This window comes from Mesorhizobium loti CJ3sym (assembly GCF_000472785.1).
Lineage (GTDB): Bacteria > Pseudomonadota > Alphaproteobacteria > Rhizobiales > Rhizobiaceae > Mesorhizobium > Mesorhizobium loti_E.
Genome location: NZ_AXAL01000006.1, coordinates 166,459 through 221,284 on the forward strand (window position 1 = coordinate 166,459; position 54,826 = coordinate 221,284).

Here is a 54,826-nt window from a genome sequence, read left to right on the forward strand (position 1 = left end):
CCGAGCGGCATTTCAGTGACCAAGACCGATCTTGGCGAAAACATCACGCAATATCTGATGGCATCGGCGCTGGGTACGATCGTCGTCGTGCAGGAATATGGCAAGATGAACCCGGTGTCGCTCAACCAGCTGATGCTGCAGGAGATGACCAAGGAATCGGTGCAGGCCGGTGCGGAACTGACGCAGCAGCCGACGACGCGCAAGCTCGCCGATGGCAAGGAATTGACCGGCATCAGCGCTGACGTGAAGACGCGCACCGATGCCGCGCATTTCGAGATCGTCGGCTACGGCCTTGCCGATCAGGGCCTGCTGTTCATCACGCGTGTTGCTGCCGGCGAGGGCGAAGCCACCGAACAGCCGCTGATCGACAAGTTCTGGGAGAGCCTGAAGCTGAAGATGTAGGGGGAGCCATTTGTTTTGACGCAATTCCGGACGGAAAACCGCTTCACACTTTTCCTGGAATTGCTCTACAGCTTGCTCGGCACCAGGCCGGCCAGCCAGTTTACCGAACGCTTTGCCGCGTCGGCAGTCGCGGAAGCGGCGCGGCCGAGATCGGTCTTGACCACGGCATAGCCGTTCTTGGTGCGATAGAGCACGCCGGTTCCGCCATCGACGACCTGCTCATAGGCGACGGGCCGGGCAGCGTCCGCTTCGACCGCCGTTGTCGGCGAGCCGACCGGGATGCTCGGCCGATGGCTCAGTTCCGGCGGCAGCGGGCTTTCTGTCCTGACGACCCTGCTGGCCGGCTTCAGCTCCGGGCCGGATGCGATCGCGGCCAGGTGCGAGGATGACGACGAGCCCTTGGTGCGGCAGATGCCGGACACCAGCGGATAGTCAAAATTGCGCTGGTGCAGGATCTGGCTTTTCATCGCGGCTTCGCATTCGGCGATCGTCGACCACTTGGCTGGCGTCTCACCGATATATTCGCACAGCTTGGCGTCGCAGTCGCAGCCGACAATGGTCATGGCGACAAGGGCGGTCTTGATCACGGTCTTGTCCCTTCGAGATGCCCCCCGGCAAACTCAGCCATTTCCATCGCGCGCGAACAAGGCGGGATTTGGCCGCGATTGTGAAATGACCGTGGCGGAGCGCTTGAGATGGCCGATCTTTGGCGGGCGTGGCTGAAAGGCCTCAATAGTCGTAGACGTGTTCGAGCTTTGCGCCTGCCTTCATCAGCGATGGCAGCACCAGATGCAGCTTGCGCACGGCCACGACCATGCCGGTGCGGCGCGTCGAGGGGTCGGCCGGCAAGGGATAGCTGAACAGGATGCGCATGCCTTCGGGTATGGCGATCGAGTCGGTCGACAGCATGGTGACCATGATCTCGTCATTGCCGCCGATCTCGACGAAGGAGACGCCCTTGTCGATCAGGCGCGGGATCATGTCGGTGAACACCTGATAGCGCTTGGTGACGAAGATGGTGCCCTCAGTGCCATAATCGCGTTCCAGCAAGGTGTCCGGCTCATTGCGGGTGGCCTCGCCGACCGGGCCCTTGGCCCAGACATGGATATCGAGGAGGGCCGGGTCGGAGGTAGCGGCGAGCGCGTTCTTGATCAGGTCGGCATAGCCCTGCTTGATGGTGTCGGCGAGACCGAAGGCGAGCTTGCGCTCTCTGGTGCGGATGGAGCTGTCTCCCGGCGCCTGCTGCACGGCAAACAGGCCGGCGCGCTTTTCGGCATAGGGGAACTGGTACCATGGCACCTGGTCGAGAAAGCCTGCATAGTCTGCCGCCACCTTGGCCTGGTAGATGTCGGCGGCGGTGCGCTTGGTCGCGGTTGCCTCGGTGATGCGGCCGATCGTGTTCTCATAGGCCCATTGCAGGATGTGCTCGATCGAGTGGCTGGTGCCGATGATGACCAGCATCTGGTGGTTGGCATAGTTGAACTTGTAGGGAGAGCTGGCGCGGATCACCGTCGCGTAATCCTGCCAGAAGCGGCCGACATAGGACCAGTAGGGAAAGCCGCTCGGCTGGTCCTTGGCGACGAAGCCGGCATATTCGCGTGCGGCGTAGACGATCGCCCATTCGGGATAGGTGAGGAAGGTCGACTCCTCCGGCCGCTGATAGCCGGGGATCTCGGCGCGCACCTTGTCGGCCAGCGCCTTGGGTGGCGCGCCGTCGGCGATGCCGAGCAGCGGCGTCTTGTCGAGCGACGGCGTGGTCAGGAAGCCGTAGCTCAGCCCGGCGATCGGGATGAGGATGATGATGACGATCAGCCAGACGATCGTCTTGATGAGGCGCTTCAACCAGCGGAACAGGAACATGGCCGGTCAGGCCGTGGCGAAGCGGTCGTAGATGCGCTTCGAAAGCCAGAAGCCGACATAGACGGCGAAGCCGCCAATGACGATGTGCGGCAGGTTGGCGAAGAAGCGGGCCGGGAATTCGATGTCGTTGAGGGAGCGGAAGCCGTTGATGAAGATGCCGGCATCGAGACAGCCGGAGCCGGTGATCAGCCCAAGCACGCCGTCGAACAGATAGACCGAGCCGAACAGCTTGAAATAGAACACCGCCTGGCGATGCGAGATGAAGGCGGCGGCCAGCGCCCAGACGCCGGAGAAGGCGTGCAGCAGGTCGTCGTACCATTGCAGCGAGAACAAGCCGAACAGATTGCCATTGGCGTCGTTGAAGGCCGGTATATAGCCGATGGCGACAACGCCGAAGAACAGGAAGGCATAGGCCACGGCAAGCTTCTGGATGAGCGTCATGAAGTATCCCCCTTCAAAGAGCCCATTTGCAAACGCTACTCTCCCGGCCGCCTGACGCGGTTTTCTGCGCTTCCGATGCTCACGGACCCAAAGGTCCGCTGCGCTTCGGTTCTCGAAAGCCACGCCATCCGACTCGGCAGAGCGCGTTTTCAAACGGGCTCTGGCCAAGTGATAGTAAACGTTTTTGGCGCTTGGTGAAGCGGCGCGATCAAGATCGCCGGCAAGGACATGACAGGGATGAAACGACAGTCGGCGCCGGGATTTCTCCCAGCGCCTCCCTGTCAGATCAGGACACGGTCGCGGCAGCAACTTCCGTAAAGTCGTCGCGCCATGCCGGCCTTGATTTTGACGGTCCTGCCAGCCACCACCCAAAGGCAGCGTCCGTTCCAGACCACGCTGGTCTTGGCCCTTGCGGGCTTTGCCCTGCGTGCCATCGAAGGTTTTTGCCGTCCTTCATGGCAGCATCGGTCCGCCGTCGGCGTTGGCACGCTTTCCGCGGCCCCGTAGGTCTCGGCTACCGTCCCTCGAACAGGCAAGCCTGCTCTCGCTTCGGGCCGTACGGGCCTCAGGAAATCCGCCTTTCACTTCGCCTTTCGGCTTGATGATTGGTAGCCGCCTGAGATGGCTTAAACTTACGCCGGGTAAGCGTCTTGGGGAATGGCCGTGAGCCTGTGGATAGCGGGATTATCGGGGATCGTTCGCCGCAAGCCTGGGAATTCGAGTGCCGGCTGCTTTAGACAGCTCGCCCGCTTTTCAACACTCGAACCGACAGCGCCCCTTGCTCCGCCGGTGAGCGCGAGGTTGAATGCCCGCAAAGGATCGGGCCTGAATGTCCGGCGCGGGAGGACGGGTATTTGAAAGTCGGGGTGGTACTCAATCCGATTGCCGGTGGCGGCCGGCTGAAACGGCATTGGCCCGAGGTTGCCGCCTCGCTGAAAAAGCATTTTGGCGATTTCGAGCTGCGCGAGACGCAAGCCGAGGGCGATGCCGAACGGCTGGCCATCGACCTCGCCGTCAGCGGCTTCGACCTGGTGATCGCCGCCGGCGGTGACGGCACGGCGAGCGAGGTGGCCGACGGCCTGCTGCAGGCATCCGAAGAGAGCGGTAAGACGACCGAGCTTGGCCTGCTGCCATGCGGCACGGGTATCGATTTCGCGCGTGGCCTCGGCCTGCCGAAGGAGGTGGACGCAACCCTGCAGCAGATTGCCCGCGCCAAGCCCCGCAAGGTCGATGCCGGGCGCATCTGCTACATCGACGACCATGGCGCGCTGGCCAGCCGTCACTTCATCAACATTGCCAGCCTCGGCCTCTCAGGTGCGACGGACCGCGCGGTCAATGCCGACAAGCGCAAGGGCAAGATGTCGGCCAAGGCGCTGTTCCTGTGGCGCACCGTGGTCGAGTTCATCCGCTACCGCTTCCAGGACGTGCGGATCACCGTCGATGACGGCGCTCCGGTCGAGGCGCGCGTGGCACTGGTGGCGGTGGCCAACGGCAAATTCTTCGGCGGCGGCATGATGATCGCGCCGGATGCCGAACTCAATGACGGGCAGTTCGACATCGTCATCCTGCGCGCGGCGGGCAAGCTGAAACTGATCTGGGACATCCGCCTGCTCTATGGCGGCCGCCACCGCAACCATCCGGCGATCACCATATTGCGCGGCAAGAAAGTGGTTGTCGAACCGCTCGGCGATGTCGAGAAGAACGGCGCACTGGTCGACATAGACGGCGAGTCGCCCGGGCGCATACCGGCGACCTTCGAGATCCTTCCCGGCGCGCTGACGCTGAGATATTGAATGAAGCGGCTGCGGGATTGATTCAGGTCTTTCCGAAACTGAATCCGGCTATCAATACAAGCAGTTGAAATTAATTTGTTTTCCGGTCTCTGGTCAGATTTGAAGCTTGGCCGGGAAACCAGGCGCGCGAAGCTCCGTGCCGACGGCGTCCTCCAGCAACTTGACGATCTGGGTCGACCAGGCATCGCCGCCATATTCCAGCCTGCCGACCTCGAAAATCTCTTTGACGAGTGGCGCCAGCTGGAGCGGTAGGCGGGAATCCCTGGCCAAGCTCAATGCGAAGCCGAGATCCTTCAGCGCCAGATCCATGGTGAAGCCGATGTCGTAGGAGCCGTTCAGGATGAGCTGGCTCTCGGTCTCGTGCACGAAGCTGTTGCCCGAGGAAGCGACGATGGCGTGGTAGGCCTGAGCGAGGTCGAGCCCGCCTTGCTTTGCCAGCATCAATGCCTCGCCGGCGGCGACGAGATGGATGAAGGCCAGCATGTTGGTGATCACCTTGATCACCGCCGCCGAACCGATCGGCCCCATCAGAAACGACTTCGCGCACATCGCTTCGATCGCCGGTCGATGGCGTTCGTAGAGGGCGGCATCGCCGCCGACCAGCGCGGTGATTTTGCCGACCGCGGCCAGATGCACGCCGCCGGTGACAGGGCACTCCAATGTCTCGACGCCTCTGGCCGAGGCGAGGCCCGCGAGGCGGATGATCTCGTCGCGGCCATTGGTCGACATCTCGATCCAGGTGCCGCCCTTGGACAGGCCCTCCAGCAGTCCGCCTGGGCCGGCCAGAACGGCTTCGCTGACCTTTGGCGAAGGCAAGCAGGTTATGGCATTGCCACTGCTGCCAGAGGCCTCGGCGGGGCTTGCCGCTGCCGTTGCGCCAAGCGCAACGAGGCGTGCGACGGCGGCGGGGTCGCGGTCAAACACAGTGACCGCGAAACCATTGCGGACCAGGCTGGCGGCAAGGTTGCCGCCGAGATGGCCGAGGCCGATGAAGGCGTAGCGTTCGCTCACGGCATCAACGGTGTCTGCATCATCTGCAAATGCAAATCCTTGCCCGTGTAGGGATGCGCATCGCAGACTGCTTCGTTGAGCTCGACGCCCAGCCCTGGCTCCTTCGAGGGGATGACATTGCCGTCCTGCCATTCGATCTTTTTCTTCAGGAGCGTGGCGTGGAATCCATCCCACTGCTTCAGCGATTCCAGGATCAGGAAGTTGGGCAGCGTCGCCGCCAGCTGAATGTTGGCGGCGCCGACGATCGGCCCGCAATAGCAATGCGGCGCGATCTGGATGTGATAGGCCTCGGCCATGGCGGCGATCTTCTTCGTCTCCAGAATGCCGCCGGAGCGACCGAGGTCCGGCTGCAGGATGGTCGCGGCGCGGTTCTCGATGACGCGGGCGAATTCGAACTTGGTCGTCAGCCGCTCGCCGGTGGCGATCGGGATCGAGGTGCCCCGCGCCACCTGCGCCATCACTTCGGGCATGTCGGGCGGCACCGGCTCCTCGAACCATAAGGGATCATAGGGCTCGATGGCACGCGCCATGCGCAGCGCGCCCGATGCGGTGAACTGGCCGTGCGTGCCGAACAATATGTCGGCGCGGGTGCCGACCGCTTCGCGGATCGCCTTGACCATGCGGGCGGAGAGATCGATGTCGACGAGGCGCGGCTGGTGGCCGTCGAAGGCTGTGTAGGGGCCGGCCGGGTCAAGCTTGACCGCATTGAAACCCTGCTCGACATATTCGAGCGCGCAAGCGGCGGCAAGGTCGGGGTCGTTGTAGACATTCTTGCCGCGCACATCCTCAGAATGGACGCTGCCGGTGTGCGGGTAGAGGTAGGTGTAAGAGCGCAGCGTCTCATGCACCTGGCCGCCGAGCAGCTTGTAGACTGGTTTGTTGGCTTCCTTGCCGACGATATCCCAGCAGGCCATTTCGAGCGCCGAGAAACAGCCCATGCCGGTCACATCAGGCCGCTGGGTGAAGCCGGAGGAATAGGCGCGGCGGAAGAAGGTCTCGATGTCGTGCGGATCGTGGCCCACGAGATAACGCTCGGCCATGTCCTCGACCAGCTTGGCCGTGATGTGGGCGGAAAAGGTGGCGTTGTAGGCCTCGCCATAGCCGACCACGCCGCCATCGGTGGTCAGCTTGACGAAGATGAAATACTTGCCGCCTATGCCGGGCGGCGGATTGCCGACAACCCAGGTCTTGACGTCGGTGATCTTCATTTTTGGTCCTCCAGAACCAGTTCGGCGCCCTTCCATCCGGTCATGATGGAGGCTGCATTGGTGTTGCCGGTGATGTTGTCGGGGAAGATCGAGGCGTCGATGACGCGCAAGCCTTCAAGCCCATGCACCTTGAGACGCGGATCGACGACGGAGCGCTGGGGATCCGGCCCCATGCGGCACGTCGAAACCGGGTGATAGACGGTGCCCGAGCGTTTCCTGAAATCGGTGATCAGGTCGGCGTCCGATTGGATCGAAGGACCGGGCAGGACCTCTTCCGCAATGATCTCGGCCATGGCCGGCATCGAGGCTATCTTGCGCACGAACTTCACCGCCGCCAGCATCTCCTCGACATCGGCATTGGTCGAATACGCGTTGGCGGTGATTTTCGGATAGTCCAGCGGATTCTTGGAGCGGATCATGATCTCGCCGCGGCTCGACGGGCGGCAGTTGGACAGGCCGATGGAGAAGCCCGGCCAGGGGTCTGGCGTCAGGATAGGCCGCTCGCCACTCTTCGGGATGACAGTCGAGAAGGCCTGGAAATAAAGCTGCATGTTGGGGCGGGTCGCCGTTGGATCGGTGCGGAAGAAGCCACCGCCATGGTTCATCGACAGCGACAGCGGGCCGGAGCGGGTGAGGATGTACTGCATGCCGACGAGCAGCTTGCCCCACCAGGGGCGCAGGATCTGGTTGAGCGTCGGCACCTTGCCCTTGAACGTGTAGTTAATGCCGACATGGTCCTGCAGATTGGCGCCGACATTCTCGTTGGCGTGGACGACCGGTATGCCGAGACCGCCGAGCAGCGCCGACGGACCGATACCGGACAATTGCAGCAATTGCGGCGAGTTGATCGAACCGCTGGACAGGATGACCTCGCGGACGGCGCGCGCCGTCCTGGTCTCGCCGTTCTGCAGATACTCGACGCCGACCGCGCGTTTCCCTTCGAACAGGATGCGGGTCGCCAGCGCATTGGTCTCGACGCGGACATTGGCGCGCTTCATCGCCGGGCGCAGGAAAGCGCGGGCGGCGGACATGCGGCGGCCGTTTTTGGTCGAAATCTGGTAGGTGCCGACGCCTTCCTGGGTAGCGCCATTGAAATCGGGGTTGAGTGGCAGGCCGGCCTGCTGGCCGGCGGCGAGATAGCGCTTGGTCAGAGGGTGGACGGCGTTGGCCGTGCCGCTGACGTGCAGCGGGCCACCGGTGCCGCGCCATGTGTCGGCGCCGGTCTCATTGTCCTCGAGCGCCTTGAAGGCCGGCAACAGATCGTCATAGCCCCAGCCTGGATTGCCGGCGGCCCGCCAGTCGTCGAAATCCTCGCGCGCGCCGCGGATCCAGACCATGGCGTTGATCGAGCTCGACCCGCCAAGCAGCTTGCCGCGCGGCCAGTGGTCGGCATTGCCGCCGAGACCGGGGTCCGGCTCGGCCTTGTAGTTCCAGTTGACCGCCGGGTCGAAGAAGGTCTTGCCGTAGCCGAGCGGCATCTGCACGTAGAAGCGGCGGTCCGTGCCGCCGGCCTCGAGCACCAGCACAGAGAACCGGCCCGAAGCCGACAATTTGTCGGCAAGCACCGAGCCGGCCGAGCCGGAGCCGACGATGATAAAGTCGTAAGTCTGCATGATGGTACGGGCGGCTCCTGAAATCCGGTCGCAGCCTAGACGCGACCGGTTCGCCGCGTCGCCGCGCCTTCCGGCATGCGTTGTGAAAAATGCGACCGCAATGCCGGGTCGAGTTGTGGGGAATCCCGACAATCGTGCTTGATATGCATGGGGTCGACAGCTTATGCGATTGCATCAACCAATCTGCGGAAGGCAGGAAATTCATATGCGAACCCTGTCGGATGCGTTCATTCCCGAGTTGCCGGGCCACTACAAAGGCAAGGTCCGCGAAAATTACGATTTGGCCGACGGGCGGCGCATCATCATCGCCACCGACCGTCTCAGCGCCTTCGACATCATCCTGACCTCGATCCCGTTCAAGGGAGAGATACTCACACAGACGGCGCGCTACTGGTTCGAGGAAACCGCCGATATCTGTCCGAACCATGTGCTCGAATACCCCGACCCCAACGTCGTCGTCGGCACAAGGCTGGACATCCTGCCGGTCGAGATCGTCGTGCGCGGCTATCTGGCGGGGACCACCAGCACCTCGATCCTGACCCGCTATCGTCGTGGCGAACGCGACATGTATGGCATGCGCCTGCCGGACGGCCTGCGCGACAATGAGAAGCTGGCCGAGGCCGTCATCACACCGACGAGCAAGGCCGCGGATGGCGCCCATGACGAGCCGCTGTCCAGGGCCGAGATCATCGAGCAAGGTCTGCTCACCCAGGCGCAGTGGGATACGGTCTCGGACTACGCTTTGAAACTGTTCGCCCGAGGCCAGGCGCGCGCCGCCGAGCGCGGCCTGATCCTCGCCGACACCAAATACGAATTCGGCACCGACAAGAACGGGACGATCATCCTGGCCGATGAAATCCACACGCCCGACAGCAGCCGGTACTGGATCGCGGCGAGTTACGATCAGGCCCTGGTCAACGGCACGCGGCCGGAGAGCTTCGACAAGGATTTCATCCGCTCGTGGGTGACGGCGCGCTGCGATCCCTACAAGGACCCGATCCCGAAGATTCCGGACGAAATCGTCGAACAGGCCTCCGGGATTTATGCCCAGGCTTATGAAGCGATTACGGGCAAGGCATTCGTGCCGGATGTTTCCGGAGATACCGTTCTCGATCGCATCCGCTCGAACCTTGCGCGCTACTTTTGACGGTGGCGCGACACTAGAGTCGTCGTTCAATCAACAAGCTGGCCGCTTTCGTCGGTGACCGACAATGTGGCGCATTGCGCAAGAAAATGAGCATCCAGCAGCTGCTCGATGACAGTGGCGACGCGGCGCACTTTTCTCTTCGAGCGAATAGGGATGACGAGCCGGGATGCAACACGGTCAACGTCATCAAGCGAAAGCGATGCAAGCTCCTTCGATCGCAAGGCGCGATAAAGGTCCTCGGCGAATATCCAGATCTTGAAATTGAGATCAAGGTCGTCTGGCGTCGTCTCGAAATCGATGAGGATGCGGCGTGCCACCTGAACTCTCCATAACGGTCGCAGCGCGTTGACCATTCGTCGTGCGACCGGTAGGCAATCTCACTAGGTTAGCCCAGATTGGCAAGGAGTCGTCTCAATGGTGCAATACGCTGAAGGACGGCCGATCGGCGATCTGACGCTGCGCACGCTGGCCATGCCTTCGGACGCCAATGCGGCCGGTGATATCTTTGGCGGCTGGGTGATGGCGCAGATGGATTTGGCCTGCGGCATCCGCGCCGCCGAGCGCGCCAGGGGCCGCGTGGTGACGGCGGCGGTCAAGGAGATGTCCTTCGCCAAGGCGATGAAGATCGGCGACACGCTGTGCATCTACACCCATGTCGAACGCGTCGGCCGCACCTCGATGACGCTCAAGGTCGAAGCTTGGGCGCAGCGCTATCTCTCGGACCTTATGGAAAAGGTCACCCACGCCGATTTCGTCATGGTGGCACTGGACGGCGATGGCAAGCCGAAGGCCGTTCCGGCCGAAAGCTGACCGATCCCTCGTTCTCCTAATGTAGCGCAATTGTAACATCACCCGTGCGGGCGATGCGTTTGGCGACATCCTTTGGTTGCCTCCACATCCGATTGTGCCGGCGCTGGGGAAGAAACAATGCGTCAACACATGCTGAACGGCTGGCTCGTGGCAGCCCTTATCGCTCTGGTCTGTCTGCTCGGCGTAACCGCTTATGCCGCGGTCAAGGACGACCTTCCGCGCACCGCTTGCCTGCATATCAACAAAAGCGTCAGGAAGCCCGCCGCGACATGCGCGCCCTGCAGCCCGGCGCCTTGCGAAAGCATGGCGTCGAGAGCCTGACTGGTTGCCTTTGGCATGCGATTTTCGTCGTCAGGTGACACGTCAGTGATAGATCATAAAACCGTGCTGCCAGGCCGTATCTAGAGAGCCGCCAGTTCGCCTGTCATCAGGCAAATTCCCTCACCGCGAAACTCCGGATATCTTGCCGCGCAAGGGTTTCAGGCGTGCACGCCGTCGAATTTCTCGCGCGCCGCCTGGACGCGCTGGGTGTTCCTGCGTGCCCAATCGCCGAGCGCGCTGACCGGTACCAACAGTTCGTGACCGAGTTCGGTCAGTTCATAATCGACGCGCGGCGGGATGGTGGGGAACACGGTGCGGGTGACGAACCCGTCGCGTTCCAGGCCGCGCAAGGTGGTGGTCAGCATCTTCTGCGAAATGCCGCCGACAGCCGCGCGCAGCTCATTGAAACGCAGGGGTCCATCGCCCAGCTTGCCGACGACAAGCACGGTCCATTTGTCGCCGACGCGCTGCAGGATTTCCGAGATGGCGCGGCAGTCCTCGGTGTTGTGCGGGTGCCTCAGTAACAAAACGGTGCCTCCTTGCGTCGGGAGTTGACAGTATCTCATATAGCGCCGGTATCCAAACGATACCAGCTTTATACTGGAATGGAGAGCCCCCATGTCAAAGCCGAAAATCGCCATCATCGTCGGTTCGACGCGCGCCGCGCGCTTCGCCGATGTGCCCACTCAATGGATCGCCAAGATCGCCAAGGCGCATGCCGACATCGACGTCGAGATCGTCGACCTCAGAGATTTCCCGCTTCCGTTCTTCGACGAAGTCGCATCCTCCGCCTGGGTGCCGTCGACCAATGAGGTAGCGCAGCGCTGGCAGAGGAAGGTTGCCGAATATGACGGCTTCATCTTCACCGCCGCCGAATACAATCACGGCCCGACGGCCGTGCTGAAGAACGCCATCGACTACGCCGCCAATGAATGGAACAAGAAGCCGGCCGGCTTCGTCGGCTATGGCAGCGTCGGTGGCGCCCGCGCCGTTGAGCAGCTCCGTCTCCATGCCGTCGAGCTGCAGATGGCGCCGGTCAAGTCCGCCGTCCACATCGCCTGGGGCGACTTCCTCGCCGTTCGCCAGGGCGAGAAGAAGCTTGAGGATCTCGAGCATCTGAACCAGGCCGCCACGGCGCTGGTCAACGACGTTGCCTGGTGGGCCAAGGTGCTGAAGGCAGCGCGTCGGGCCGACGTGGTTGCGGAGGAAGTCCAGGCGGCCTGACCGCCTTTTGAGGTTATCCTCCCAAGGGATATGGGGCGGCGCTTGCGCCGCCCTTTCTAGTTATAGCGCCTCATATCGAAAGCTGCCGCGGAATCTGACAACACGGCCAATGCCGGGCGAATCCAGATGCGCGCCGGCAACGAAATGATTGTCGTCCGCTGCAAACGCCAGCAGCCGCAACCGGCTCTCGCGCGCCTGGTCCTGATCCGTATCAAATTCCCACGTCACCTCAGGCGTGCTTCTCGTCCGGCTCATCAGCGGGCGACCAGCGGCGTACCCGTTAGGACCTGTTTCATCCTCCATCCACGATCTCCAGGGAAGAAAGAGGGCCACCCTTCCGATCACATGCGAGTGACTTGCATAATGAAACTAACTTGGCTATGAGTCACTTTCATTTTGAAAGAGACTCGATCATGGTCGCCAAAACAAGCTTCGAAACACGCCCATGCCCCATCGCGCGCAGCCTCGACGATGTCGGCGAGTGGTGGAGCATCCTGCTGCTGCGCGACGCGTTCCAGGGGCTGACGCGTTTCGACCAGTTTCAGAAGAGTCTGGAGATCGCGCCCAACATTCTGACGCGCCGGCTGCACAGTCTGGTCGAGCGCGGCCTGTTCAAAAAGCGCGCCTACTGTGAGCGGCCGCTTCGCCACGAATATGTGCTGACCGCCAAGGCGCGAGATTTCCGCCCGGTGCTGCTTTCCCTGCTCACCTGGGGCAACAGGCATCTCGCACCCGAAGGTCCGAGCCTGGTGGTGGTGGACAAGGCTGACGGGCGCTGGGCCGAACCGGTTCTGGTCGATCGCCAGACCGGCAGGGAACTCGACAGCGAAGGCTTCACCGTGGCGACGGCGCCCAGGGCCACCGATCGCATGCGGCAGCGCTATCGCTTCAGCACAGAGGGCTCCGGCCTGCCGCTCACCGACAACACGCTGATTGATCAAAGCCGTGAAGAGGCGCGGGGCAAATGAACAAGGTTCTTTCCGCTGCCGAGTTGCAGCCTGCACAGCCATCGGTCGTCCAGGTACCGGCGCCTGCAAAAACCCGCCGCAAGCCGTTCGTCATGCTGGGCGCGGCGATCGCGATCGGCGTCGCCGGCTGGTATGGATTTCAGTGGTGGCAGGCCGGCCGTTTCCTGATGTCGACCGACGACGCCTATGTCGGCGGCAATGTCACGCCGCTGGCGCCACGGGTCGCCGGGCATATCGACCAGATCCTCGTCGAGGACAACCAGCATGTCGATGCGGGCCAGCTCATCATCCGCATCGATGACCGGCCGTTCAAGGCAGCGGTCGAACGTGCGCAGGCATCGGTCCAGCAGCAGCAGTCAGCGCTCGACAATCTCCACGCCCAGGTCTCGCTGCAGAATTCGCTGATCGAACAGGCGCAGGCCGATCTCGATGCCAAGAGCGCAGCGGCCACTTTCACCACCCAGGATGCCCAACGCTATGCGGTGCTGGCCAGCACCAAGGCCGGCACGCAGCAGGACGCGCAGAGAAGTCTTGCCGCCGACAGCCAGGCGAAGGCTTCCGTTGCCGCCTCCCGCGCCGGACTTGCGGCCGCCAGGCAGCAGCTCGCTGTGCTCAACACCCAGATTGCGGAAGCGACCGCCGCCGTTTCGGCCGCCAAGGCCGATCTCGACACGGCAGAGCTCGATCTCGGCTTCACAGAAATCCGCTCACCCATCGATGGCCTCGTCGGCAACCGGCTGGCGCAGGTCGGCACCTATGTCTCGCCGGGCAGCTATCTGCTGACGATCGTGCCGCAGACCGGGCTGTGGGTCGATGCCAATTTCAAGGAGGACCAGCTGCGCACCATGACAAACGGACAGGTGGCGACAGTCTATTCGGATATTGCGCCCGACCAGCCGCTCAAGGGCCATGTCAGCAGCCTGGGGCCGGCGACGGGAGCGATCTTCAGCGTCATCCCGGCGCAGAACGCGACTGGCAATTTCACCAAGATCGTCCAGCGCGTTCCCGTTCGGATCAGCATCGATCCGGACCAGGCTCACAAGGTTGCGCTGCGGCCAGGCCTATCGACCGTCGTCACGGTCGACACCGCGTCGCACTGAGGACGCCATGCCAGAGCGCGCCGAACCACAGTCCTTCTTGGTCACCATCCTGCCGTTCATGGTGATGTGCGTGGGGATGTTCATCGCGCTGCTCGACATCCAGATCGTCGCCTCCTCGCTGCAGGATATTGGCGGCGGCCTGTCGGCGGCACAGGATCAGATCGGCTGGGTGCAGACCTCCTATCTGGTGGCGGAAATCATTGTCATTCCGCTGTCGGGCTGGCTCACACGGGTGTTCTCGACACGCTGGCTGTTCACCATCTCGGCGGCCGGCTTCACGCTGGCCAGCATGCTGTGCGGCTTCGCCTGGAGCATCGAAAGCATGATTGTGTTCCGCGCGCTGCAGGGGTTGCTCGGGGCGTCGATGATCCCGACGGTCTTCACCTCGTCGTTCCACTATTTCCAGGGGCCTAGGCGCGTCTATGCGGCCGCGGTGGTCGGCAGCATCGCCTCGATCGCGCCGACGCTCGGCCCCGTCATCGGCGGCTGGATCACCGATACGCTGAGCTGGCACTGGCTGTTCTATGTCAACGTCATTCCGGGCACCATCATCACCATCCTCGTCGCGGCGTTGGTCAAAATCGACAAAGCCGATCCGTCGCTGCTGAAGGGCGCCGACTATATCGGCATGGTGCTGATGGCGGTCAGTCTCGGCACGGCCGAATATGTGCTGGAAGAAGGCACGCGCTGGAACTGGTTCGACGATGCAACGATCCGCAATGGCGCTATCGTTGCCAGTGTTACGATGGTTCTGTTCGTCATTCGCAGCCTGACCTATGCGCAGCCGGTGGTCGATTTCCGCGCCTTCGGCAACCGCAATTTCGCCATTGGCTGCTTTCTCTCCTTCGTCACCGGCATCGGCATCTTCGCCACGATCTATCTGACGCCGCTATTCCTGGGGTACGTGCGCGGCTACGACGCTTTCCAGACCGGGATGGCGGTGTTTTCCACCGGCGTGGCCTCGATGGTCGGCGTTCCCGTCTACATCTTCCTCGCCAAGCGCTTCGACACGCGCTGGCTGATGATGTTCGGGCTCGCCTCCTTCGGCGCCTCGATGTGGAGTTTCAGTGCCATCACCAGTCAGTGGGGTGCGGCCGAGCTTTTGATCCCGCAATTGTTTCGCGGCTTTCCGCAGGTCTTCGCCGTCGCGCCAAGCGTCAATCTCGGCCTCGGCAGCCTGCCGCCCGAACGGCTGAAATATGCCAGTGGCCTGTTCAACACGATGCGCAATCTCGGCGGCGCGGTCGGCATCGCCATTTGCGGCGCGATCCTGAACGACCGCACCAACTTCCATTTCCTGACCATCGCCTCGCATCTGACGCCACAGAACGAGGCCGCGATGCGGCTCGTCGACACTATCGCGCAGCGCTATGGCCAGCTGCCCGGCGCGGTCGCCGATGGTCATACCGCGTCGCTGAAGCAGTTGTGGGCGCTCGCCTATCGCGAGGCATCGACCATGGCTTACGCCGATGCGTTCCTGGTGATCATGGCCGCCTTCGTCATCGCCACCGCGCTGGTTCCGTTCCTGCGCAATGTCGCGCCGAAAGCACCGCCGCCGGACGCTCACTGAGAGCCCGGGTTTTCGGGTTGTCGGCACTTCAGCGATTCATCGCGACGGGGTGGCGCCCGTAACCGTCTTTTTGCCGAAAGCCTGCCAGCGGGCTTCGACTTCGGCGCGAAGCCGGTCGCGGTCAGTGGAGAGCACCTCATGAGGCAACGCGACAAACCGTTTGCCATCCTGGGCCGGGAAAATGTTGCCCAGACGGGAGGCCGTGAGGTTCGGGGCGAATGTGAAGGTCACCAGACCGATGCCGAGCCGCTTTGGCCCCCTGCTGTTTCGGTAGACAGCCCGCCATAGAGGCATGATCGTTTCATCCATGAATGCCTCGGAAACCTGCAGTGCGGTGACATCCCGGTACTGGTCTTTGCCCCAGCGATACCAAGACGTGCCCCATCGCCTCTTCACAACCTCGAAGGTAATGTCGAGCCAGGAAATGTCCTCCACCTCCCGCCAGGGGACGTCGAGAAAGACATAGCCGTCGAGATTGAGGCGCAACCCGTCCGGCGATAGCCGCAAGAATGGCTCGGCGGTCAGCCATCCGTTCGTTTGCCAGACAGTCGCGAAGGCGGCCGCAGCCGCCACCGGAAGACCCAACAACCAGTTCTTGGCCCCGAAGGCGACAACGAGCCCGACCACGAGAATAAGCGCCGAGAGGGCGGTGAATTTCAACGCGGCCTTGCCGGTGCATAGGCAATGATCTGGCTGACGTCTTGTGCCTGGTCTGAACTCAACGGTCCGCCTCCCATAGCCGGCACGGCTTTGCAGGCAAGAGCCGCCGCCAAGACAGTCAAGTACGATACAGGCTGACGATCGGCCCAACAAGCCCAGCGCTGAACCGCACAGCGTCGATGGTGGCGTCCGCGTCAAGGCACCGGCTCGCGGCGGGGGCCGGGGCAAGCTATTGCCTAGTCACCCGCGCGCGCCAGCAAAAGCGCGCGCTCCCTGTCATTGCCGGTCAATTGGGCGGCCTGGCGGAACGCGGCGCGGGCTTCCGCCTGATGTCCCAGCTTCTCCAGGAGATCGCCGCGCACGGTGGGCAAGAGGTGCGAGTCCTTCAGGCGCGGTTCGTCCTTCAGCGCCTCGACGATGGCCAGACCCTGCGCCGGTCCGAACGCCATGCCGACGGCCACCGCCCGGTTGATTTCGACGATGGGCGAGGGGGCCGCCAAGGCCAGAGCCTGATAGTATGCCGATATTGCGATCCAGTCGGTGTCGGCGGCTGTTGCCGCGCGGCTGTGGCAGGCGGCGATCATCGCCTGCAGGAGATAGGGGCCGGGTGTCGATGTCAGCGTCATCGCGCGGTTAAGGCCGTCGAGGCCACGCCGGATCAGCGACCAGTTCCATCGGCCGCGGTCCTGGTCGAGCAGCAGGATCGGTTCGCCCGCGCGGCCGGTGCGGGCGGGGAAGCGCGCGGCGTTGAGCTCCATCAGCGACACCAGGCCTTGCACTTCAGGCTCATCCGGCATCAGTGCCGCCAGCGAACGGCCAAGGCGCAGCGCTTCGCCGCAGAGATCGGCGCGCAGCCAGTCCGGCCCGGCGGTGGCCACATAGCCTTCGTTGAAAGTGAGGTAGACCACCTCCAGCACGGCGGCGAGGCGTTCGCGACGCACCTCGCCGCGCGGTGTCTCGAACGGGATGGCGGCATCGCGAAGCGTCCGCTTGGCGCGGACGATGCGCTGGGCGATGGTGGCTTCGGGCACCAGGAAGGCGCGGGCGATCTGAGGCGTCGACAGCCCGCCCAGCAGCCGCAGCGCCAGTGCCGCGCGCTGCTCGGCCGGCAACAGCGGATGGCAAGCGGTGAAGATCAACCGCAACAGGTCATCGTCGATATCCTCGTCGAGCGCGGCCTCGACGTCGGGCATCTCGCGCTCAAGCTCGGTGAGGTCGATAGCGAGTTCACGATGCTTGCCGTCGATCATGGTGGTGCGGCGAAGCCGGTCGAGCGCCCGGTTCCTGGCGACCTCGGTCAGCCAGGCGGCCGGGTTGCGCGGGATGCCGTCCCGAGGCCAGCGCTCCAGCGCCAGCAGGAAGGCGTCTTGCGCGATCTCCTCGGCCAGCCCGACATCCCTGAGATAGCGCACGAGCCTGGCGGCGAGCTTCGGCTGCTCGATCCGCCAAACCGCTTCGATGGTGGCCGCTTCGATGGTGGCCTTGGCAGTCAACCGTTCATCTCGCCAAAGCTTTCCGCCACCTTCTGGACGTCCTCGGGGAACTCGCTGATCTCGAAGACGCGGCGAACCTCGATCACATCATTCTCGCCGGCAGGGCAGCGGCGGGCCCATTCGATGGCCTCTTCACGCGAGCGCACGTCGATCACCCAATAGCCGCCCAGCACTTCCTTGACCTCGGCGAACGGGCCGTCGGTGACGGCAGGCTTGCCGCCCTTGTAGGTGACCCGCGCGCCCGATGATGGCGGATGCAGCCCGTCAAGCGCCAGCAGCACGCCGGCCTTCTTCAACTCCTCATTGTATTTCATCATCCGCTCCACCGCCTTGGCATCGGGCATGACATCGGGCGCCGCCTCCGCGTAGCCGCCGGGGATCATGAGCATCATTAACCGCATGGTCTTTCTCCTTGGTTGGTTGGTTCGATCATATGACGAACGGGAGATGGCGAAATCGACACGAGTGGCAAAAAAGTTCAAATCCCCGGTCGCGCCAAAGACCAGAGGTGTTGGACCCCCATATGGGCGAGGCTGCCATCTGGCCCTGCCAGTTTGCCCTGATATGTCAGGCTGCAATCCTCATTCGAGCAAATCCGTGAAGTCATCCAGCCTGGCCGGCGCAATCTCCCCCACCATACCGGTGCTCGTCTGCGCGTTCGGCATCTTCCTGCTGTCCGGCATGGATGCGGCGATGAAGGTGCTGGTCATCGCGGTGGGCGTTTACAACACGGTGCTTTGGCGCAGCATGCTGGCGACCGTCGTCGCGAGCGCGGGCTGGCTGGCGGGGCCGCGCTCGATTCCGTCGCCTTCCGTGCTGAGGCTGCATGCGCTGCGTGCCGTGGTTGTCGGCATCGTCCTGTTGTCGTTTTTCTGGGGGCTTGCCAGGCTGCCGCTCGCGGAGGCGATCGGGCTTAGTTTCGTCGCGCCGCTTTTCGCTCTCTTGCTGGCGACGCTGTTGCTGGGGGAGAAAATACAGCGGCAGGCGATCTGGGCTTCGCTGGCCGGCATGGCCGGTGTTGTCATCATCATAGCCGGACAATTCGGGCATGCGACCTATGCCAGGGATGCCTTGCTTGGCACGGTGGCGGTTCTCGCCTCGACGGCGTTCTACGCCTACAATCTGATCCTGGCTCGGCAACAGGCGCAGGTGGCCAAACCCATCGAGATCATGCTGTTCCAGAACCTTTGTCTGGCGATCATGCTCGTTCTCGCGGCACCTTGGCTAGCCGTTGCCTTGCCTGGCGATCTCTGGCTTCCGCTGGCCGGCGTGACGGCGCTGTCGCTCACCGGCCAGTTCCTGATGAGCTGGGCCTATGCGCGCGCCGAAGCGCAATATCTGATTCCAACGGAATATTCGGCCTTCATCTGGGCGATCGTGCTTGGCTGGTTTTTCTTCGGGGAGGCGGTGACCTGGACCACGCTGGCGGGAGCCGGCCTCATCGTGGCCAGCTGCCTGATCGCCGCGCGCTCGAACCCCAGACTTGCCGAGCCGATCGAAGCCGCGGTTTGAGGCGGAAGCGCCCTCCACGACGCGTCGACGCGTAGTTCTCACCGCAGAAATTGCACGATCCTATCAAAAGCAGGGAGCGCTTGTGCGTAGCCTGAATCAAGCGTGATCGTAAGTATATCTGCTTATTGTAAAACTTTACTAAATATTTCATCAGCCGAATTACGGTCTGTAGACCATCCGTCGGGTTGTTGTGCTTCCAGTTCGGAAAACATCACTGAATGTTCGATGTAATGGTGAACTATGTGGCAAGCTCCTGGAACGCGATCTTGCATGGCGATTTTGGTCCGGATGCGGCCATCTGGAATCGAACGATCCAGGCAGGCGAGGCATCAGGAGAAGGATTTATCCGATGAGCTTCTTCGTCAACGCCCTAGGCGTTCCTCTTCCCTACAGCGGCGCTTCCACCCATTGGTACTCGGCGGCAGGGTCCGGGCCTGACTTGTACGGCAGCTCTGGAAACGACTCGTTCTACGGAGCAACCGGCGTCACCATGCACGGCGGCGCAGGCGATGACATCTATTACCTCTATGCGGCGAGCAACAAGGTGGCCGAGGGCGCTGGGGCAGGCATCGACACGATCAGCACATGGATGAGCTACAAGCTCCCTGACAATGTCGAGAACCTCGTCGTCACAAACGCCAACAACTATGCTTTCGGAAACGGGTTGGACAACATCATCACCGCCCAGGCCGGGCACCAGACGCTGGACGGCGGCGCGGGAAACGATGTGCTGATCGACGGCGGCGGCGGTTACGACACTTTCATCGTCTCGAAAGGCAATGGAAGCGATCTGATAGCGAATTTTGCCGCCACGGATACCGTCCGCCTGAATGGCTATGGGTTCACGTCGTTCGACGCCATCCACTCAAACATGATCCAGGCGGGATCGAACGTGCTGTTGAACCTCGGATCCGGCGAGATCCTCGAGTTCAAGGACACGACCATCGACAAGTTGCAGCCCGGCCAGTTCGAATTGCCGATCGACAAGTCCGCAATGAGCCTGTCCTTCAGCGACGATTTCAACACGCTGAATCTTCACAATAGCCAGGGCGGCACCTGGGATACCAACTTCTCGTGGGGAGCGCCGAACGGCAGCACCTTGAGCAGCAACAACGAGCTGGAATGGTATATCGACGCCAATTACGCGCCGACGAGTTCGGTCCACCCGTTCAGCGTGAACAACGGTGTGCTCACCATCACCGCGGCGCAGGCGCCGGCGGACATCAAGCCGCTGATCAACAATTACGAATACACCTCAGGCATCCTGACGACCCACGACACCTTCTCGCAAACCTATGGCTATTTCGAAATGCGGGCCGACCTGCCAGAGCACGCCGGCGCCTGGCCGGCCTTCTGGCTGCTCCCGGAAGACGGTTCGTGGCCGCCGGAGCTCGATGTCGTGGAGACGATCGGCCAAGCCCCGAACACGTTGATCATGACGGCGCACTCGAATGAAACCGGAACGCACACCAAGGTCACGTCGACAGTGAGTGTCTCGGACCCCGCCGGTTTCCACACCTATGGCCTGCTCTGGACGCCGGACAAGCTTGTCTGGACCTATGACGGTGTGCAGGTCGCGGAAGCGGCGACGCCGTCCGACATGAACAAGCCCATGTACATGCTGGTCGATCTCGCGGTCGGCGGCTTGGCCGGCGCCCCTCCGGATCATTTGGCCACGCCGGCCGAGATGAAGATCGACTACGTCCGCGCCTATACGCTGGACAGTGCTCCGGCAAACGCGCTGAACATCACCAGCGGCAGCACTACATCCAGCACCGGCACGCACAGTATCGCCAGCAGCACGCTGCATGGCGGTTCCGAATTCGGGGGCCACGCGTAAGGTCTCGGGATCATGCAGCGTAGGGGAATGTGGAAATGACCGGACCGTCCGACCTGCGCCCGGTCTTCCTGCGCGCCATCGCCGATGTCGGCGTCTTCTCGCTGTTGATCAACATCCTGCTGTTGGTGATCCCGCTCTATCTGCTGCAGGTCTATGACCGCGTGCTGCCGTCCTCTAGCGTCGAGACGCTTGTCTATCTTTCGGGCATCGCGGTTCTCGCGCTCGCGGTTCTCGGGCTGCTGGACGCGATCCGCGCCGTTTACACGCAGCGCGTCGCGGCGACCCTCGACCGGAAGCTGGGTGCCGGCACATTCGCCGTTTCGCTCGGCGCAAAATATGCCGGCGGCCTGTCGCCACTGCGCGACCTCGCCTCGGTCTGCGCCTTCGTCAGGTCGCGCGGCGTGACGGTGTTGTTCGATCTGCCCTTCGCCCCTGTCTTTCTCGCCCTGCTGTATCTGATCCATCCGGTGCTGTTTTGGGTGACCGTCGGTGGCGCGGCGCTTCTGCTTCTCCTGGTCGTGGCCAACCAGCTTGCCATCGGCAGGAACGACGTGTTGTCCGCGGAGTGTTCGGCTTTAGCGAGCCAGGCAGAACAGGCCTTTACCCGCAATGCGGAAACGCTGCGTGCCATGGGCATGGTCGAGAACGCCGCGCAGGTCTGGCGACGGCACGTCGCGGCAGCGCTCACCCTCCATGACCGCTCCGCGAGTGCCAATGCGATCTTCAGCGGCGCTTCGCGGGCGCTGCGCATGATGCTGCAACTGGCGATCCTCGGCGCCGGCGCATGGCTGGTGCTCGACGGGCAGATGACGGCAGGCATGATCTTCGCCTCCTCGCTGGTGTCGTCGCGCGCGCTGCAGCCGCTCGACCAGTTGATCGGCGCCTGGCGGCAGATCGCCGACGCCCGGCGAGCGTGGAGAGGGCTTGAGACGGCGCTTGCGGCGCGTCCGCTTGAAGCGCGGAAACTGATCCTGCCCGATCCGACTGGCGCGATTTCCATGCAGGACGTTTTCTTTATGGCGCCGAATGCCCAGCTCGGCACCGAACCCATCCTCAAGCGACTGAACTTCCAAATTGGCGCCGGCGAAGCGTTGGCCATCGTCGGCCCAAGCGGCGCCGGCAAATCCACGCTGGCGCGGTTGCTTGTGGGCGCTGCCCGGCCGACCGGCGGCGCGGTGAGGATCGACGGCGCCGACCTCAGGACCTGGGACGAAAGCCAGCTTGGAAAGCATATCGGCTACCTCGCGCAGGAGGTCGAGCTCTTTCCAGGATCGATCGCGCAAAACATCGCCCGCTTCAACCCCGATGCAGATGACGCCTCGATCATCGAGGCAGCCAGGCGGGCTGAGGCGCATGACCTGATCCTGGCACAGCGGGACGGCTACCAGACATTGATAGGTCCGTCGGACAGAAATTTGTCGGGCGGCGAGCGCCAGAGGATCGGGCTGGCGCGCGCCTTCTACGGCGCTCCCAGGATTCTCGTGTTGGATGAGCCCAACGCCCATCTCGATGGCGCGGGCGAAGCAGCGCTCGAAGCGGTGCTTGGCGCCGTGAAAGCGACCGGCGTCACGACAATCGTCATCACGCACCGCCCTTCGATTGCCGCCTCCTGTGACCGCGTGATACTTTTGCGCGGCGGCGTGATCGAAGCCTTCGGCCCGAGCGGCGAGGTGTTGCGGCAGTCTGTGGCCAGCACCGGCGCCGGCAAGGGCATTCCCCGGCAGAATCCGGTGGTGACAGGGTCTTTCGCCGCGACGCTTCGCACGCACAACACCCGCTTCGGATCATAGACCATGGCAGTCCAGAGCCTCGCTTGGGAAGGCAGTCCGCGCACCGACATAGGGCGTGTGGCATCCGCCGGATACGCGGCGATAGCCCTATTGGTGGGTTGCTTTGGCTATTGGTGCGTCAGCGCGCCCTTGTCGGGAGCGGTGATCACGCAAGGGACGATCTCGGCGACCGGCGGAAACATCCTGATCCAGCATCCCGAGGGCGGCATCGTCCAGGAATTGCTGGTCCATGAAGGCGATCGCGTGCAACAGGCCCAGGATCTGATCATGCTCGATCCAACGGCCGCGCGGGCACAGCTCAACCGGTTGACAAGACAGTCGATCGCGCTCAGGGCGAGCGCGGCGCGGCTGGAGGCGGAACGCGACGGATTGGACCGGCTGGCGCCAATCACCAAAGCGGCGCCAGCGCCGTTCCAGGCCGATTTCGAGATGTTGGTTCGAGAACAGCAGAAGGAATTCGATGCCAGGCTCGCCCGGTTTCGATCGGAACAATCGATCCTCGCCCAACGACTGGCCATGCATCGCCAGTCTGTCGTGGGATTGCAGTCCCAGAAACAGGCCATTCAGCAACAAGTCGAAATCGTGAAGAAGGAACTCAGCATCAAGACCAGCCTGCTGGACAAGGGCCTCACCAACCGTACCGAATACTCACAACTTTTGCGCAGCGAGGCAGATCTCATCGGGCAGGCCGGGATGCTGGAAGCCAATATCGCAGCGGCCAACACTCAGATCGTCGAAGCCCAGGAGCAGAGCGAGCGCCAGACCACGCAACGCGTGGAGGAGGCGCTGACGAAGCTGGAGGAGGTTCGTTCCAACCTGGCCGACTTCGAGGAACAGATCGGGGCGGCGGAGGCGGTGCTGCGGCGAACGACGATCAAGGCGCCGGCGGCGGGCATAGTCGTCTCGTCGACCTACAATTCCAAGGGCAGCGTGATTGCCCCCGGCGAAAAGATCATGGAGATCCTGCCCACGGCATCGGGCCTGATCGTCGATGCAAGGCTGCGGCCAAAAGACATCGACCAGGTCCGTGTCGGCCAGCCGGCGAAACTGCGACTGTCGGCCTTGAACATGCGGCTTACCCCAGAGGTTTCAGCCACCGTGACACAAATTTCCGCGGACCGGCTCATCGATCAGGCTACGCATGAGCCCTATTTCCGCGCCAGGCTGAAGATTGCCGCAGAGTTGCCGTCCGGCGTGAGACCCGAGGAGCTTTATCCCGGAACGCCTGTCGAGGCGTTTATAAACACCGGCGACCGGACATTCTTCGAGTATCTGGCACGACCGATGCTCGATTCCTTCGCTCGCGCCTTCACGGAGCGGTAGATATTGGGGATCGAACGATCAGCGCACCGCTTCGCGCTGGCTACCGGGCAGGCGGGTCGCGATCAGTTTGTCGATGCGGCGGCCGTCGAGGTCGACCACCTCGAAGCGCCACCCTTGAGCGTCGACGCATTCGCCGGTCGCCGGCAAATGATGCATGTGCGACAGCACATAGCCGGCGACGGTCTCGTAGTCGCGGTTTTCGGGCAGGTCGATGCCCAAAATCTCGGCCATCTCGTCGGCCTGCATATATCCAGCGAGCAGCCATGAGCCGTCCTCGCGCTTGACGGCGTTTTCCTCGTCGCCGGCATCAAGGTCGGCGCGGAACACGCCGGTAATGGCTTCGAGAATGTCGGCCGGGGTGACGATGCCTTCGAAATGGCCGTATTCATCATGCACCAGCGCCATCGGCACGTCGGATTCCTTGAGCTTGTGCAGCACGTCGAGCGCGTCGGCCTGGTCGTAGACGATGGGCGCGGCGCGCACATGCTTGCGCGGGTCAAGCGTGCGGCCGGCAAGGATCGCGGCCAGCACGTCACGCGTCTGGACGACGCCGACCATGACGTCGACACCGCCGTCGCCTGCCGGCAGGCGCGAATGCTGGGTTTCCATCAGCAGCTTGCGGATCGCCGTGTCGTCGGATTGCAGATTGATCCAGTCGACCTCGGTGCGCGGCGTCATCACCGCACGCACCGCGCGGTCGCCAAGCCGCATGACGCCGGCAATCATGCGCCGCTCGTCGGATTCGATGGTGCCATGATGCTCGGCCTCGGCGACCAGCATCTTGATCTCCTCGTCGGTGACCTTCTCCTCGCTTTCGCCGCGCTGGCCAAGCAGCCACAATATGGCGCGGCCGGAAATGTCGAGCAGGAACACCAGCGGCGCCGAGATGGTGGCGAGGATGGTCATGGCCGGAGCCGCGCGGGCGGCAACGCGCTCCGGGTCGCGCAGCGCGATCTGCTTGGGCACAAGTTCGCCGACGATCAGCGAGAAATAGGTGATGATGGCAACGACAATGCCGACGCCGAGCGGGTCGGCGACGCTTTCGCGCATGCCGGTCGAGGCCAGGTACACCGACAGCCGGTCGCCCAGCGTGGCGCCGGAGAAGGCGCCGGAAAGCACGCCGACCAGCGTGATGCCGATCTGTACCGAGGACAGGAACTTGCCGGGATTCGAACCAAGATCGAGCGCGCGGCCGGCACCATTGACGCCGCGATCGATCATCGCCTTGAGCCGTGCCGGGCGCGATGAAACGATAGCGAGTTCGGACATCGACAAAAGGCCGTTCACGCAGATGAGGACGACCACGATAGCAATTTCAACGTATAGCATGAGGGCTCAATAGCATTGCGATGGGGCGCTCGAAAATAGTCCGGCTCTATTTTTAGAAGATGACAGTCCCGTCATTCAGGGTGCATCCCACAACGGCGCTGAAAAGTGCTCGATCAAGGCGTCGACGACAACACGCACCTTTGGCGTAAGCGCGCGCGTCACCGGCCACACGGCGTGCACGACAGTGTTTTCCACCAGACAGTCCGACAGGACCATTTCGAGGTCGCCATTCCTGAGGCTGTCGGCCGCCAGCCAGGTCGGCAGGAAGGCGATCCCACAACCGGCAAGGGCGGCATCGAGCATCGGTTCGCCATGGCCGAGAACCAGCCTCGCCCTGGGGACGAAGGTCGTGAGATGGCCGTCGCCGTGCCTGATCACCCAGGGACGGACGACGCCCTCGCGGCCATAGCCGATGACGCTATGATGGGCGAGATCGTCGACCGATCGCGGCCTGCCATGTTCCCTGAGATAGGCGGGAGCCGCACAGATGGCCGAGCGCTGGGCATAGATGCGCCTGGCCGCGAGCGACAGGCTGTCGTCCAGTTCTCCCATGCGGACGGCGAGGTCGATGCCTTCCTCGATCAGGTCGACGCGGCGATCGTTGAAGGAGATTTCCACTGTCAGCTCCGGGAATTTCCTGGAAATCTCGAACAGGACGGGCGCGACGCAGCGCCGGCCAAAGGCGAGCGGCACGTCGATGCGCAGCCGGCCGGAGGGGATCTGCCGGCGCGAGGCAAGCAGTGACTGCGCCGCCTCGATCTCGGCCAGCGCCCTGACGCAGGCCTCATAGTAGCTCTCGCCTTCGCTGGTCGGACTGAGGCTGCGGGTGGTGCGGTTGAGGAGGCGAACGCCGAGCCGCTGCTCCAATTGGGCGATCGACTTGCCGATCGCCGACTTCGTCACATGCAGCCGCTCGCCGGCACCAGTGAAGCTGCCAGCCTCCACGGCCTGGACGAATGCGACGATGCCTTGCAGGTCGGTCGATTCCATGACGGTTCCAATTGTCGAACTTAAGTTATCAATCAGTTGCCAAATATGCCGCATAGGAGCTCTATTTTCCATAGTTGAAAAGCATAAATGTCTCGCGTGGCCATCAATGACGGAGCGCGAAGCGATATGAGCACCCAAATCAACAGAGCCTGGCAGATGAGCGGTTTCGGCCTGTCCAGGCTGAGCCAGGTGACGGGCAAAATCCCCGAAGCCGGGCCGCACGATCTTCTGGTGCGCACGAAAGCCGTGTCGTTGAACTACAAGGACAAGATGATCGTCGAGGGCACGCTGATCCCCGACCTCAGCTTTCCCTTCGTGCCGACATCGGACGCTGTGGGCGAGGTGGTGGCTGTCGGCAGCGCGGTCAGCCGCTTCAAGGTCGGGCAACGCGTGCTTGGCCACGTCATCGCCGATTGGCCGGATGGTGACGCGCCGCCGGTGCTGCACAAGCACACGCTGGGCTCCTCACTGCCGGGCATGCTTTCCGACCATGTGGTCTTCGGCGAGGATGCCGCCGTGCTGGCGCCGCCATCGCTCAGCGACATCGAGGCGGCGACGCTGCCGATCGCGGCGCTGACGGCCTGGTTTGCAATGACCGAGGCGACCAGACCGGTGGCGGGCCAGACAATCCTCATCCAGGGCACTGGCGGCGTGTCGCTGTTTGCGCTGCAGTTCGCCAAGGCATTCGGTTTGCGCGCCATCGTCACCTCGAGCAGTGACGAGAAGCTTGAGCGGGCAAGAAAGCTTGGCGCCTGGCAATGGATCAACTACCGCACGCAGCCGGCATGGGACGAAGCCGCGCGAGCGCTGACGGACGGGCTGGGCGTCAACCATGTGCTGGAAATGGTCGGCGGCGACAATGCCCGGCGATCGCTGAACGCGCTGGCGGCTGACGGCCGGCTCTCGATCATCGGTCTTCTGGGTTCGATGGAACTCAGTTTCCCGATCCTGCCATTCATGCGCAACCGCATCACCGTGCAGGGCCTGTCGATCGGCCATCGCCGGTCTTTCGAGCGGATGAACCAGGCGATCAAGGCGCTCGGCATCAAGCCGGTCATCGACAAGGTCTTTGGCTTTGATGAGGTGCCTCAGGCCTTGCAGCATCTGGAGAAGGGGCCGTTTGGCAAGATCGTGGTCACCACGACCTGACCTTTGCCGCCCGGTCATTGTAGCTGCTTCAGCACGCCGATGATTGCCTTGCCGTCGGTGAAATAGAGGTCGCCGCCGCCATTGCGGCCAGTCCTGGTGGCGCCGATGCCCGCCAGGTCGCTGGTCGATGCCAGCAGAGCGGCTGCGTTCAGGTCGTCGATCAGGAAGCCGCGTTCGGCATCGATGTCGGGACCGATGTGATGCGTGATCGCGCCCGTATCGTGGCTGAGACCGACGCCGCGATCGAAGCTGGCGGAGCCCAGCCAGAGCGGGCGGCCGTCGTCGCCGACCGTATCGGTCTGCCAGAAGCGGACATGGTGGCGCCGGTCGGCACTGTCGCCGACCGGCTTTTCGAAAGCGAGATCCTGGGCGCGGCCTTCGAACAGCAGGCGGCTCATCGGCGCATCGGGATAGGGGCGGGAAAACAGGACACTTTCGCCGATGTCGATCGCGGTCCTCAAGGTGACGGCGTCGGCGGTGTCCCAACCGGCGACGGCGAAGGCATGGACCACCTCCTTCTCAGTGCCGACGAGGCCGACATTGATCGGGTCGCCCGGAATGCCTTGCGGCGTGCGCGTCACCATTTCGAAGCGCTCGTCGCGAAAGCCGCGCTCCCGGAATGTCCAGAATTCCGGCGCCGCCAGATAGGCAAGCGCCAGCCAGGCGCCCAAAAGGGCCGCCATCCAGATCGCAATGCGTCGCTGAATACTTCGCTGGCTCATGTGTCGTCGCCCAACCGTTCCGGGCGACACTCTATGCGGAGTCGTTGGCCGCTGGCAGAGGGCGGGAGCGCCAATGCTAAAGCGCTTCACCTCGAAAGGGGCGACGCGCTTTAGCTTCTTTATTCTCGTGCATGTCGTTCTCCCAAAACCGAGGTCACTTTTGGGCGACATGCATTAGCGGCAGGCGCGATAGCCGTTCTTGCGATTCTTGATGTCGAAATGGAAATGGTTGCGGTGGTCGTAATTGTAGCCGGGGCCGAGCACCGTGGTGAAATACTGGCAGCCATCGGCGCGCACATTGTTGAGGAAGCCGCGCGTGCGGAAGGCGAACAGGCCGGGCTTGCGCACGTCGATGTCGTCGCCATTGTTGAGCTCGATGCTCATGACGTCGAGCGCATTGCCCTTGCCGTGCTCGGACAGCACGCCTTCGCCGGCGATGTTGCGGCAGGAATAGCTGGAGCCCTGGTGGATGGTCTCGACGCCGGAGAAGTAGCGCCAGCGGGCGGAGGGAACGAGCTCGTTCTTGGTCCAGGCGGCGAAGGTGGCGGCCATATCGCAGGTCAGGGTCGCGGCGGGCTTCATCTGGATGCTGCCGATGGCCGTGACTTTTACGGGATAGTCGATGCCGCATTGTCCCTCATGGATCGGCGCCAGGTCGGTATAGGCGACGTCGAGGCGCTTCAGCTGCTGGCGGCAGTCGGTTTCGCTGGCCGGTATCTGCTCGACCGGCGACATTGGCTCATCCATGCGCGGATAGGCGGCCTGCGTCATGTAAGGATTGGAAGGGACAAGCCTCTGCATGCCCGTATATTGCGGCACGGCCGAGGTCTGCGTGCCCACATCGACGGCCGGCTGCAAGGACAGCACGCTGCCGGTGTTGCAGGCCGAAACGGCCGCAAGCGCTAGGCCGGCGGCCGCCAGCATCGCGGGTTTCGATTGGCGCGCGGTGGCGAAAAACACGGCGCGAAATTTGCCGGTCATTGGCGGAATCCTAGTTCGAGTCTGATCCGTGATCAGGTTCGAACTTTTGCCTGACCATGATCTTTTCCGAAAACCGGTTCCCACTTTTCGGGATCATGGTTCGGATATCCGGCATTTTAACGATCAAGGGTAAAGGAAAACTCAGCGCCCGCGTTCATGCCTGCGGCTGAATTGCGGCAAGCCGTCCGGTCGACCAGCCTACTGGCAGAACGTCCCGCCATGCTTGCGTGGTTCGAGATCGAGATGGAAGTGCAAGGCGTGGTCGGCGTCGGCGCCGGGTCCAAGCACTGTCTTGAACGGACCGCAGGCAGCCTTGCGCACTGCGTTGAGGAATTTCGCGTCCTTCTTCGGCGGTGTCGGGCTGATCTCAATCTTTTTTCCGTCGGAGAGTGTGAAGCTGCCGATGTCCAGAGCGTTGCCGAAAGCGTGCTCGGACAGTTTTCTGGTGCCATGACGCGGCCGGCAGACAAAGGCTGACGCCTGGCTGATCGATTTCAGGTCGGCGCCGAACTCCGTCTTGGCGGCCGGCTGGATGACATCGGTGGTGAAGCGCGCGGCGGCCTCGGCCATCGAGCAATTGAGCTCGGTGGCAGGACCGATGGCGACCGACTTGTTGAGCGTCTTGATGACGAGGGGATAAGGGATGGAACAGCCGATTTCGGGATTGCTTTCCACCTTGTGCTCCTCGAATTCGACGCCAAGCGCCTTCAGGCGCTCGCGACAGGCGACTTCCTCGGCAGGCATCCGGTCCGCGGGCAGATCGGCCGAGCGCGGGTCGGGAAGCATCTTCTTGTCGCCGGCATCCGCAGGCTTTGGCGGCGGTTGCGGGGCGACAGTCGGCGGCTGAGCCTCAGGCTCGGCGGTGTCGGGCTTTGGTGTCGGGATAGGCACATCGGCCGGCGGCTCAGGCTCGCTTTCCGTGTCGATTGATGGCTCCTGGGCCGAAGGCTCGGGACGTGCTTGTTCTTTCTGACGGGACTTTTCTTCATTGAACGGGTCGGAATCTGCGCCTGGGATGGGGGCGTCTGACTTGGCCCCGTTTGTCTTGGGATCCTCCATCTTGGGAATTTCGGTCTTCTGGTCTTGCGTCTTTGCAGTGGCTGCGGGACGGGGTTCAGGCACCGGAGCATCGGCAGGCGATGGCAGCGGAGGCGATGGCGTCGCAGACAGTGGCGGGGGATTTTGCGTTTTCTGCGGGGCCGGGTTCGGCGCGGACTGCTGCTCCACGCGCGATTTCGTCTTATGCCGGCCACGCGGCTTCAACGGCTGGTCGACCCGTGGCGTCAACGGCTGCTCCACCCGAGGGGACAGCGGCCCGTGATGCTTGTTGCGATGTCTGGCATCGGCAGGCGTCACCAGCAAAGCGGTGACGGCCGTGGCCAGTGCAATCCTGTAAATTCGGGAAAAGACAAGCGACCCCATCGCCGACAACGGCGCGCGCGCCCGGAAGTTGCCTTCAGCCCATCACGAACGGTAACCGCGCCGTTACGCGCCGATCGCTTCCAGCCCTTCTTCCAGCCAGTCGGCGAGCAGCGGCATGCCGAGCAGGTACTTCGCCGTGCGCTTGTTGGCGCGTTCGCGCGCCGCGGCCAGCGCGTCCGCCCACTCCGACGCATCGTAGTCGCCGCGGCCGACCCAAGCGAGCGCCACCAGTTCGGCGGCTTCATCGACATTGAGGTCGTTGATCAGCTCGCGCAGCTCTTCCTCGGTGAGGTTTTCCGAGCTCTCCTCGGCGAGACCGTCATGGTGATGGTTGACATGGGACTCGCCGTCGAGTTCGACCTCGTGCTCGGCGCCGTCTGCATAATCCTCGTTGACGGCGGCACTCAAGGCCTTGGCCTTGAGAATGAACAGGCGCACAGTGTCGGGGCCGATCGTAAGGTCCCAGTCTTTTTCAAGCCGTCGCTGCACGGGTCGTCTCCGTCAGTCGTTGGCTGGATGATAGCGGATTTCAGGCATGCGTCACCTGATGTTCTCCAATTCTGCTTTTTTCCGGGATGAAACCCGGGCCATGGGGCGTTAGTCTTGCATTCTCACCCCTCAAGGAGGCTTCCATGCATAAAAGAGTGCTGATCCAGGCGGCGGGCGCGCTTCTCGCCCTGCAGTTCATGGCCGTTCCAGTGTTCGCCGCCGGCGGCGACAGTACCGGTACCGACCAGACGGTCACTCAGTGCAAGAAGGGCCAGGTCTGGGACAAGAAGAAGAAAAAGTGTGTTGCACCGCAGGAAGGCATGCTGGACGACGACAGCATCTATGATGCCGGCCATGCGCTGGCGCTGGCTGGTCGCTATGACGAAGCGATCGCTGTGCTCAGCCTTGCCGCCAACAAGCAGGATCCGCGCATCCTCAACTATCTCGGCTATTCGCACCGCCATTCCGGCCGTGTCACCGTCGGCCTCGGCTATTACGAGGAAGCGCTGCGCATCGACCCGAACTACACGCTGGTGCGGGAATATCTCGGCGAAGCGCATCTTCAGATCGGCGATCTGGCCGGCGCCCAGCAGCAGCTGGCGGAAATCGAGAAGCGCACCGGCAAGGGTTCGCGCGAATACGGCATGCTTTCGGAGCAGATCGACCATTTCATGAGGAGCTGATCAGGCTCTCGAAGGGTTCCCCAAGCGGCCGCGAGCGATCGCGGCCGTTTTTTTACCTGCTATCTTATGCGCCGCCCTGCCGATGAAAGCGGTGATGATTTTCGCAAAACCGATTTTTGGGCGTGAAAAACCCGGAAAGATTGCTATATCTTGGGAAATTGCGGTGAAACGGTTCCGTTAGCCCGAGGCTACCGGACCGTTTTCTTTTTGTGACAAGGCTTTCCCCGAAACGCGGGGGTGGCGGCAGGAAAGGTCATGCATCATGAACAAGGTCCCGATGACAGGCGAGGGGTTCGCGTCATTGAAGGAAGAACTGCGTTGGCGCCAGCAGCAAGAGCGGCCGCGCATCATCGAGGCGATCTCCGAAGCGCGCTCGCATGGCGACCTGTCCGAAAATGCCGAGTATCATGCCGCCAAGGAGGCGCAGAGCCTCAATGAGGGCCGCGTCAACGAGCTCGAAGACTATATCGCGCGCGCCGAAGTGATCGACGTCAGCAAGCTCAGCGGTGAAAAGGTCAAGTTCGGCGCCACCGTGGTGCTGGTCGACGAGGACACCGAGGAAAAGAAGACCTACCAGATCGTTGGCGACCAGGAAGCCGACGTGAAGTCCGGCCGCATCTCGATCTCCTCGCCAATTGCGCGCGCGCTGATCGGCAAGGAAGTCGGCGACGCCATCGAGGTCAACGCGCCCGGTGGTGCCAGGGGGTATGAGATCGTCCAGGTGCAGTTTATTTAGGACCTTTGATAATTCTACTCTGGCGGCCGACTACAGCGCCGCGCGTCTCAGACGGGCAAAGGACGCTGTAGGTTCTTCAGTTAGCGCATGATCCTTTCCGAAAATCGATACGATTTTCGGGGTCATGCGCGAGCGGTTTTCTGCGCTTCCGGTGCTCACGTACTTTAAGTACGCTCCGCTCCGGTTCTCGAAAACCACCTTATTCGACTCGCCAGAGCGAATTCTGAAAGGTCCTAGGCTGGCGCTTGCGATTTGAGTGCTAGTAGCCCCTCCGCCTCAGCCACCACCTCAGCCGGCGTCACGCGCCCACCGGGTGCGGCCAGCAGCGTTGATGCATAGGGCCCGCAGGGGCCGGTCAAACCCGGCTCGGTCGCCAAAAATACCGCGACCGTCGGCAGGCCGAAGGCGCTGGCGAGGTGGGTCAGGCCGGTGTCGGCGCCGACGACCAGCGTCGAACGGCCGAGGATGGCGGCGATGTCGGCCAGCGGCGATTTTGGCACCACGATCGTGGATGGGATGGCCCTGGCGATCGCTTCGGCGACAGCCTTTTCACGTTCGTTCGACCAGGTCGTGACCGGCGTCATGCCACGCTCGACCAGCAGGAGGGCGGTTCCGATCCAGTCTTCGACCGGCCATTTCTTGTCCTCGCGGCTGGTGCCGTGCAGCAGGAAGGCGGTTTTTCCAGTGATGCCGGCGAGACCGCCGGGTGGTGGCGCAATGCCTGACGCGAGCGTCGACAGATCGGGCTGGTAGCCAAGCGCCAGTCCAAACAGCCGGCGCGTCCGTTCGATGGCGTGCAGGTCGCGCGGCACGGCGTAGGTGATGTCATAGAACAGCGTCGCCGAAGGTTCGCGTGCGCTCGAGCGGTCGAAGCCGGCGATCGGTGCGCCCGCCTGCCGTGCCACCAGGGCCGATTTCAGCAAGCCCTGCGCATCGATGACCAGGTCGTAGCGGCATTCGCGCAAGGTGCGACGCAACGCGGCCGCCTCGCGCCAGGTGCCGCCATTGAATAGCGCCTTGCGCCAGCGCCGGATCGCGACCGTGTGAATCCCAGCGATCGCCGGATGCAGCGCGACAATGCCGGCGAATGCCTCTTCGACGCACCAGTCGAAGGACACGTCCGGCCTGGCGAGACTGGCATCCTCGACCGCAGGAAATGTGTGGATGACATCGCCCATCGACGATGTCTTGACGATCAGCACCTTCATGCCGCCGCCGGAATTTTCAGCAGCCGATCCGCCGCCGCCGCAACCTGTCCGACTTCCAATGTCTTCAGGCAGTTGAGATGGCCGAGCGGGCAGACCTTTTGGTGGCAAGGCGAGCAGGACAGGCCGAGCCAGACCAGTTCGCGACGTTCCGCCAGCGGTGGCGTGTTCTCAGGCGAGGTCGAACCGTAGACGGCGACGATCGGCGTGCCGACGCCCGCCGCGACATGCATCAGACCGCTGTCGTTGGACACCGCCAGCCTGGCCGCCGCGATCAGGTCGATGGCGTCCTCCAGCCGTGTCTGGCCGGCAAGGTCGATGACGCCGGGAGCAAGGGCTGCGATCTCCGCCGTCACGTCGCGGTCGTTCTTCGAACCGAACAGGGCGACCTTCAAACCTTTAGCCATGAACTCACGGGCAAGGCCGGCATAGCTTTCGCTCGGCCAGCGCTTGGCCGGCCCGAATTCGGCACCCGGCATCAGGGCGACGAATTTCTGCGGCGCCAGCCCGAAACGATCGAGCAGGGCGGCCTGGTTTTTCGCATCCACGGTCAGATGAGGGGCGCGAAAACTGCCGCCCTGGGCGAGGCCGAAATAGGCCTGCGCGGTGCGGCGTTTCACGGCCTCGGGCAGCGGCACGATATCGGTCAGCAGGCCATAGCGCATTTCCCTGAGATTGCCGAAGCGGCGCGGAATATGGGCAAAGAAGGGGATCAGCGCCGACTTCCAGCTGCCGGGCAGGACATAGGCCATGTCGTAACGGCCGCGCAGCAGGCGGCCGAAGCGGCGGCGATGGGTGAATTCGAGCGCACCGGGTTTCAGCGGAAAGTCGATCTGCTGGCGTAACTCGGGCATGCGCTTGACCAGCGGTGCGGCCCAGGCTGGCGCCAGCACATCGATAGCGGCGTTGGGATGGAGCTCCTTCAGCGCCGAAAACAGGCACTGCGCCATCACCATATCGCCCACCCAGCGTGGGCCGATCACGAGGATCGTTGGGCTTTCAGCCATTCGACATAGTCTCTGACGCCAGTTTCGACGCTCCGGAATTGGCCGTTATAACCGGCCGCGCGCAAACGGGACATATCAGCTTGCGTAAAGCTCTGGTAGCTGCCCTTGAGATGGTCGGGGAAGGGGATAAACTCGATCTCGCCCTTGCCCAGCGTGTCGATGACGGTTTCGGCGATGGCGCGGAACGGCTGGGCGCGGCCGGTGCCGCAATTGAAGATGCCGCTCGAGCCGCGCTTCCACAGCCACAGATTGACGTCGGCGACGTCGCCGACATGGATGAAGTCGCGGCTTTGCTCGCCGGGACCAAAACCGTCATAGGCGCCGAACAGTTTCGGGTTCTGGCCTTGCTCGACCTGGTTGAACAGATGGAAGGCGACCGAGGCCATGGTGCCCTTGTGCGCCTCGCGCGGGCCGTAGACGTTGAAATAGCGCAAGCCGGCCACTGGCGAATGGTCGGTATCGAAGACGGTGCGGCGGACATAATCGTCGAAAAGTTTCTTGGAATAGGCATAGACGTTGAGCGGCCGCTCAAGCTCCGGTTCCTCGCGGAACTCGCTGCCGCCACCATAGACCGAGGCCGACGAGGCATAGAGGAAAGGCACGCGCAGTTCGAGGCAGGCATGCAAAAGCCGCTTCGAATAGGCGTAGTTCACCTCCATCATGAACTTGCCATTCCATTCGGTGGTGGTCGAGCAGGCGCCCTGGTGGAAGACGGCCTCGATGCGGCCGAGGCCGCCATCCTCCAGAAGGGCGCAGAAATCGTCCTTGTCGAGGTAGTCGGCAATCTTGAGATCGGCGAGGTTGGCGATCTTGTGGCCGTCAGTCAGATCGTCGACGACGACGATGTCGTCATGGCCCTCGGCATTGAGCGCGGCGACGATGTTGGAACCGATCATGCCGGCGCCGCCCGTGACGATGATCATGAAGGCCTCTGGTTGCTTGCGATCCGGTCCTTATAAGGGAGGCTGTTGAGGCTGTCGATAAAGCCATGCTATCGCCTGTCCTGCCATTTTCGTGCGCTTGTCTCTTTTGTCTGTTTTGTCTATTATGGACAAAATGGAGTGCCCCATGAAACATTATGCATCGACCGATTTGAAACAGAATCTTGGAGATGTGCTCGCAGCTGCCAGTCAGCAGCCGGTCTCCATCACTCGCCACAACAAGCCGAGATACGTCTTGATGAGCATCGAGACCTACGAAGCGCGCTTCGGCAACGATAGCCGTCGCGCCTACGCGGCGAAGGACGCACCGTCTGAACATGTCGAGATGCTCGAGGAGTACGCCGCGGAATTGGACCGTGAGTAAACCCGTCGCCGCGGATGTTTGGCGATGTCCGTATTTGTGGCATCGCCAACATGGAGACGGCGAGACCGAAGGCCGCAAGATGAGGCCAGTCGCCTTCGTCGCCGTTCTTCCCGGGAAAGCCGGAGGCACGAACCTTTTTATCCTTGCAATCACCTCCACGCAGCCGGGCCGTGATCGGATGGCCGTTGGCGTTCCGGAAATTGAGCGCCGCCGCGCCGGCCTTGACCCTATCCCCCTTTGGGTCATAGTCGACGAGTACAACCACGATATCCTGGAATCGTCGGCCTATTTCGAACCGGGCGCGCGTATCGGTGCCTTCAGTCCGTCATTCCACAAGAAAGTCATGTCGGCTTTCATTGCGGCTGTTCGTAAAGGCCAATCCAAAGCCATCCCACGGGCCGACTAAACGGCCTGCAACTGGGCAGGGCAGGATCATGAGGGGATTAAAAAATGCCGTCGACCGAACTGCTCATTGCGTTTTTCGCCACCACTGCGATCTTCGCCTATATCCCCGGTCCGGCGATGCTCTATGCCGCTGCGCAGACCATGGCGCGCGGGCGCTGGTCGGGGCTGACGGCAGCACTTGGCATCCATCTCGGTGGTTATTTCCATGTTTTCGCCGCCGCAGCCGGCCTGTCTGTGCTGTTCCACGCGGTGCCGCCGCTCTACATGGCGGTCAAGCTGGTTGGCGCGCTCTATCTGATCTGGCTCGGTATTTCGCTGTTTCGCAAGCGGGTCGAAGGCGAGATGACGCTTCCTGTTCTTGAACGCAAATCGGCCCGTCGTGCGTTTTTCGATAGCATCACCGTTGAAGTGCTCAATCCCAAGACGGCGATCTTCTTCATGGCGTTCCTGCCGCAGTTCATCGATGCCTCCGCGGCCCTCCCGGTCTGGCTGCAATTCGTGGTGCTGGGAACGATCGTCAATTTGATGTTCTCTTCGGCCGACATCGTCTGCGTGTTCCTGGCCGGCCTGGTGATCGGCCGGCTGCGGCGTTCGAGCCGGGCGCAGCGGCTGATGCAGCGGGCCGGCGGGGCGGTGCTGATCGGGCTCGGTGTTCACGTCGCGCTGCAGAAGAGCTGACCGCCCGGAGGTGTGCCGTGCTGCCGTTGCGCTGCGTGGATTTGCGGTATATCGGCTTCGCTGTCGGGGTCCGGCCCGTAAATTGACAATTTTCAGCACGACACAGATCAGCCTTTCCACACATTGCCAGTGACATGATCAAGCACAATCCGCCTTCTCCCGAACCCTTGCACCGCGCCATTGCGCGCTTTGGCGGCGTCACCGTGCTGGTGGTCGGCGACCTCATCCTCGACCGTTTCGTCAATGGCGTCATCGAACGGATTTCTCCGGAAGCACCGATCCCGGTGCTGCATGGGCGTGGCGAAAGCTCGGCCATGGGCGGCGCCGGCAACGTCGTGGCCAACATCGTCTCGCTCGGCGCGCGTGCCATTCCGGTTTCGGTGATCGGCACGGACACGGCCGGCGACAGCCTGGTGCGGATGCTCGGCGAGCTTGGCGCCGAGACAGCGGGCCTTTCGCAGCGGCGCGGCCGCATGACGTCGTCGAAGAGCCGCTTCAGCGCGCTCAACCAGCAGGTGCTGCGCTTCGACGAGGAAGAGATCAAGCCGCTGGACGAGGCGGAGCGGGCGGGGCTGATCCGCCATTTGCGCGCGGCGCTCAGGGAGGCCGACATCGTCATCCTCTCCGATTACGGCAAGGGCATCCTGCTCGACGGCGTCGCCGCCGAACTGATTGCCATCTGCCGCGAGGCGGGCAAGCCGGTGCTGGTCGACCCGAAGGGGCGCGACTATGCCCGCTATGCCGGTGCGACTGCCATTACCCCAAACCGCAAGGAGCTTGGCGAGGCGGTCGGCCATGCGGTGTTCGCCGACGACGAGATCATCGCGGCGGCACGCCAGCTGATTGCGGCGCACGGCTTCGACTTCGTCGTCGCCACCCGCAGCGAAAAGGGGATGAGCGTGGTTGGCCCCGATGAGGCGCGCCACATCGCCACCCAGGCGCGCGAAGTGTTTGACGTTTCCGGTGCTGGCGACACGGTGATCGCCACCTTCGCGCTCTCTCTCGCGGCGGGCGCCGATCGCGTGCAGGCCGCGGTTATCGCCAATGCAGCTGGCGGCGTTGTGGTGGGCAAACGCGGTACCGCGCGTTTGACGGTCGAGGAACTCACCGGCGCGCTGTTCCGCTCGCACGGACCGACCGCCCACAAGGATGCCATCCTCGATGCCACATCGGCGGCGCGCATGGTGGCGGCGTGGAAGGAAGAGGGCCTGAGCGTCGGTTTCACCAATGGCTGCTTCGACATATTGCATGCCGGCCATGTCAGTCTCTTGCACGCGGCGCGCAGCCAGTGCGACCGGCTGGTGCTCGGCCTCAACAGCGATGCCTCGGTGCGGCGGCTGAAAGGGGCGGGCCGCCCGGTCAACGACCAGCATGACCGCGCCTGCGTGCTCGCGGCCCTGGCCTCGGTCGATGCCGTCGTAGTCTTCGAGGAGGATACGCCGCTGGCGCTGATTGAGGCGCTTTTGCCCGACATATTGGTCAAGGGCGCGGACTATACGATCGACACAGTGGTCGGCGCCGATGTGGTGCAGAAGGCCGGCGGGCGCGTCGTGCTGGTCGATCTCGTCGCCGGCAAGAGCACCACCAGCACCATCGGCAAATTGCGCGCCGGCTCTACAAACTGAGGGTTTCATGTCCGAACTGAACGACTATCTGGTCCGCTCGGCGGAAGCGATTTCAGCCATGGTCGAGCGGGATCTCACCAGCGAGATGGAGCGGGCGGCGAGCACTGTCGTGACGGCGCTTTCGTCCGGGAAAGCCCTCCTGATTGCTGGCAATGGTGGCTCGGCCAGCGATGCGATCCATATTGCCGGAGAACTGGTCGGCCGCTTCCTGAAAGAGCGCAAGGCCTATAATGTCATCGCGCTGCCGGCCAATGCGGCTGTGCTGACCGCCTGGGGCAACGACTACGGCTTCGACACGGTGTTTTCGCGCCAGGTCGAGGCGCATGGCTCGGCCGGCGGCGTGCTGCTGGCGATCTCGACCAGCGGCAATTCGCCGAGCATTCTCGCCGCCGCCGAACAGGCGCGGATGATGGACATGACGGTGATCGGCCTGACCGGCGACACCGGCGGCAAGCTGAAGCCCTTGTGCGATATCCTGCTCAACGTGCCCTCGACCTCGACGCCGATCATCCAGCAGGGGCATCTTTGCCTCTATCATTATCTCTGCGAAGTGGTCGAAGCGCGCCTGCACAATGGCTGATAGGGCTGACGGGACACCGCTTCAGCTGACCGAGCCGGGTGTGTGGGTCGAGCGCGTCGGCGGCCGGGTTTTCCCAAAGCACCTGCCGGCGCTGTTCCTCGACCGTGACGGCACCATCAACGTCGACACCGACTATCCCAGCGACCCGGCCGAAATCGTGCTGCGCGACAACATCATGCCGGCGATCGCGGCGGCCAACCGGGCGGGTGTTCCGGTCGTCGTGGTGACAAATCAGTCCGGTATCGCGCGCGGCTATTTCGACTGGAGCGTTTTCGCTGAAGTGAACGGCCGCGTGCTCGAGTTGTTGGGCGATCAGGGCGTGCTCGTCGACATGGTGCTCGCCTGCGCCTATCACGAGGCGGGCGTCGGGCCGCTTGGCCTTGCTGATCATCCGATGCGCAAGCCCAATCCGGGCATGCTGATCGAAGCGGGCAGACGCCTTGATCTCGATCTCCAGCGCTCCCTGATTGTCGGCGACAAGCTGGCCGATATGCAGGCAGGCAAGCGCGCCGGGCTGGCACAGGGCTGGCTGGTGGACGGCGACGCGGCGGTTCAACCCGGCTTCACCATCAGGCGCCTGCACGACCGGGATGACTTGGCTGGTCTTATCACCGCCATTGAAACGATAGGCGGGGACAACAGGTCCTGATCCTGCCCGGACGGCTCACACCTGATCCTTGCCCTCTGACGCTTCGTAGAGCTTGGCTTCGGTGGCGAAGGAATAGATCATCACCGACATCGAGTAGACGAAGCCGTGCCGGCCGCACAGGAAGTAGCGCTTGGCCAGGTAGAATTTCAGGAAGTTGCCGAACGGCGAAAAGACCAGCCGGACCAGACGGGGCTTCTTCCCCCTCTCGACCAGCGTGGCGACCTTAAGGCTGGAGTAGGTGTTGGCTCTTGCCATGTCCTCCGCGACCGTCACTTCGCGGCGATGCAGGAGGACGCCGCTCTCGATCGTGCGGGTTTCGCCTGGAACCTCGAACGATTCATGCACCCGCAGGCTCAGGTCCATGGTGGCCTTGTCGCGGCGGAAGAGGCGCAGCAGCCTGTTGTGCAGCACCCAGCGGTGCGCATAGCCATAGCCCTTCAGCTTGTCACGGCGTCTTATGTACCATCCGTCGACGGCATCATTGCCGGGCTGAGTCACGGCAATGATCGACTTGCGAAGGACGTCGTCGACGGCCTCGTCGGCTTCGATCGCCAGGCACCATGGCTGCGTGGCGTGATCGAGCGAGAATTGGCGCTGGCGGGGAAAACCCGGCCAGTCATTGTGCAGCAGCCTTATCGGATAGCCCTTGGCGATGAATTCCCGAACGACGTCAAGCGTCGCGTCCTTGGAGCCTGAATCGACGACGATGATTTCGGCGCAGAAGTCGACGCTCTCCAGGCACGCGCCTATCATGCCGGCCTCGTTCATGCAGATGATAAGCGCCGAAACCGGGCTTGCAAATCGGGTCATGGTCCCCTTCCCATGGCGGGTCTCCCGCGGAACGGTGCTGCTTGCGCTATCGGTCCTCAAGCAACTCCGGGCGAAAAAGCGTTACACATTTTTTCAGGAAATGCTTTAGAAACCGATCGGGCTGCGGAGTTCGGCTGACCTACCATCCTTGTATATCAGCGTCTGTTAAATATCATCGCGGCGCCGGTGTGGCGAAAGTCAGGAATTAGCAGCCCAGACGCACAGGGACACGCCCGGCCTCAGGGGCGCTCGAACGAGACCAGGCCTTCATCCTTGACCCGGCGGATGGTGAGCGCGGTGCGCACCGTGTCGACGTTCGGCGTCGAGGTCAGTTCCTCGATGACGAAGGTCTGGAAGGCGCCGAGGTCGCTGGCCACGCAGTGCAGCAGGAAGTCGGATTCCCCAGACACCATCCAGGCATCGCGCACGATCGGCCAGCCGCGCGTGCGCTCGGCGAAGGTCCGCAGTTCGGCATCGGCCTGGTGATGCAGACCGACCAGGCAGAAGGCGACGACATCGAGGCCGAGCGCCGGCGCATTAAGCAGCGCGCGGTAGCCGCGGATGATGCCGGCTTCCTCCAGCCGCTTGACGCGGCGCAGACAGGGCGGGGCCGAAATGCCGACCCGGCTCGACAGTTCGACGTTGGTCATGCGCCCGTCCGCCTGCAACTCGCGCAGGATCTTCCAGTCGATGGTGTCGAGGTCGGCTTTCAGGGGCATGGCTGTCTCAGCTCGGCGCAAGAATCTTTCGCGATTTTGTAATTAAACGACTTTTGTGTTGGCGCCAGCCCTCATCAACGCGATTTTTGATCGGTAACGAAAACTGCCATCGTGCGAATAACCGCTTGGGCCGAAGCTTTCCGGGGACGACGGCCTCTTCGTCTTGCTGGCGTGGTTGGCAACCCTTACATTAAGTGCGAATTCCACGTCTTTTCCTAAGGCATACTCCTTGTCTGCCCCGCTGAGGCTTTAAATGACCACCAAGCACGCGCCTGTTCTCATCATCGGTTCCGGTCCGGCAGGCTATACGGCCGCGGTCTACGCCGCACGCGCCATGCTGAAGCCGATGCTGGTTGCCGGCCTGCAGCAGGGCGGCCAGCTGATGATCACCACCGATGTCGAAAACTATCCCGGCTTCGCCGACCCGATCCAGGGCCCGTGGCTGATGGAGCAGATGCTCAAGCAGGCCGAGCATGTCGGCACCGACATCATCAACGACATCATCACCGAGGTCGACCTCAACGTGCGGCCGTTCCGCGCCAAGGGCGATTCCGGCACCACCTACACCGCCGACGCGCTGATCGTCGCCACCGGCGCGCAGGCCAAGTGGCTGGGCATTCCGACCGAGCAGGATTTCATGGGCTTCGGCGTCTCCGCCTGCGCCACCTGCGACGGCTTCTTCTATCGCGGCAAGGATGTCGCGGTGGTCGGCGGCGGCAATTCGGCGGTGGAAGAAGCGCTCTATCTGTCGAACCTCGCCAAGAGCGTCACGGTCATTCATCGGCGCAGCGACTTCCGCGCCGAGCGCATCCTGCGCGAGCGGCTGTTGAAGAAGGAAAATGTCCGCGTCATCTGGGACACGATCGTCGACGAGATCACCGGTCGCCCCGGCAAGGCGCCGCTGCCGCCCTCGGTCGAGGGGCTGAAGCTCAGGCATGCGGTGACAGGTGCCGAAACGCACCTCAAGGTCGACGGCGTGTTCGTGGCGATCGGCCATGCGCCGGCGGTCGAGTTGTTCGCGGGCAAGCTGAAGCAGAAGCCGAACGGCTACCTCTGGACGGCGCCGGATTCGACGCGCACCGACGTGCCAGGCGTGTTTGCCGCAGGCGACGTGACCGACGATATTTATCGCCAGGCGGTGACGGCTGCGGGCCTCGGCTGCATGGCAGCACTTGAGGCGGAAAAGTATCTCGCCGGCATTGAGGTGCATCGCGAAGCAGCGGAATAGGGGCCGCTTACAAAACTGTTAAAAAAGCGGCTTAGAAACGCCGTGTAAAAGCCTAATTTTTCATTCAGACGCCGAACGGAACGAGGGGAACTATGGCGTTGGACTGGGACAAGCTACGCGTGTTTCACGCTGCGGCGGAAGCGGGGTCGTTTACGCACGCGGCCGAGACATTGCATCTGTCGCAATCGGCGATCTCGCGGCAGGTCAGCGCGCTCGAACATGATGTCGGCGTGCCGCTGTTCAACCGCCATGCGCGTGGCCTGGTGCTGACAGAGCAGGGCGAGATGCTGTTTCGCACGGCGCATGACGTGCTGATGAAGCTCGAGACCATCAAGTCGCGCCTGACCGAGACCAAGGATCGGCCCTCCGGCGTGCTTCGCGTGACGACGACCGTTGGTCTCGGCGCCGGCTGGCTGACCGAGAGGGTGCAGGAGTTCATCGAGCTCTACCCCGAAATCAGCCTGCAGCTGATCCTCGCCAATGAGGAACTCGACCTCACCATGCGCCAGGCCGATTGCGCCATAAGGCTGCGCCAGCCTCAGCAGCCGGACCTGATCCAGCGCCGCCTGTTCACTGTGCATTTCCACCTCTATGCGGCCCCGTCCTATGTCGCCAAGCACGGCAAGCCGGCCTCGGTTGCCGAGCTCAGAAACCACCGCATCGTCACCTTCGGCCTGCCGGTGCCCTCTCATCTGTCGGAGTTGAACTGGCTGGAGACGGTCGGCGATTTCGACGGCGGCCAGCGCGTGCCGTCGCTGCAGATCAACGACATCTTGTCGATCAAGCGCGCCGTGCAGGGCGGCGCCGGCGTCGCCATGCTGCCCGACTATGTGATCTCGAAGGATTCCGGCCTGGTGCAGCTCCTGCCGGAGACCGAGGTGCCGTCCTTCGACACCTATTTCGCCTATCCCGATGCGATGAAGAACCAGGCGAAGCTGCACGTGTTTCGCGACTTCATCATCGCTAAGGCGCGCGTTTGGTCGTTCTAAGCCACCCTGCTCGGGATCGGTAAGCCTACCGTTTAGCAAAGCTCTGAAAGCCTTCTTCATGGAGCGCTTCCAGCAGCTTGATGTTCGTCGGCGTGGCAACCGGCGCGCGGCTGTTGTTGATAAGCTGTGTCGCTTTTGTGCTCTTCGCGACTTTGGCAATGCTTGTGCTAGTGTGCGCGGGGATGTTGCGAACGCTACATTCCATCTCATTCCTGACCAAATGAACCGACACCCGATCAACCAGCGGAGAGTGCCATGACTTGGGGAATTCCAACGGCTGCATTCGTCACGGTCCACGTCGTCCTCAGCCTGATCGGGATCGCGGCAGGCGTCGCCGTCCTCGCCGGGTTGTTGACAGGAAAAACATTCGGCAGATGGACGACGCTGTTTCTTGTTACGACGATCCTGACGAGCGTCACGGGGTTTCCGTTGCCGCCCCTGGGGATCGATCCGCCTCGCATCGTCGGCGGGATTTCGCTGATATTGCTAGGCATCGCCGTGACCGCGCTGTACGTCTTCAGGCTGGCTGGGGCCTGGCGTTGGATCTACACCAGCTGCGCGATTGCCGCGCTTTACCTGAACGTCTTTGTCGGCGTGGTGCAGGCATTTCAGAAGCTGCCGTTTCTTCAGCCACTCGCGCCGACACAATCAGAACCGCCATTTCTGATCACGCAGTTGGTCGTGCTCTTGATCTTCGTTGGTCTGGGCATCCGAACCGCAGTGGTATTTCATCCGGAACTTGGTCGAGGACGGACAAACGCCACGACGTAAAGCCGGGATGCCAGGTTCGACGATGCGCATGGCGCCGCCTTTGCCTTTATCACGGCATTAGTTGGCTCCCCGCCAGGGTGTCAGGCGCGGCAGCCAGCCGGGGACGTTGCGGCGATAGGTTTCGTATTCGGCGCCGTAGCGGCGGGCAAGCGTCGGCTCCTCGTAGAGCCTGACGAAGGCGCCCATGACACCAGCGCCGATGACGGCATAGGCGACAAGCGTCCAGCTTGAGAACAGCAGCGCCTGGCCGAGGATGATCGTCAGCACGGCGACATACATGGGGTTGCGGACATGGCGGTAGATGCCGCCGATCACCAATCTCTCGGTCGGCGCGACAGGGGCGGGCGTGCCCAGTCCCTCGAGCGCAAAACGGGCGAAGGCATGCAGCAGCACGGCGGCCGCGGCGAGGATGAGGACGCCACCGGCAAGGACGAAGCCCGGCACGGTGGACCATGGCAGGCGCCAGCGATCGCTGAGCAGCCAGGGGATCAGTCCGGCAACCACGCCAGGTGCTGCAATCAGGAAAATGCCGCTGCCGGCAATCGCGGAAAAGGGACGCATTGGCTGTTCCTCCCCTGGCTGCCTCAGAATTGAACGGTCGCTGCCTGTTTCCAGGTCATCATGTGTTTTCACCATTTGGGAGCAAAATCGGCCGCGAATGACGTTTTCATGACGGCAACAGCCCGCCCGCATGCTCGATTTCTGGCGATTCTGCTGGTCCTATTGGCTTTCGGAATGGGTTAGACCACAGCCTCCATCTTTTTGCATGCGTGTGTTGCAAAATAGATGCTTGTTTCTTGGGCATGATGAGCAGATATATAGATCATCTCCTGGGCGCGTTCTCCTCCCATTAGCGCCCTCGAGTGTTCCCCTCTGGAGGTTAGCCTTAACAGGCACTTCCAATCAAACTCAGCCGGATCTTCGTTGATCCGGCTTTTTTGTTGCCTGAACCCTGCTGGGGTGGCTGAGAAATTCACCAGAATTGCCGCGTAACAGTGTCATGTAACCTCTGGTAACATGACAAGGGCGCCGTCCACCTGCTAAGCAGATCATAGGACGCGGTGTGGTTCGGCCGGGAGATGGGGGCATCACTCGGACGACCCGGGCTCAGGCGGCTACCGCGTCCGAACCTTTTCCGCCACAACGCGGCGACTGCATATGCGGCGGACCTGCCGTTTCTCCTCCCAAGAAAACGGTCCGCAAACAAAACGACGTCCGGCCCCCCGGGCGTCGTTTTTGGTTTTGGGCATGTTGTTTCCCAAGCCGCGTCTCACTTTTGAGGCGACACGCGTTGGTCCTGCCGCATCACAAACTTTGACAGCTCTCAACGTTGACGCTGCCCCTCACTGTCCTGCCGGACATCTCTCCCCGTAGAGCGGGGAGAGAGAGGCTAATCTAGACGGAATCAGGCGGCCTTGCCGTTGGCGTTCATCGCGTCGTCGGCGAGACGGCCGGTGAGTTCGGCCATGTGATCGAAGGCAGCGCGATAGCTGGCGACGCCCGCTGTTGCCGAGCGCAGCTCGATGATCAGGTCGCCGATCTCGGCTTGCGGCATGGTCGCCTCGACGACATCCCATCCCGGCCAGTCGGCGCGTGCGTCATAGCCAAGGATCTGGCCGCGCCGCTGCGGGATGAGCGCGATGATCTTCGAGGTCGCTTCCGATGGCGTGACGATCTCGACCTTCATGACCGGCTCCAACAGCACCGGGGAGCAGGCGGCCATGCCTTCCTTCATCGCCAGCTTCGCCGCCATCTGGAAGGCCATGTCGGAGGAATCGACCGCATGGTAGGAGCCGTCCGACAGGTTGACGGCGACGTCGACGACGGGGAAGCCGAGTGGGCCGGTCTTCAGGTAATCGCGTACGCCCGTTTCGACCGACTGGATGTAAGTCTTCGGCACGACGCCGCCGGTGATGGTGTCGGTGAACTGGAAGCCGGAGCCGCGCGGCAGCGGTTTGATCTCGATCACCACATCGCCGAACTGGCCATGGCCGCCCGACTGTTTCTTGTGGCGGCCGCGCTGCTGCGCCGGTTTGCGGATCGTCTCGCGATAGGGCACTGCCGGGGCATGGCCTTCGACCGGGATCTGGTTCTTGCCCTCCAGCCGCTCGCGCACGACGCGCAGATGCATCTCGCCATGGCCAGACAGCACCGTCTCGGCCGAGTCCTGATTGTGGCGCAGGCTGAGCGAAGGGTCTTCCTCGGCCAGCCGCTGGATGGCGGCCGACATCTTGACCTCGTCCTTGCGCTCCTTGGGCCGCAGGGCGAAGGCGAAAACCGGCTGCGGCGGCTCGAATTGGAACAGCTGTTTGGCGCCGCCCTTGGCCGAGGTCAGCGTCTGGCCGGTCTTGATGTCGTCGAGCTTGCCCAGCGCCACGGTGTCACCGGCCTTGGCGGCGGTGAGCTTGAACTGGTCCTTGCCGAGCATCTTGTAGATGCCGGAAACCTTGGCGGTGTCGCCGCCGGGCAGCCAGAGTTCCCCGCCATCGGCGACCTGGCCGGACAGGATGCGCGACACCGACAGCTTGCCGCCATGCGGCGTGTGGATGGTCTTCATCACCTGGACCACGGTGGCAGTGCCATCGGCCAAGCCAAGCCGCTTGCGGGTCGCCTCGATGTCGGGCGCGTCGTGGCGGATCGCTTTCAAGAGGCGCAGCACGCCATTGCCTTTCTCCGCGGTGCCGATCAGCACCGGCGTCACCGCGCCATCGCGCAGATCGGCGGCGAGGTCGTCGAAGATCGCGTCCTTCGGCGGCTCGACCTCCTCGAGCAGTTGTTCCATCAGATGATCGTCATGATCGGCGAGCGTCTCCAGCATGGAGAAGCGGGCTTCCAATTCACGCGCCTTGTCGTCGCCTGGTATCTGGGCCACCTCGCTTTCGGCATATTCGCGGTAGATGTAGGCGCGCTCCAGCGCCAGGTCGATCGAGCCGATGACGATGCCGTCCTTGCGCAGCGGAATCTGGCGCAACAGCAACGGCACCGAGCTTGCCGGCTGCAGCATCTTCAGCGTGTCGCGCACGCCTGCGATTGCCTTGTCGACCTTGTTGAGAAACAGGATGCGCGGCACGCCGAGATCGTCGAGCTTGCGCATGATGAGCTGCAGGGCAGGGATCTTCTTTTCGTCGGCCTCGGCCACGACCACCGCGAGATCGCAGGCGGCCAGCACCGGTTCGGCCTCGAAGGAGAATTCGATCGAGCCGGGACAATCGACGAAGGTGATCTGCTCGCCCATGAATTCGGTGGTGGCGATCGTCGCTTCGACGCTCATGGCGTGGGCGCGCGCCTCCGGCGAATGGTCTGAGACAGTGCTGCCCGATGAAACGGGATTTTGTCGGGGGATGGCGCCCGTACGGGCCAATATGGCTTCGAGAAGTGTCGTCTTACCGCTTGCAAAGGGACCGACTATGGCAATGCATTTCGGTCCCGTGCGTCGTCCTCCGGCGCGAGTACCCATGACTGACCTCCACTCAGGCGTTTCCCTAGGGACCGACTGGCATGCATGGTTCAGGCGTGGTCAATCGGTCCTGAGCGGCGGCCGGCCTGTTCGACCGTCGCGGGCGGGGTTCTTTAGCCACCTGCCCGAAACCATCGTCCCACTTGTTTGCCGGCAGGGCAAGGAAAATAGAAATCCGGTGCTGCGCTGTTTCAGGCGCTGAGCGCCAGTGGTTCGGTGTTGACGGCCCGCAAGGGGCCAACCTTTTCACGCGGCGCCGGCCTGCCGAAGAAATAGCCCTGGAAACGGTTGCAGCCGGCTGCCTTGGCCAGAGCGAACTCTTCCTGCGTCTCCACGCCCTCCGCCACGATGGTGACGTCCTGGATGCGCGCGATCTGCGCGAGTGCCGAAACGAAGATCTGCGCCACCTGGTCGTGGGCAAGGCTGCTTATGTAGGAGCGATCGATCTTGATGCTGTCGATAGGCAAGGTTTTCAGATAGTTGAAGCCGCAATGGCCGGTGCCGAAATCGTCGAGCGCGATGTGGAAGCCGAGACCGCGCAACGCTTCGAGGCGGCGCAGGATTTCGGGCGTGGCGGCGGTTGCCACCGTCTCGGTGATCTCGATGATGAATTGCGCCGCCGAACGGCCGGTCTCCTTCAGCACGCGGTCGCACATGGTGACGATCTCGTCGCGCTTGAGCTGCTCGCCGGAGACGTTGATGGAGATGCGGCGTCCGGGGAAATGGCCGATGTCGGCGCAAGCCCGCTTGAACACCCATTCACCCAACATGTCGATCAGCGTCGAGCGTTCGGCGATCGGAATGAACTCGGTTGGCGAGATCAGCCCGCGAACCGGATGGCGCCAGCGGATCAGGCCTTCGAAGGCATAAGTCGACCCGTCCGGGTTGACGATCGGCTGGTAGTGCAGCTCGAGCTCGCCCAGATACACCGCCGCGCGCAATTCCCGCTCGACCAGGCGCCGGTAGCGCTTGTCGGACAGCATCTCCTCATCGAACACAGTGACGCGGCCACGGCCCGCCGCCTTGCTTTCATACAGCGCCAGATCGGCAACCAGCATCAGTTCCGTCGTGTTCGAGGCATGAGCCGGCGCAAGCGCCACGCCGACCGAGATGGAGAGCGGAATGGTCTTGCCTTCATACGATTTGCCGGCCCGCATGGTGTCGAGCAATTGCCGGACCTTCTTGTTGATGGTGGCGAGGTCGCTATGGGGAATGATGACGCCGAATTCGTCGCCGCCTAGCCGCCCGACCATGCCATCGGCGAAGATGCGTTCTGAACTCTTGACCAGGTGCACCAGAGCAAGGTCGCCGAATTGATGACCGAACGTGTCGTTGAGCTGCTTGAAATGATCGACATCGATCAACAGCAAGGTCGCCTCGCGCCGCTCGCGCATGGTGCCCAGGCTGTCGCGCAGCGCTTCGAGGAAATAGCGCCTCGTCATCGCCCCGGTCATGACGTCCCTGGTCAGGAAGTGATGTTTTTCCGCCTCGGCGGCGGCCGCCGAGCGCAAGCGATGGACGACGCTGCTGCGCATATACATCAGCGCCAGCAAGGCGAGGCCGGTGGCCAGGATCGAGATGGTGAAGGCGCCGCCCGGGGGCAGGTTTCGCGAGATGTCCAGGGCGCCGAGTGCCGCAGTGGCGATGCTGAGCAGAAGCAGGACCTGGATGCCGCGGTAGATACGGCCGCTATGGTCCTTGATCGTCGCCAGTATGCTCATCTCATCGCCCCCTGCAATGCAGGCACAGGGCTAGAGGCCAGCCGTTAAGAAGACATTGAATTCACCGTCTTTTCGTTCCCGATGCGATCCGTGGACCGTTCATGGTTAAGGAGAAAATCCCGTGTCTCGCACCATCGTGCGAAGGGGCCGGTTGCACCTGAATCGATATCGGCCGAGAATGCGTTGAGTGGCGTTTGCCGCCAGTCGCTTCACCACCAGTCCTGGGATCAAACGATGAAGATCATTGCTTGCGGCAGCGTGCCGACCATCATAGCGCCGGAGAAATACTTCACCGGCCGGGTGCTGCAGACGTCGATCATCGAGAGCGAGGCGCCGGCGCGGCTGAGAGCGACACTGGTCAGCTTCGAGCCCGGCGCGCGCACCCATTGGCACACGCATCCGTTCGGCCAGACGCTCTATGTCACTTCGGGCGCCGGTCTTGCACAAACTTGGGGCGAGTCGATGCGAATGATCAGGGCGGGGGACGTCATTTCCTTCGCTCCAGGCGAAAAGCACTGGCATGGCGCCGGATGGAAAACCGCCATGACGCATATCGCCATGCAAGAAGCGCTCGACGGCGTTCATGCCGACTGGCTGGAAGCGGTTTCCGGCGAGCAGTATGGCAGCTGAACCCTGACCGCCTGCAGACGGCAGGCCTATTCGGGCCGCAACATTCTGAGAAAGAGCGCCGACAGGTTTTCGGCAAGTTCGCTTCCGTCGCGCACACCGTGCTCGATCGCATGATCGACAATGCCATGCAGCCCGTTGAACAGCACGATCGCGGCGAGGTCGGGATGGTCGACCGACCATGCGCCGGCCTGTGTGCCGGCGGCCAGCAAGGCGGAGAGATCGCCGAGCAGCGGATTGTCGCTCTTCAACTGCCGCTGGTCGGGCCGGTGGTCGTGGAAGACGACGTCATGCAATTGATAGTCGTCGAGATAGGCCTCGATGCCGGTGCTGACGAAGCTCTTCAGGCGCCTTGGCCAATCATCGGGCGGGCAGGCCTCGATGGCGCCATGGATGCGGGCGCGAAATCCCCTGACGAAGCGCTCGCGCAGCGTCGCGACCACATCCTCCTTGGAGGTGAAATAGAGATAGAAGGTGCCCTTGGCGACTTCGGCCCGGCTGGCGATCTCGTCGATCGTCGCGGTGCCGACGCCCTTGGCAATGAACAGCGACGTGGCGGCACGCAGGATATCGTCGCGGCGCACTTCCGGCGGCTTGGTGCGTGGTTTCAGTGCCTTTTTGGCGACGACAGGCATAGGGTTCCGCTCACCATCCGGTTCTTTCCGCAACGCTGGCTTATGAATTTCCATTATCCTGCTTCTAGCAGTCGAGACAAGCCATTTTACAATGGTTCCAAAGTGGCTTACTTGTATTGACTGACCGTCGGTCAGTGGCGTAAATGGCTGCGAAAACTGATGTTTGGATGTGCCATGTCGAAGAACCGCCTGCCGCTCGTCGCCGCCGTCTATCTCGGCTCCTTCGTCGCTCTGCTCGACGTCAGCATCGTCAATGTCGCGCTGCCGACCATCCAGCAGGCGTTGCACACCGATTTCGGCGGCCTGCAATGGGTGGTCGATTCCTACACGCTGTGCCTGTCGGCCTTCATGCTGTCGTCGGGCCTGATCGGCGACCGCTATGGCCGCAAGCGCTCGTGGCTGGCTGGCGTCGGCATCTTCGTGGCAGGCTCGTTGATCTGCGCCATCGCGCCCAATTTGCCGGCGCTGCTGGCCGGCCGCGTGGTGCAAGGCATTGCCGGCTCGCTGCTCATTCCGGGCGCGCTGTCGATCCTGACGCAGGCCTTCCCGGATCCGCGCGAGCGGGCCGGCGTCATTGGCGGCTGGGCCTCGTTCGCCGCCATTTCGCTCCTCGTCGGACCGGTGCTGGGCGGCGTACTGGTGCAGACGGTCGGCTGGCAGAGCATCTTCCTGATCAATCTGCCGCTCGGCCTTTTCACCATCGCGCTGGGTGCCGTTTCAATCGAGGAGACGGCGCATCCCGACCATGCCCATCTCGACCTTGTCGGCCTGGCACTCTCGATCCTGTGGCTCGGCGCGCTGACCTTCGGCCTGATCTCGGCCGGCGAGACCGGCTGGAGCGATCCGAGGACGGTCACAGCCATTGTCGCCGGTGTGGTTGGCCTTGCGGTTTTCCTTGGTTTCGAGGCGCGCACGCCACGGCCCATGCTGCCGCTCGGCCTGTTTGCCGACGTGCGCTTTGCCGTCGCCAACGTCGCCTCGTTCGCGCTCGGCTTCACCTCCTACACCAGCGTCTTCTTCTTCTCGATGTTCCTGCAGCAGGTGCAGGGCTGGTCGCCGACTCAGACCGGTCTGCGCATGGCACCGGCCTTCATCGTCCAGATGGTGGTCTCGCCTTTTGTCGGCAGGCTGAGCGCCCGCTACGGACATTCCGCCCTGATGACAGCGGGCTATGTCCTGATCGGCCTCTCGTTGCTCGGCATGTGCTGGGCCGGACCGTCGACGCCCTATTGGGTGCTGTGCGCCCTGTTTGCGATTGGCGGCCTCGGTAACTCGCTGGCGATCCCGACCGGAAGTGCCGCCGCCATGTCCTATGCGCCGCGTGAGCGCTCGGGCATGGTGTCGGCGGTCATCAATGCCACCCGCCAGAGCGGCCTTGCCATCGGCATTGCGCTGCTCGGCGCCTTGATGAGCATGCGGGCGACGAACCTTTTGACCAGATATCTCAGTGATGCCGGTGTCGCCAATGCCGAGCGAGTGGCCCGCGCCGCCATCTCTCGGCATGATTTCGCGACCGACGCGGCGATTGGCGAGAGCGGCGTGCATCAGCTGTTCGCAGCGGCCTATGCCGGGGGTCTCCACGCGGCGATGGTGACGGCTGCGATCGGCGCGTTCCTCACCGCCGCCCTGTTGATCGCTGTCCTGGCGCCCGCCGAGGCGCGCTCGGCCAGGGAGGCGAAGCAGCAGGCGTGACGTTTCTGACAACAAAAAACCCGGCAGCGAAGCCGGGTTTTTCTGTTTGAGCGTTTACCCGATCAGGTCAGCGACGCGGTAAAACGCTGGATGCGTGTGCAGGCTTCCTCCAGCAGCGCATCCGAGGTCGCGTAGGAGATGCGGAAATTGGGGCCGAGGCCGAAGGCCGAGCCGAACACCACCGCGACGCCTTCGGACTCGAGCAATTCGGAGCAGAAGGCCTCGTCGGTGTCGATCACCTTGCCGGCCTTGGTCTTCTTGCCGATAAGCTGCGCGCAGGACGGATAGACGTAGAAGGCGCCTTCCGGCGAAGGGCATGTGATGCCGCGCGCCTGGTTGAGCATCGAGACGACGAGATCGCGCCGTCCCTGGAAGATCGCCTTGTTCTTGGCGATGAAGTCCTGCGGGCCGTTCAGCGCCTCGACCGAGGCCCATTGCGCGATGGTGCAGGCGCCCGAGGTCTGCTGGCCCTGGATCATGTCCATTGCCTTGATCAGCTGGACGGGACCGGCGGCATAGCCGATGCGCCAGCCGGTCATGGCATAGGCTTTCGAGACGCCGTTCATGGTCAGCGTGCGCTCGTAGAGCTTCGGCTCGACCTCGGCGAGGGTCTTGAAGACGAAATCGCCATAGGTCAGGTGCTCATACATGTCGTCGGTCAGCGTCCAGACATGCGGATGCTTCAACAGCACATCGGCCAGCGCGCGCAGTTCGGCCTCCGTGTAGGCGGCGCCCGACGGGTTGGACGGCGAGTTCATCAAGAGCCATTTGGTCTTCGGCGTTATCGCCTTTTCCAGCACGGCTGGGGTCAGCTTGAAGCCATTGTCGATCGAGGTGTCGGCAAACACCGACGTGCCGCCGCAGATCGCCACCATCTCGGGATAGCTGACCCAGTAGGGGCGGGGGATAATGACCTCGTCGCCTGGGTTCAGCGTCGCCATGAAGGCGTTGAACAGGATCTGCTTGCCGCCGGTGCCGACAATGGTCTGCTCGGGTCTGTAGTCGAGATTGTTCTCGCGCTTGAACTTTTTCGCGATCGCCTCGCGCAGCGGCACGATGCCCGAAACCGGCGGATATTTGGTCTCGCCACGGCGGATCGCCTCGATCGCCGCATTCTTGATGTTGTCGGGCGTGTCGAAATCCGGCTCGCCGGCGCCCAGCCCGATAATGTCACGGCCGGCATTTTTCAGCTCGCGGGCTTTCTGCGTCACGGCGATGGTGGCGGAAGGCTTTACGCGGGAAAGGGTGTCGGCAAGGAAGGCCATGACCTTATATCTCTCCTTGAGAAAATCGGCGCGGCCAGGAGCGGCCGCGGCGCTTCTCATGTCGCATGATTCCCGCCAGTGCAAGCCTTCTCGGCTGGGCCAGGCGGGACGGCGCGGTCAATGCGGCGTGATCGGCAACACTAAATTCATTAACGGGCGGTAGAGGCTTGCATGGCAGGATCGCCATCCATTCCGCCAGTTCGCGGAGCGAGGAACCGTGTCGCGCAGCATTGGGCTTGCCCATATCATCCGTCATGATGACGGCACCTCGTCCGGTGTCTGGGGCATCTACACGCTGCAAAGCGCCTTCCAGCCGATCTTCGCCTTCAAGGAGGGCAAGCTGTCGGTTGCCGCCTTCGAAGGGCTGATCCGGCCGTTCCGCAACGGCGAACCGCAATCGCCAATGGCCTTCTTCTCGACCTGTCCGGCCGCCGACCGCTTGCATGTCGAGGCGCTGACCAGGACATTGCATCTCTTGAATGCCGGCGCCTGCCTGCCGCAGGAGGCGTCGATCTTCGTCAATTTCGACCCGTCGGTGTTTACCGAGCGGTCGGTCGCCGACAATGCCTTGCGCGAAATGCGGCTGGTGCTGCACGAGGCCGGCATCGATCCGGGCCGCGTGGTGTGCGAGGTGACCGAGCAGAGGTCGGCATCGCAGGAAACCCTGCACAACTTCGTTGCAGCCCTTAGGGGCAACGGCTTTCGCATCGCCGTCGACGACTATGGCGCTGACGATTCCGACATCCACCGTATCAAGGAGCTGAAGCCCGACATCGTCAAGTTCGACGCTTTCTGGATCAACCAGCTGATGGAGTCCGGTGCCGGCTTCGCTCTGTTGACTACCATGGTGAAAAACTTCGAGGAACAGGGC

56 protein-coding genes (2 of these 56 running past the window's edge) are annotated in these 54,826 nt (G+C 62.8%); 27 read left to right on the plus strand and 29 right to left on the minus strand.

Going from position 1 to position 54,826, the window contains the following annotated elements; translation table 11 throughout:
- Positions 1–402 carry the 3' portion of a hypothetical protein gene (locus tag A3A9_RS0109495; RefSeq protein ID WP_027058574.1) on the plus strand. 225 nt of this gene lie to the left of the window's left edge, so 402 of the gene's 627 nt are visible here — the last part of the coding sequence; its start codon lies off the left edge, out of view; its stop codon occupies positions 400–402.
- A gap of 65 nt (positions 403–467) precedes the next feature.
- Here the strand turns inward: A3A9_RS0109495 and A3A9_RS0109500 are convergent, their stop codons facing one another.
- From A3A9_RS0109500 to A3A9_RS0109510, 3 genes are all read right to left on the minus strand, one after another.
- The gene (locus tag A3A9_RS0109500) at positions 468–989 is read right to left on the minus strand and encodes a hypothetical protein (RefSeq protein ID WP_027058575.1); all 522 of its coding nucleotides are present in this window, start codon (positions 987–989) and stop codon (positions 468–470) included.
- Positions 990–1,131: 142 nt separating this feature from the next.
- Positions 1,132–2,262, minus strand: coding sequence for a hypothetical protein (locus tag A3A9_RS0109505; RefSeq protein WP_027058576.1), 1,131 nt, complete (start codon positions 2,260–2,262; stop codon positions 1,132–1,134).
- A gap of 6 nt (positions 2,263–2,268) precedes the next feature.
- A complete protein-coding gene (locus A3A9_RS0109510; protein WP_027058577.1) occupies positions 2,269–2,703 on the minus strand; it encodes a hypothetical protein in 435 nt (144 codons plus the stop codon).
- An 854-nt stretch (positions 2,704–3,557) separates the two neighbouring features.
- Here A3A9_RS0109510 and A3A9_RS0109520 point away from each other — a divergent pair.
- Positions 3,558–4,496 carry a diacylglycerol/lipid kinase family protein gene (locus A3A9_RS0109520; RefSeq protein ID WP_027058578.1) on the plus strand — a complete coding sequence of 313 codons (939 nt, stop codon included), beginning with the start codon at positions 3,558–3,560 and terminating at the stop codon, positions 4,494–4,496.
- A 93-nt stretch (positions 4,497–4,589) separates the two neighbouring features.
- On the opposite strand, the gene A3A9_RS0109525 is transcribed toward A3A9_RS0109520, so the two are convergent.
- From A3A9_RS0109525 to A3A9_RS0109535, 3 genes are read right to left on the minus strand one after another with little or no spacing between them, the layout of a single operon-like run.
- Positions 4,590–5,507: an NAD(P)-dependent oxidoreductase gene (locus A3A9_RS0109525; protein ID WP_027058579.1), complete on the minus strand. Its 918-nt coding sequence runs from the start codon at positions 5,505–5,507 to the stop codon at positions 4,590–4,592.
- The gene (locus A3A9_RS0109530; RefSeq protein WP_027058580.1) at positions 5,504–6,715 is read right to left on the minus strand and encodes a mandelate racemase/muconate lactonizing enzyme family protein; all 1,212 of its coding nucleotides are present in this window, start codon (positions 6,713–6,715) and stop codon (positions 5,504–5,506) included. Before A3A9_RS0109530 ends, A3A9_RS0109525 begins: the two co-directional genes overlap by 4 nt.
- Positions 6,712–8,328 carry a GMC family oxidoreductase gene (locus A3A9_RS0109535; protein ID WP_027058581.1) on the minus strand — a complete coding sequence of 539 codons (1,617 nt, stop codon included), beginning with the start codon at positions 8,326–8,328 and terminating at the stop codon, positions 6,712–6,714. The genes A3A9_RS0109530 and A3A9_RS0109535 overlap by 4 nt, the downstream gene beginning before the upstream one ends.
- Before the next feature lie 205 nt (positions 8,329–8,533).
- On the opposite strand from A3A9_RS0109535, the gene A3A9_RS0109540 reads away from it, so the two are divergent.
- Positions 8,534–9,475: a phosphoribosylaminoimidazolesuccinocarboxamide synthase gene (locus tag A3A9_RS0109540; RefSeq protein WP_027058582.1), complete on the plus strand. Its 942-nt coding sequence runs from the start codon at positions 8,534–8,536 to the stop codon at positions 9,473–9,475.
- 26 nt (positions 9,476–9,501) lie between these two features.
- Here the strand turns inward: A3A9_RS0109540 and A3A9_RS0109545 are convergent, their stop codons facing one another.
- Positions 9,502–9,828 (minus strand): hypothetical protein, encoded by a 327-nt coding sequence (locus A3A9_RS0109545; protein WP_033838444.1) that lies wholly within the window; start codon positions 9,826–9,828, stop codon positions 9,502–9,504.
- A gap of 61 nt (positions 9,829–9,889) precedes the next feature.
- Between A3A9_RS0109545 and A3A9_RS0109550 the strand changes: the two genes are divergently transcribed.
- A complete protein-coding gene (locus tag A3A9_RS0109550) occupies positions 9,890–10,285 on the plus strand; it encodes an acyl-CoA thioesterase (protein ID WP_027058584.1) in 396 nt (131 codons plus the stop codon).
- Positions 10,286–10,476: 191 nt separating this feature from the next.
- Here A3A9_RS0109550 and A3A9_RS44785 read toward each other — a convergent pair whose 3' ends face one another.
- Both A3A9_RS44785 and A3A9_RS0109560 read right to left on the minus strand, forming a co-directional pair.
- Positions 10,477–10,623, minus strand: a complete 147-nt coding sequence (locus tag A3A9_RS44785) for a hypothetical protein (protein ID WP_161634488.1) — start codon at positions 10,621–10,623, stop codon at positions 10,477–10,479.
- 141 nt (positions 10,624–10,764) lie between these two features.
- The gene (locus A3A9_RS0109560; RefSeq protein WP_027058585.1) at positions 10,765–11,133 is read right to left on the minus strand and encodes a winged helix-turn-helix transcriptional regulator; all 369 of its coding nucleotides are present in this window, start codon (positions 11,131–11,133) and stop codon (positions 10,765–10,767) included.
- Positions 11,134–11,224: 91 nt separating this feature from the next.
- Here A3A9_RS0109560 and A3A9_RS0109565 point away from each other — a divergent pair, with 91 nt between their 5' ends.
- Positions 11,225–11,830, plus strand: a complete 606-nt coding sequence (locus A3A9_RS0109565) for an NADPH-dependent FMN reductase (RefSeq protein WP_027058586.1) — start codon at positions 11,225–11,227, stop codon at positions 11,828–11,830.
- A 60-nt stretch (positions 11,831–11,890) separates the two neighbouring features.
- Here A3A9_RS0109565 and A3A9_RS42425 read toward each other — a convergent pair whose 3' ends face one another.
- Complete coding sequence (locus A3A9_RS42425; RefSeq protein ID WP_245279003.1) at positions 11,891–12,133, minus strand: hypothetical protein; 243 nt, start codon at positions 12,131–12,133, stop codon at positions 11,891–11,893.
- 110 nt (positions 12,134–12,243) lie between these two features.
- Between A3A9_RS42425 and A3A9_RS0109575 the strand changes: the two genes are divergently transcribed.
- Genes A3A9_RS0109575 through A3A9_RS0109585 form a run of 3 tightly spaced genes read left to right on the plus strand, consistent with a single transcriptional unit; the run spans position 12,244 to position 15,468 of the window.
- The gene (locus A3A9_RS0109575) at positions 12,244–12,798 is read left to right on the plus strand and encodes a winged helix-turn-helix transcriptional regulator (RefSeq protein ID WP_027058587.1); all 555 of its coding nucleotides are present in this window, start codon (positions 12,244–12,246) and stop codon (positions 12,796–12,798) included.
- Positions 12,795–13,898 (plus strand): HlyD family secretion protein, encoded by a 1,104-nt coding sequence (locus tag A3A9_RS0109580; RefSeq protein ID WP_027058588.1) that lies wholly within the window; start codon positions 12,795–12,797, stop codon positions 13,896–13,898. The genes A3A9_RS0109575 and A3A9_RS0109580 overlap by 4 nt, the downstream gene beginning before the upstream one ends.
- 7 nt (positions 13,899–13,905) lie before the next feature.
- Positions 13,906–15,468 (plus strand): DHA2 family efflux MFS transporter permease subunit, encoded by a 1,563-nt coding sequence (locus tag A3A9_RS0109585; RefSeq protein ID WP_027058589.1) that lies wholly within the window; start codon positions 13,906–13,908, stop codon positions 15,466–15,468.
- Between the two features lie 36 nt (positions 15,469–15,504).
- On the opposite strand, the gene A3A9_RS0109590 is transcribed toward A3A9_RS0109585, so the two are convergent.
- The 3 genes from A3A9_RS0109590 to A3A9_RS0109600 all read right to left on the minus strand — a co-directional run bounded on the left by A3A9_RS0109590 (position 15,505) and on the right by A3A9_RS0109600 (position 18,022).
- Positions 15,505–16,128: a hypothetical protein gene (locus A3A9_RS0109590; RefSeq protein ID WP_027058590.1), complete on the minus strand. Its 624-nt coding sequence runs from the start codon at positions 16,126–16,128 to the stop codon at positions 15,505–15,507.
- 236 nt (positions 16,129–16,364) lie between these two features.
- A complete protein-coding gene (locus A3A9_RS0109595; RefSeq protein ID WP_027058591.1) occupies positions 16,365–17,621 on the minus strand; it encodes an RNA polymerase sigma factor in 1,257 nt (418 codons plus the stop codon).
- On the minus strand, positions 17,618–18,022 hold the full coding sequence (locus tag A3A9_RS0109600; protein WP_027058592.1) for a YciI family protein: 405 nt from the start codon (positions 18,020–18,022) through the stop codon (positions 17,618–17,620). Before A3A9_RS0109600 ends, A3A9_RS0109595 begins: the two co-directional genes overlap by 4 nt.
- Positions 18,023–18,185: 163 nt before the next feature.
- Between A3A9_RS0109600 and A3A9_RS0109605 the strand changes: the two genes are divergently transcribed.
- The 4 genes from A3A9_RS0109605 to A3A9_RS0109625 all read left to right on the plus strand — a co-directional run bounded on the left by A3A9_RS0109605 (position 18,186) and on the right by A3A9_RS0109625 (position 24,086).
- Complete coding sequence (locus A3A9_RS0109605) at positions 18,186–19,133, plus strand: DMT family transporter (protein ID WP_027058593.1); 948 nt, start codon at positions 18,186–18,188, stop codon at positions 19,131–19,133.
- Positions 19,134–19,482: 349 nt separating this feature from the next.
- A complete protein-coding gene (locus A3A9_RS38535; protein ID WP_033838446.1) occupies positions 19,483–20,973 on the plus strand; it encodes a family 16 glycosylhydrolase in 1,491 nt (496 codons plus the stop codon).
- Between the two features lie 35 nt (positions 20,974–21,008).
- A complete protein-coding gene (locus A3A9_RS0109620) occupies positions 21,009–22,763 on the plus strand; it encodes a type I secretion system permease/ATPase (protein WP_027058594.1) in 1,755 nt (584 codons plus the stop codon).
- Between the two features lie 3 nt (positions 22,764–22,766).
- Complete coding sequence (locus A3A9_RS0109625; protein WP_027058595.1) at positions 22,767–24,086, plus strand: HlyD family type I secretion periplasmic adaptor subunit; 1,320 nt, start codon at positions 22,767–22,769, stop codon at positions 24,084–24,086.
- Between the two features lie 18 nt (positions 24,087–24,104).
- Here A3A9_RS0109625 and A3A9_RS0109630 read toward each other — a convergent pair whose 3' ends face one another.
- Together A3A9_RS0109630 and A3A9_RS0109635 are read right to left on the minus strand one after the other, a co-directional pair.
- Positions 24,105–25,415 (minus strand): hemolysin family protein, encoded by a 1,311-nt coding sequence (locus A3A9_RS0109630; protein WP_027058596.1) that lies wholly within the window; start codon positions 25,413–25,415, stop codon positions 24,105–24,107.
- A 75-nt stretch (positions 25,416–25,490) separates the two neighbouring features.
- Positions 25,491–26,405 (minus strand): LysR family transcriptional regulator, encoded by a 915-nt coding sequence (locus A3A9_RS0109635; protein ID WP_027058597.1) that lies wholly within the window; start codon positions 26,403–26,405, stop codon positions 25,491–25,493.
- A gap of 126 nt (positions 26,406–26,531) precedes the next feature.
- Between A3A9_RS0109635 and A3A9_RS0109640 the strand changes: the two genes are divergently transcribed.
- Positions 26,532–27,554 (plus strand): zinc-dependent alcohol dehydrogenase family protein, encoded by a 1,023-nt coding sequence (locus tag A3A9_RS0109640; protein WP_027058598.1) that lies wholly within the window; start codon positions 26,532–26,534, stop codon positions 27,552–27,554.
- Positions 27,555–27,568: 14 nt separating this feature from the next.
- Here A3A9_RS0109640 and A3A9_RS0109645 read toward each other — a convergent pair whose 3' ends face one another.
- The 4 genes from A3A9_RS0109645 to A3A9_RS0109660 all read right to left on the minus strand — a co-directional run bounded on the left by A3A9_RS0109645 (position 27,569) and on the right by A3A9_RS0109660 (position 31,168).
- Complete coding sequence (locus tag A3A9_RS0109645) at positions 27,569–28,276, minus strand: LssY C-terminal domain-containing protein (protein ID WP_027058599.1); 708 nt, start codon at positions 28,274–28,276, stop codon at positions 27,569–27,571.
- Positions 28,277–28,450: 174 nt separating this feature from the next.
- Positions 28,451–29,257, minus strand: coding sequence for an extensin family protein (locus A3A9_RS0109650; protein ID WP_027058600.1), 807 nt, complete (start codon positions 29,255–29,257; stop codon positions 28,451–28,453).
- A 198-nt stretch (positions 29,258–29,455) separates the two neighbouring features.
- Positions 29,456–30,148, minus strand: coding sequence for an extensin family protein (locus A3A9_RS45695; protein WP_245279004.1), 693 nt, complete (start codon positions 30,146–30,148; stop codon positions 29,456–29,458).
- A gap of 594 nt (positions 30,149–30,742) precedes the next feature.
- On the minus strand, positions 30,743–31,168 hold the full coding sequence (locus tag A3A9_RS0109660; protein WP_027058602.1) for a DUF3775 domain-containing protein: 426 nt from the start codon (positions 31,166–31,168) through the stop codon (positions 30,743–30,745).
- 143 nt (positions 31,169–31,311) lie between these two features.
- Between A3A9_RS0109660 and A3A9_RS0109665 the strand changes: the two genes are divergently transcribed.
- Positions 31,312–31,851 carry a tetratricopeptide repeat protein gene (locus A3A9_RS0109665; protein ID WP_027058603.1) on the plus strand — a complete coding sequence of 180 codons (540 nt, stop codon included), beginning with the start codon at positions 31,312–31,314 and terminating at the stop codon, positions 31,849–31,851.
- A gap of 262 nt (positions 31,852–32,113) precedes the next feature.
- Complete coding sequence (greA, locus tag A3A9_RS0109670; RefSeq protein WP_027030561.1) at positions 32,114–32,587, plus strand: transcription elongation factor GreA; 474 nt, start codon at positions 32,114–32,116, stop codon at positions 32,585–32,587.
- Positions 32,588–32,820: 233 nt separating this feature from the next.
- On the opposite strand, the gene waaC is transcribed toward greA, so the two are convergent.
- Genes waaC through rfaD form a run of 3 tightly spaced genes read right to left on the minus strand, consistent with a single transcriptional unit; the run spans position 32,821 to position 35,722 of the window.
- Complete coding sequence (gene waaC / locus A3A9_RS0109675; protein ID WP_027058604.1) at positions 32,821–33,795, minus strand: lipopolysaccharide heptosyltransferase I; 975 nt, start codon at positions 33,793–33,795, stop codon at positions 32,821–32,823.
- A complete protein-coding gene (gene waaF / locus A3A9_RS0109680; RefSeq protein ID WP_027058605.1) occupies positions 33,792–34,799 on the minus strand; it encodes a lipopolysaccharide heptosyltransferase II in 1,008 nt (335 codons plus the stop codon). Before waaF ends, waaC begins: the two co-directional genes overlap by 4 nt.
- Complete coding sequence (rfaD, locus tag A3A9_RS0109685; RefSeq protein WP_027058606.1) at positions 34,772–35,722, minus strand: ADP-glyceromanno-heptose 6-epimerase; 951 nt, start codon at positions 35,720–35,722, stop codon at positions 34,772–34,774. Before rfaD ends, waaF begins: the two co-directional genes overlap by 28 nt.
- Positions 35,723–35,867: 145 nt before the next feature.
- Here rfaD and A3A9_RS0109690 point away from each other — a divergent pair, with 145 nt between their 5' ends.
- From A3A9_RS0109690 to gmhB, 6 genes are all read left to right on the plus strand, one after another.
- Entirely contained in the window at positions 35,868–36,104 is a 237-nt protein-coding gene (locus A3A9_RS0109690) for a type II toxin-antitoxin system Phd/YefM family antitoxin (protein WP_027058607.1), read from the plus strand.
- Positions 36,097–36,510, plus strand: a complete 414-nt coding sequence (locus tag A3A9_RS0109695) for a hypothetical protein (protein WP_027058608.1) — start codon at positions 36,097–36,099, stop codon at positions 36,508–36,510. The genes A3A9_RS0109690 and A3A9_RS0109695 overlap by 8 nt, the downstream gene beginning before the upstream one ends.
- A gap of 44 nt (positions 36,511–36,554) precedes the next feature.
- The gene (locus tag A3A9_RS0109700; RefSeq protein WP_027058609.1) at positions 36,555–37,187 is read left to right on the plus strand and encodes a LysE family translocator; all 633 of its coding nucleotides are present in this window, start codon (positions 36,555–36,557) and stop codon (positions 37,185–37,187) included.
- Between the two features lie 134 nt (positions 37,188–37,321).
- Complete coding sequence (gene rfaE1, locus A3A9_RS0109705) at positions 37,322–38,812, plus strand: D-glycero-beta-D-manno-heptose-7-phosphate kinase (RefSeq protein WP_027058610.1); 1,491 nt, start codon at positions 37,322–37,324, stop codon at positions 38,810–38,812.
- Positions 38,813–38,819: 7 nt separating this feature from the next.
- Complete coding sequence (locus tag A3A9_RS0109710; RefSeq protein WP_027058611.1) at positions 38,820–39,392, plus strand: D-sedoheptulose-7-phosphate isomerase; 573 nt, start codon at positions 38,820–38,822, stop codon at positions 39,390–39,392.
- Positions 39,385–40,041, plus strand: coding sequence for a D-glycero-beta-D-manno-heptose 1,7-bisphosphate 7-phosphatase (gene gmhB, locus A3A9_RS0109715; protein ID WP_027058612.1), 657 nt, complete (start codon positions 39,385–39,387; stop codon positions 40,039–40,041). The genes A3A9_RS0109710 and gmhB overlap by 8 nt, the downstream gene beginning before the upstream one ends.
- 15 nt (positions 40,042–40,056) lie before the next feature.
- Here gmhB and A3A9_RS0109720 read toward each other — a convergent pair whose 3' ends face one another.
- Together A3A9_RS0109720 and A3A9_RS0109725 are read right to left on the minus strand one after the other, a co-directional pair.
- Complete coding sequence (locus A3A9_RS0109720) at positions 40,057–40,851, minus strand: glycosyltransferase family 2 protein (protein ID WP_027058613.1); 795 nt, start codon at positions 40,849–40,851, stop codon at positions 40,057–40,059.
- Between the two features lie 239 nt (positions 40,852–41,090).
- Entirely contained in the window at positions 41,091–41,570 is a 480-nt protein-coding gene (locus A3A9_RS0109725; protein ID WP_027058614.1) for an Lrp/AsnC family transcriptional regulator, read from the minus strand.
- 253 nt (positions 41,571–41,823) lie between these two features.
- On the opposite strand from A3A9_RS0109725, the gene trxB reads away from it, so the two are divergent.
- The 3 genes from trxB to A3A9_RS38545 all read left to right on the plus strand — a co-directional run bounded on the left by trxB (position 41,824) and on the right by A3A9_RS38545 (position 44,558).
- A complete protein-coding gene (gene trxB / locus A3A9_RS0109730) occupies positions 41,824–42,798 on the plus strand; it encodes a thioredoxin-disulfide reductase (protein WP_027058615.1) in 975 nt (324 codons plus the stop codon).
- A gap of 92 nt (positions 42,799–42,890) precedes the next feature.
- A complete protein-coding gene (locus A3A9_RS0109735; RefSeq protein WP_027030549.1) occupies positions 42,891–43,787 on the plus strand; it encodes a LysR family transcriptional regulator in 897 nt (298 codons plus the stop codon).
- Between the two features lie 255 nt (positions 43,788–44,042).
- Entirely contained in the window at positions 44,043–44,558 is a 516-nt protein-coding gene (locus A3A9_RS38545; RefSeq protein WP_033838448.1) for a membrane protein, read from the plus strand.
- A 57-nt stretch (positions 44,559–44,615) separates the two neighbouring features.
- Here A3A9_RS38545 and A3A9_RS0109750 read toward each other — a convergent pair whose 3' ends face one another.
- From A3A9_RS0109750 to A3A9_RS0109760, 3 genes are all read right to left on the minus strand, one after another.
- Positions 44,616–45,119, minus strand: a complete 504-nt coding sequence (locus A3A9_RS0109750) for a methyltransferase family protein (RefSeq protein ID WP_027058616.1) — start codon at positions 45,117–45,119, stop codon at positions 44,616–44,618.
- A gap of 844 nt (positions 45,120–45,963) precedes the next feature.
- Positions 45,964–48,015, minus strand: coding sequence for an elongation factor G (locus A3A9_RS0109755; RefSeq protein WP_027058617.1), 2,052 nt, complete (start codon positions 48,013–48,015; stop codon positions 45,964–45,966).
- 191 nt (positions 48,016–48,206) lie between these two features.
- Positions 48,207–49,736, minus strand: coding sequence for a putative bifunctional diguanylate cyclase/phosphodiesterase (locus A3A9_RS0109760; protein WP_027058618.1), 1,530 nt, complete (start codon positions 49,734–49,736; stop codon positions 48,207–48,209).
- Between the two features lie 234 nt (positions 49,737–49,970).
- On the opposite strand from A3A9_RS0109760, the gene A3A9_RS0109765 reads away from it, so the two are divergent.
- Positions 49,971–50,366: a (R)-mandelonitrile lyase gene (locus tag A3A9_RS0109765; RefSeq protein WP_027058619.1), complete on the plus strand. Its 396-nt coding sequence runs from the start codon at positions 49,971–49,973 to the stop codon at positions 50,364–50,366.
- A gap of 26 nt (positions 50,367–50,392) precedes the next feature.
- Here A3A9_RS0109765 and A3A9_RS0109770 read toward each other — a convergent pair whose 3' ends face one another.
- Positions 50,393–50,998, minus strand: coding sequence for a TetR/AcrR family transcriptional regulator (locus A3A9_RS0109770; protein WP_027058620.1), 606 nt, complete (start codon positions 50,996–50,998; stop codon positions 50,393–50,395).
- A gap of 174 nt (positions 50,999–51,172) precedes the next feature.
- On the opposite strand from A3A9_RS0109770, the gene A3A9_RS0109775 reads away from it, so the two are divergent.
- Positions 51,173–52,690, plus strand: coding sequence for an MFS transporter (locus A3A9_RS0109775; RefSeq protein ID WP_027058621.1), 1,518 nt, complete (start codon positions 51,173–51,175; stop codon positions 52,688–52,690).
- 62 nt (positions 52,691–52,752) lie between these two features.
- Here the strand turns inward: A3A9_RS0109775 and A3A9_RS0109780 are convergent, their stop codons facing one another.
- The gene (locus A3A9_RS0109780; RefSeq protein ID WP_027058622.1) at positions 52,753–53,955 is read right to left on the minus strand and encodes a pyridoxal phosphate-dependent aminotransferase; all 1,203 of its coding nucleotides are present in this window, start codon (positions 53,953–53,955) and stop codon (positions 52,753–52,755) included.
- Between the two features lie 217 nt (positions 53,956–54,172).
- Between A3A9_RS0109780 and A3A9_RS0109785 the strand changes: the two genes are divergently transcribed.
- A protein-coding gene (locus tag A3A9_RS0109785; protein WP_027058623.1) for an EAL domain-containing protein crosses the window boundary here: on the plus strand, positions 54,173–54,826 show its 5' portion. It continues 237 nt past the right edge of the window; 654 of the gene's 891 nt are visible here — the first part of the coding sequence; the start codon lies at positions 54,173–54,175; its stop codon lies beyond the right edge, outside the window.

What these genes read in the sequence shown, in the direction of transcription:
- A3A9_RS44785 (WP_161634488.1), bottom strand. Translation starts at nt 10,623, where the DNA reads ATGCCAAAGGCAACCAGTCAGGCTCTCGACGCCATGCTTTCGCAAGGC.
- A3A9_RS0109710 (WP_027058611.1), top strand. Translation starts at nt 38,820, where the DNA reads ATGTCCGAACTGAACGACTATCTGGTCCGCTCGGCGGAAGCGATTTCA.
- A3A9_RS0109690 (WP_027058607.1), top strand. Translation starts at nt 35,868, where the DNA reads ATGAAACATTATGCATCGACCGATTTGAAACAGAATCTTGGAGATGTG.
- A3A9_RS0109760 (WP_027058618.1), bottom strand. Translation starts at nt 49,736, where the DNA reads ATGAGCATACTGGCGACGATCAAGGACCATAGCGGCCGTATCTACCGC.
- rfaE1 (WP_027058610.1), top strand. Translation starts at nt 37,322, where the DNA reads ATGATCAAGCACAATCCGCCTTCTCCCGAACCCTTGCACCGCGCCATT.
- A3A9_RS0109665 (WP_027058603.1), top strand. Translation starts at nt 31,312, where the DNA reads ATGCATAAAAGAGTGCTGATCCAGGCGGCGGGCGCGCTTCTCGCCCTG.
- A3A9_RS0109625 (WP_027058595.1), top strand. Translation starts at nt 22,767, where the DNA reads ATGGCAGTCCAGAGCCTCGCTTGGGAAGGCAGTCCGCGCACCGACATA.
- A3A9_RS0109780 (WP_027058622.1), bottom strand. Translation starts at nt 53,955, where the DNA reads ATGGCCTTCCTTGCCGACACCCTTTCCCGCGTAAAGCCTTCCGCCACC.
- A3A9_RS0109505 (WP_027058576.1), bottom strand. Translation starts at nt 2,262, where the DNA reads ATGTTCCTGTTCCGCTGGTTGAAGCGCCTCATCAAGACGATCGTCTGG.
- A3A9_RS0109765 (WP_027058619.1), top strand. Translation starts at nt 49,971, where the DNA reads ATGAAGATCATTGCTTGCGGCAGCGTGCCGACCATCATAGCGCCGGAG.
- A3A9_RS0109620 (WP_027058594.1), top strand. Translation starts at nt 21,009, where the DNA reads ATGACCGGACCGTCCGACCTGCGCCCGGTCTTCCTGCGCGCCATCGCC.
- A3A9_RS0109635 (WP_027058597.1), bottom strand. Translation starts at nt 26,405, where the DNA reads ATGGAATCGACCGACCTGCAAGGCATCGTCGCATTCGTCCAGGCCGTG.
- waaF (WP_027058605.1), bottom strand. Translation starts at nt 34,799, where the DNA reads ATGGCTGAAAGCCCAACGATCCTCGTGATCGGCCCACGCTGGGTGGGC.
- A3A9_RS0109630 (WP_027058596.1), bottom strand. Translation starts at nt 25,415, where the DNA reads ATGCTATACGTTGAAATTGCTATCGTGGTCGTCCTCATCTGCGTGAAC.
- trxB (WP_027058615.1), top strand. Translation starts at nt 41,824, where the DNA reads ATGACCACCAAGCACGCGCCTGTTCTCATCATCGGTTCCGGTCCGGCA.
- A3A9_RS0109640 (WP_027058598.1), top strand. Translation starts at nt 26,532, where the DNA reads ATGAGCACCCAAATCAACAGAGCCTGGCAGATGAGCGGTTTCGGCCTG.
- A3A9_RS0109580 (WP_027058588.1), top strand. Translation starts at nt 12,795, where the DNA reads ATGAACAAGGTTCTTTCCGCTGCCGAGTTGCAGCCTGCACAGCCATCG.
- A3A9_RS0109600 (WP_027058592.1), bottom strand. Translation starts at nt 18,022, where the DNA reads ATGCGGTTAATGATGCTCATGATCCCCGGCGGCTACGCGGAGGCGGCG.
- A3A9_RS0109650 (WP_027058600.1), bottom strand. Translation starts at nt 29,257, where the DNA reads ATGACCGGCAAATTTCGCGCCGTGTTTTTCGCCACCGCGCGCCAATCG.
- rfaD (WP_027058606.1), bottom strand. Translation starts at nt 35,722, where the DNA reads ATGATCATCGTCACGGGCGGCGCCGGCATGATCGGTTCCAACATCGTC.
- A3A9_RS0109720 (WP_027058613.1), bottom strand. Translation starts at nt 40,851, where the DNA reads ATGACCCGATTTGCAAGCCCGGTTTCGGCGCTTATCATCTGCATGAAC.
- A3A9_RS0109565 (WP_027058586.1), top strand. Translation starts at nt 11,225, where the DNA reads ATGTCAAAGCCGAAAATCGCCATCATCGTCGGTTCGACGCGCGCCGCG.
- A3A9_RS38535 (WP_033838446.1), top strand. Translation starts at nt 19,483, where the DNA reads ATGAGCTTCTTCGTCAACGCCCTAGGCGTTCCTCTTCCCTACAGCGGC.
- gmhB (WP_027058612.1), top strand. Translation starts at nt 39,385, where the DNA reads ATGGCTGATAGGGCTGACGGGACACCGCTTCAGCTGACCGAGCCGGGT.
- A3A9_RS0109645 (WP_027058599.1), bottom strand. Translation starts at nt 28,276, where the DNA reads ATGAGCCAGCGAAGTATTCAGCGACGCATTGCGATCTGGATGGCGGCC.
- A3A9_RS0109530 (WP_027058580.1), bottom strand. Translation starts at nt 6,715, where the DNA reads ATGAAGATCACCGACGTCAAGACCTGGGTTGTCGGCAATCCGCCGCCC.
- A3A9_RS0109605 (WP_027058593.1), top strand. Translation starts at nt 18,186, where the DNA reads ATGTCAGGCTGCAATCCTCATTCGAGCAAATCCGTGAAGTCATCCAGC.
- A3A9_RS0109545 (WP_033838444.1), bottom strand. Translation starts at nt 9,828, where the DNA reads ATGGTCAACGCGCTGCGACCGTTATGGAGAGTTCAGGTGGCACGCCGC.
- A3A9_RS42425 (WP_245279003.1), bottom strand. Translation starts at nt 12,133, where the DNA reads ATGGAGGATGAAACAGGTCCTAACGGGTACGCCGCTGGTCGCCCGCTG.
- A3A9_RS0109575 (WP_027058587.1), top strand. Translation starts at nt 12,244, where the DNA reads ATGGTCGCCAAAACAAGCTTCGAAACACGCCCATGCCCCATCGCGCGC.
- A3A9_RS0109535 (WP_027058581.1), bottom strand. Translation starts at nt 8,328, where the DNA reads ATGCAGACTTACGACTTTATCATCGTCGGCTCCGGCTCGGCCGGCTCG.
- A3A9_RS0109770 (WP_027058620.1), bottom strand. Translation starts at nt 50,998, where the DNA reads ATGCCTGTCGTCGCCAAAAAGGCACTGAAACCACGCACCAAGCCGCCG.
- greA (WP_027030561.1), top strand. Translation starts at nt 32,114, where the DNA reads ATGAACAAGGTCCCGATGACAGGCGAGGGGTTCGCGTCATTGAAGGAA.
- A3A9_RS0109735 (WP_027030549.1), top strand. Translation starts at nt 42,891, where the DNA reads ATGGCGTTGGACTGGGACAAGCTACGCGTGTTTCACGCTGCGGCGGAA.
- waaC (WP_027058604.1), bottom strand. Translation starts at nt 33,795, where the DNA reads ATGAAGGTGCTGATCGTCAAGACATCGTCGATGGGCGATGTCATCCAC.
- A3A9_RS0109700 (WP_027058609.1), top strand. Translation starts at nt 36,555, where the DNA reads ATGCCGTCGACCGAACTGCTCATTGCGTTTTTCGCCACCACTGCGATC.
- A3A9_RS0109725 (WP_027058614.1), bottom strand. Translation starts at nt 41,570, where the DNA reads ATGCCCCTGAAAGCCGACCTCGACACCATCGACTGGAAGATCCTGCGC.
- A3A9_RS0109755 (WP_027058617.1), bottom strand. Translation starts at nt 48,015, where the DNA reads ATGGGTACTCGCGCCGGAGGACGACGCACGGGACCGAAATGCATTGCC.
- A3A9_RS0109750 (WP_027058616.1), bottom strand. Translation starts at nt 45,119, where the DNA reads ATGCGTCCCTTTTCCGCGATTGCCGGCAGCGGCATTTTCCTGATTGCA.
- A3A9_RS38545 (WP_033838448.1), top strand. Translation starts at nt 44,043, where the DNA reads ATGACTTGGGGAATTCCAACGGCTGCATTCGTCACGGTCCACGTCGTC.
- A3A9_RS0109540 (WP_027058582.1), top strand. Translation starts at nt 8,534, where the DNA reads ATGCGAACCCTGTCGGATGCGTTCATTCCCGAGTTGCCGGGCCACTAC.
- A3A9_RS0109775 (WP_027058621.1), top strand. Translation starts at nt 51,173, where the DNA reads ATGTCGAAGAACCGCCTGCCGCTCGTCGCCGCCGTCTATCTCGGCTCC.
- A3A9_RS0109550 (WP_027058584.1), top strand. Translation starts at nt 9,890, where the DNA reads ATGGTGCAATACGCTGAAGGACGGCCGATCGGCGATCTGACGCTGCGC.
- A3A9_RS0109510 (WP_027058577.1), bottom strand. Translation starts at nt 2,703, where the DNA reads ATGACGCTCATCCAGAAGCTTGCCGTGGCCTATGCCTTCCTGTTCTTC.
- A3A9_RS0109585 (WP_027058589.1), top strand. Translation starts at nt 13,906, where the DNA reads ATGCCAGAGCGCGCCGAACCACAGTCCTTCTTGGTCACCATCCTGCCG.